Origin of the sequence: Amycolatopsis rifamycinica, from assembly GCF_000695625.1 — a bacterium.
GTDB lineage: Bacteria > Actinomycetota > Actinomycetes > Mycobacteriales > Pseudonocardiaceae > Amycolatopsis > Amycolatopsis rifamycinica.
Genome location: NZ_JMQI01000043.1, coordinates 1 through 56,643, shown reverse-complemented (window position 1 = coordinate 56,643; position 56,643 = coordinate 1). Strand labels below are relative to the sequence as shown.

The following is a 56,643-nucleotide window of genomic DNA, read 5'->3' as shown; positions in this document are numbered from 1 at the left end:
TCGCGCGCCCGGTCCGCGCCCGCGACGTCACCCTCGTCGTCGAGCAGGAAGCTGTCCACCCAGTAGCCGCCGGCCCGGATCCACGCGTCCGGGTGCTGCTCGGCGCGGCGGACCTCGCGGACGGCGACCTCGCGATCGCCGCCGAGGAACGCCAGCATCGGCAGGGCCACCGCGAGCCCGGGGTAGCGGTCCACGGCGCCGGTGCGCACGCAATCGTCGACCAGCTGGATGATTTCGGCCTGCTCCGACCGCACCGGGACCTCGTCCATGAGGTAGACGAGCGCCCGGTAGGCGGCGTTGACCGCGGGCGGCAGCCGATCGCCGAACGCGAGCGTGTCGCGGATCAGGCCGCCCGCCCGGCCACCCTGGCCGAGAATGGTGAAGTACCAGATCATCCCGTCCAGCAGGCCGACCGAGTTGTCCACATCGGACATCTCGATCGCGCCGCGCAGGGCCGCGATCAGGTTCGCGCTCTCGGCTTCGAACGCGTCGATCGCCTTCAGCTGCGCGCCGGTGCGCAGCGTCGGCTCCAGCCGCTGGGCGAACTCGGCGTAGTAGGACCCCAGCGCCCGGCGCGTGGAGTCGTGCTCGCCCGACTCCGCCAGGCGCTCGGTGGCGTACGCGCGCAGCGTCTCGAGCATCCGGTACCGCGGCTCGCCGTTCCCGGTGTCGACCGTGTCCACTATGGACTTCTCGACCAGGCTGCCGAGCACGTACGGCACGTCGGCCGCCGGTAGCCGCCCGTCCGCGCAGACGGCCTCGATCGCCCCCAGCTCGGCGCCGCCGGCGAACACCGCGAACCGCCGGGCCAGCACCAGCTCGGCCTCGGTCAGCAGGTCCCAGCTCCATTCGACGACCGCGCGCAGCGTCCGCTGGCGCGGCAGCGCCGTGCGGCTGCCCGAGGTGAGCAGCCGGAAGCGGTCGCCGAGCCGTCCGGCGATCTGGGCCACGGTCATCGACCGCAGCCGCGCCGCGGCCAGCTCCAGTGCCAGCGGCATCCCGTCGAGCCGGCGGCAGATCTCGCCGACCTGGTCCACTGTGGACTCGTCCAGCACGAAGTCGGGCCGGACGGCGGCCGCCCGGTCGAGGAACAGCCGGGTCGAGTCGAGCTCGGCGGCCTCCGCGGGGGCGGCGCGTTCGGCGGGCACCGGCAGGGGCCCGAGCGGGCACAGCGCCTCCCCGGTGATGGCCAGTGGTTCGCGGCTGGTCGCCAGTACCCGCAGCTTCGGGGCCCGGTGCAGCAGTTCGTCGGCCAGCCGGGCGGCGGCGTCGACGACGTGTTCGCAGTTGTCCAGCACCAGCAGGGCTTCCGCGCCGCCGAGCACCTCGACGGCCTGTCCGACCGGGTCCGGCGGGCGGCGGTGGACCTCGGTCTCGGTGCGGATGTCGCGGACTTCGAGCGCGCCCAGCAGCGCGCCGGCGACGTCGTCGGGGTCGCGGACGCCGGCCAGCGCGGCGAACCAGACGCGGCCCTGCTGATGCGCCGGGTGCCGGGAGGCCGCCTCGGTGGCCAGCCGGGTCTTGCCCGCCCCGCCCGGCCCGGTCAGGGTGACCAGCCGGGCACCGCCGAGCAGCTCGGCCAGCAGCTTGAGCTCGTCGTCGCGGCCGACGAAGCTGGTCAGCCGGGTCGGCAGCCGATCGGTGACCGGCGACGGCGGCGCGAACTCCCCGCGCAGCGCGGCGACGTGGATTTCCTGCAGTTCGGCCGAGGGATCGACGCCGAGCTGATCGGCCAGGGTGCGGCGGATCCCGGCGTAGACGGCCAGCGCTTCCGGCTGCCGCCCGGCGGCGCACAGCGCCCGGATCCGCAGCCCGGCGAGCCGTTCCCGCAGCGGATCGGCGTCGGCCGCCGCACTCAGGTCGGCCAGGATCCCCGCGTGCTCCCCCAGCCGGATCAAGGCTTCGAACCGGTCTTCGGCCGCCTCGGTCCGCAGTTCGGTGAGCCGACGGGCGGGCGCGGCCGCGAAAGGCGCGTCGAGGACGTCGGCGAGCGCGGCGCCCTGCCACAGCGCAAGGGCCTCGGTGAGCAGGTCGGCGGCCTGCGCATCGCGCCCCGCGGCCAGTTCCCGGCGCCCCTCGGCGGCGAGCCGTTCGAAGCGTTCGGCGTCGACGTCGGCGGCGTCCACCGCGAGCCGGTAGCCGCCCGGCCCGGATTCGACGGCCACCGGCAGCACTTTCCGCAGCCGCGAGACCAGCGACTGCAGGGCATTGGCCGCATCGGACGGCGGTTCGGCGCCCCAGAGCCCGTCGACGAGCGCATCGGCCGGGACGGCCCGCCCGGCGTCGAGGGCCAGCCGGGCCAGGAGCATGCGGAGGCGGGCACCGCCGATGTCGATCGGCGTGCCGTCGTCTTCCGCCGCCCGCAGCGGGCCCAGCAGCGCAACGCGCATGCGTCCAGCTTTCCAGACGCCGGGCCACCGCCGGGGCCGCCCGACGGAAGTGCTGATTATCCGGACAAACAAGACACGATCGCCCGGAGCTCCCGTGCCCGGCGATACGTTGCGGACGATGCCCATCCGCATACGGACAGGAGCGTTCATGAGGGGACGGAAACCGGTCGTGGTGGCGGCCGCCGTGGTCGCCGGTCTCTGCCTCGGCACCGGGGTCGCCGCCGCGGGCGGTTCGGCGAAGCCCGGCAGCGACGGCGCCGGTGACAGCTACTACCCGCAGGACGGCAACGGCGGCTACGACGTCGCCGACTACAACCTCAAGGTCACCTACGACCCGGCGTCGCGCCGGCTCACCGGCGACCAGGACATCGCCGCGCGGGCGACGCAGTCGCTCAGCTCGTTCAACCTCGACCTGCACGGCCTGACCGTCGACTCCGTGAAGGTCGACGGGCGGGACGCGAAGTTCGGCCGGACCGGCGACCACGAGCTCGTCATCACGCCGTCGCGGGCACTGTGGCGGGGTCAGCGCTTCCAGGTCAGGATCACCTACCACGGCGTGCCCGCGCCGATCGACGACCCGGCGCTCGGCAACAACGGCTGGCAGTTCGCCCGGGCCGGCGGCGCGTTCGTCGCCGGCGAGCCGAAGTCGGCCACCACCTGGTACCCGGTCAACGACACCCCGCGCGACAAGGCCACGTTCCACCTCGCCATCACCGTGCCCGACGAGTGGGGCGTGATCGCCAACGGCCGCGAACGCGGGACGCACAAGGCGCCGGGCGGCACCACGCACGTCTGGGCCGAAGAGACGCCGATCGTGCCGTACCTGACGACGGTCGCGATCGACAAGTGGACGTTCGACCGCCAGACGCGCCGGGACGGGACGCCGATCGTCAGCGCGTTCGCCCCCGGCGTCCCCGACTCGACGAAGCAGGCCGAGGCGCGGCTGCCGGAGATCCTCGACTTCCTCGAGTCGAAGTTCGGCGCGTACCCGGTCGACGCGGCGGGCGGCATCTTCCTCAACGAGCAGATCGGCTTCTCGCTGGAGACCATGAGCCGTCCGATCTACTCGGCGGGCTGGGCCGGCACGGTGCCGACGATCGTCCACGAGAACGCCCACCAGTGGTACGGCGACTCGGTGGCGGTCGAGCACTGGCGCGACGTCTGCCTCAACGAGTGCTTCGCCTCCTACGCCACCTGGCTGTGGGACGAGGCGAAGGAAGGCGTCGACCTGAACAAGCAGTACGCCGACGACGTCAAGAAGGCTTCCACGGCGTTCTGGAACGGGAAGCTGTACGACATGGGCGCGGGCAACGAGTTCACGTACGTGTACTCGAAGGGCCCGATGATGCTGCACGCGCTCCGCAACTACATCGGTGAGCGGGCCTTCTCCTGGGTCCTGAAGACCTGGCCGTCGCTGCACCGCGACGGGAACGCGAGCGTGCCGGACTTCCAGCGGTTCACCGAATTCGCCGCGCACCGCAGCCTCCAGGGCTTCTTCGACGCGTGGGTGTACGGCACCGGCAAACCGGCCGACGAGTACCTCTTCCCCGGTGGGCTGAAGCCCGCCGCCTGATCCGCGGTCGTTCGTCGAGGCCACCCTGCGGACGTAGGGTGGCCTCGACGCTGTTCCGGGAGGACACATGGCCAGGGTGCTGATGACGGGGTTCGCCCCGTTCGGCGGCGAGTCGGTCAACCCGTCGTGGCAGGCGGTTTCGCTGCTCGCCGCGCGTCGGGACGACGTCGCCGCGGTCGAGCTGCCCTGCGAATTCGCGGCGTCGCTGCCCGCGCTGCGGCGGGCTCTCGTGGAGCACCGGCCGTCGCTGGTGGTCTGCGCCGGCCAGGCGGGCGGCCGGTCCGAGGTGACCCCGGAGCGGGTGGCGATCAACCTGATCGACGCCCGCATCCCGGACAACGCGGGCGCCCGGCCGGTGGACGCCCCGGTGGTCCCGGACGGCCCGGCGGCCTACTTCACGACGTTGCCGGTGAAGGCGTGCGTGGCGGCGATCCGCGCCGCGGGCGTACCGGCGTCGGTGTCCCACACCGCCGGGACGTACGTGTGCAACCAGGTGTTCTACGGGTTGATGCACCTGCTGGTCACGGAGTTCCCGGGCGTCCGCGGCGGTTTCGTGCACGTCCCGTTCAGCCCGGAGCAGGTCGCGGCGGCGGGCAAGCCCGAGGCGTCGCTGAGCGTGGACCGGATCGCCGACGCGCTCGAAGCGGTGGCGGACACGGCGTTGCGGGTCACCGAGGACCTGGCGGTCAGCGCGGGCGCGGAGCATTGACCACGCAGCGGACCGACCCCCGCGTCCTCGTCGCGGTGGGGACGTGGGGCGCCCTCATCGGTGCCGGTGCGGGCGTCTTCTGGATCGCGATGTCCGGCCGGTACGACCACATGTGCGACGGCGGCGAAGAAACCTGCGGGCTCGGCGTGTGGTTCCTCGGCCTGGTCGTCTTCGTCGCGACCGCGGCCGGGTCGTCGCTGCTCACGCTGTTCGCCGTCAACCTGACGCGGCTGAGGCCGAAGCCGCCGGTCGTGGTGACCGCGTTGCTGGCTCCGGCGGCGTTCGTGGTCGTCTACAACGTCACCGGTGCCTTGGGCGTCTTCCGGATCCTGCCGCTGGCGGCGGTTTCGGCGCTCCTGCAGGTCCTGACGGCCCGGCGCGCCCGGATCGGCGTGCGCTAACCACCGCGGCCGGTGAGCTCGACGAACGCCGCCGGGCCCGGGACGTTGTGGTGGACCGTCAGGTCGGCGACGCGGTCGCCGCTCCAGGCCGGGGTGAAGCTGACCAGCAACGTGCACCGGCGGCCCGGCGCCACGTCCTGGCCCACGCACCGGCTCGCGTCGACCACGAAGTCCGTGCCGTCCAGCTCGATCCCGCTCACCCGCAGCGCGCTCGCGCCGACGCTGCGGACCGCGACCGCGCACCTGGTCGTCGTGTGCACCGGGGTCGTGCCGCACGCGACCGACTCGGGGACGAGCACCCGCGGTTGCGCGGCGGCCTCCGGTACGCCCGGGAACGTCGCCGGGCGGCCGCGCACCAGGTCGAGCACCGTCACCCCGGTCACCGTCAGGACCAGCGCGCCCGTCGCCAGCAGCACGATCGCGATCGCCTTGACGCCGCGGGCGCTGCCGTCCTTGGCGGTGAACCCCCCGGCCGCCAGCACCGTGACCACCAGCGTGGAAACCAGCGTCGCGTCCGGGCCGGCGCCGATCGCCGCCGGCACGAGCGTGCCGAGCAGCGACGCCCCGACCGTGACCGCGAAGCCCGTCCAGGAGAAGCGTTTCGCGTCGCGCAAGCGGCTCCGCACGGTGGGGGCGCGAGGTTCCGTGACTGTGCTCATGCAGGGAGGAGCGGCGAGCACACCCGGCACGGACGAGATTCCCCCGTTCGGCGGTACGGCGACCCCGTCGTGATCTGAGGCACACCGCCGGCAAACCCGCCTGTCCCATGGGACTCGGCCCGGGCCTTGCAAGGTGCGGCCGACGCCGCGGAAGCGGCGTCGAACGGCCTGCGTGGCACCGACGTCCCGCTCACCCTCGGCGACGGCGACGGCTTCCTCGGTATCGGCGGCATGGTGCCCGCGGACAACGCCTTCGGCCGCACACTGGGCATGCCCGCGGTCGCCGCGGCCTACAACGACCACCTGGCGAAGATCCAGAAGCTCGTCGCGCAGCTGCACCAGACCACGGCCGACACGAGCCACGCGCTGATGCGCGTCGCGGAGCTGTACGAGAAGGCCGACGAAGACTCGAAGCAGCGCGTCAACCGGGCGGCCGCGGGCCTGGAGGGGAACTGACGTGGACGGCTACTTCGACACCGGGCTCGACGCCCAGCCGATGTCCGGTGGCGACGACCGCCGCGCCGAGCTGCTCGAAGGTGTCTCCGAGGACCTGAAGGAGGGCGCGAACGACGCCCTCGACGCGCTGGAGATCCTGCGGCTGACCGACTGGATCTTCGGCATGGGCCCCGGCGACGACGGCTTCAAGCAGATGCAGCACGAAGTCGCCGCCCGCTACCGCGAGTTCTCCGACGCCGACATCGACCACGATTCGGCCGGGGGCCTGCAGAGCCTGATCATGAAGCACGACGCCGTCTGGAAGGGGCTGCAGCGCGACTCGGGCCCGAAGCTCGACGACGCCCGCCAGTTCCTCGACGTCTGGCGCGGCTCCGCGGCGAACGCCGTCAAGGCCTACCTGAACGAGCTCGCGGACACCTTCACCGAGGTCGAAACCAAGATCACCATCCTGGAGAGCGACCTCGTCGCCGCGCGCGAGGCCATCGCCTCGGCCCGGCAGGACCTGAACAACCTCGGCTCCACGTTCCGGAAGACGGCGGAGGACTACCAGAAGAACCAGGAACGCAAGCGCGAAGCGGCGTTCTCGAAGGTGCTGGCGGCGACGTTCGCGGGCGCGGTCACCGGGCTGCTCACCGTCGCCACCGCCGGCGCGGGCGCCGCGGCGGGCGCGACGATCTTCACCATGGCCAACGGCGCGATCATCGCCGGGAACGCCGCCGGTGGCGCGATCACCGCGGTGGTGGCGAACCAGGCGGAGATCACCGGCGACAACGGGTTCGACCTGTACCAGAGCTTCATCGACAGCGCGGGCAAGATCCGCGACGGCGCCGCCGACGCGGCGCGGACACTGGCGAACCGCATCGGCGACGAAGCCGTCGACCTGCCGAAGATCCCCGACGCGCCGGACGTCAGCCCGGGCTCGAGCTTCGACCCGGGCAACTTCGAGACCGACCGCACGTCGCGGCAGACCGAGAAGAGCGTCCGCGAGGCGAACGTCGACATCGCCCCCGACGGCCAGGTGTCCAGCGGCGCGCGAGTCGGCGAAGCGGACCGGGCAGCTGCTGGCGCCGCTGGGCACCGGCGGCTACCTGATGGACCGCCTGCGCTGGCGGGTGCGGTTCGAACCGGCCCCGGTTCCGGCGGCCGCTCCGGCACCGCCGGCCGCTCCGGCGTCGCCGGCGGCCACGGCCGGGGTCGCGGAGCCGGACGGCAAGGTGCTCAAGGACCGGTCTTCGGACGCTCCGGCCGCCTCGGCACCGCCGTCCGGGCCGGTGCCGGACGACGAGTGGTACGCCGGCGGCATGCGGTTCGACAAGGCCTGGTGAATCAGGCCGGTTTGATCTCGCGGGTGAAGCCGGCGATCAGGTCCTCGGTGCGGCGGGGCTCTTCGGTGAGGTAGACCGCGGCCACCCGGCGCTCGGCCACACCGAAGAGCACGATCGACGACTTCTTGTCGGCACTCGCGACGTACTCGCCGTGCAGCCCGCCGCCGTCCCAGGTGCCGCGTCCGGAGGGCGTCAGCCTCGTGTTCACCTCGATCTCCTGGGTGGTCAAGCCCTGGAAGTAGCGGACACTGCCGCCCGTGAGGCTGCAGTCGACCGCGAGCTGGGCACCCAGCAGCCTGCCGAAGTGGTCGCTTTCCTTGCAGGTGCCCCGGTCCGGGACGGACCCGGCCAGTGAGCGCAGGCACGGGGTGAACCCCGCCCGGTCGCGCTGTGCCGTCTGCGTGCAGTCCGCTGCGGCCTTCGCGGCCTGATCGCGGATGACGAACACGACGACGGTGGCCACGACCGCGGCGACCAAGAGCACGGCGAGCGCGAGGAACCAGGGCTTGGGTTTCCGGCGCGGTTCCGGTGGTGGCGGCGTGTACTGCGGCAGCGGGGCTTGCTGCTGCCACGGCTGCGGCCGCGGCGGCGTCACCGGCGGGCGGACGGGCGCGAACGCGGGCACGGTGAGGTCGGTGGTGGTCCCGAGCGGGACGTGGTGGAGCCCGAACGCGACAGCGGTCTCGGGCTGGTCCTGCGTCGTCGGCGTGACGCCGAGCTGGCGTCCGAGCAGGGTGGCCAGCAGCGGCATCCGGCTCGGCCCGCCGACGAGGTAGACACCGGACAGCTGCGCGGGGGTGAGCCCGGCGCGGCGGATCGTGGCGGCGAGCAGCTCGGCGCTGCGCAGCAGGCTGGGCCGCACGAGCGCTTCGAGCTCGTCCCGGCTGACGAGGACGTCGCCGAACGGCTCGGCCATCGGCACGTGGGTCTGCGCGTGCCGGGAGAGGCTTTCCTTGGCGTCGCGGACATCCTGCAGCAACGCCCGGCGCGTCCGGCGGTCGGCGGTGGTCTGCGGCCGCAGGAGGCGTTGCCACTGCGCCGGATCGGCGTGCGACACCTCGCGTCCGATGTGGACGAGCAGGGCCTGGTCGATGTCAAGGCTGCCGAGATCGGGCAGGCCGTCCTCGGCGAGCACGGTGAAGCCCTGCCGGGTGACCCCGACGACGGCGCAGTCGAAGGTGCCGGCCCCGAGGTCGTAGACCCCGATGGGCCCACCGCCCCGGCGCCCGAGACTGGCGTAGTGCGCGGCGGCGGCCACCGGCTCGGGAACCAGCCGCACATCGGCGAACCGTGCCTTCGCGGCGGCGGTCCTGAGCACTTCCTGCCGGTCGGCGCCCCACCCGGCGGGGTGCGAAATCCGGGTCTGCGCGGGCGGACGGCCGAGCTGCCGTTCGGCCTCTTCGCCCATCCGCCGCAGAACGGCGGCGAAGGCGTCGGCGACGTCGACCTCGGTCTCACCCAGCTTCAGCCGGCCTTCGTCGATCCGCCGTTTGGGATTCGGTTCGAACCGGCTGGGATCCAGCCGCGCCCGCCGTTCGGCATCCTGCCCCACGACGAGCAGCCCGTCATCGTTGACGTAGACGGCGGAGGACATGGTGACCGAGCCGTCAACCTCGATGGCCCGCGGCCCACGCCCGAAGGCGGAGAGGACGCCGACCGTGCTCGAAGTCCCGAAGTCGATCGACAGCACGTCCAAAGCGGTCCCTCCCAAGCCCGCGGGCATCGTCTCACGGACGGGAGGTGCCGCTCCGCTCAGGCGCGGGCGTCGGTGTGACCTGGCTGAGCGGCCGAAACGGTGACGTCATGGTCCTCGAAGTCGGCCACCACTCGCATCCGGCCACCGAGGGCCGTGATGTAGCGGCGAAGGGTGTCCAGCGCCATCTGTCCCGGGTCACCCTGTTCGAGCTGGCTGATCCGCGGCTGGCTGACCCCCATCCGCCGGGCCAGCTCGGTCTGGCTGACACCGGCGTCCTCCCGGAGCTGGGCCAGGCGGAACCCGAGGACATAAGCCTCGGTCGCCTCCCGCGCCGCGGTGCGCGCGGCATCGACGTCGCGACCGGCCGCACGGTCGATGGCGAGCTTCTCGGCTTTGACTTCCTTCCACGACCGGCTCATCGCTCAGCCCTCCTCTCCGGCTCGCAGGTGGTCCCGGAACCGCTGCTCCGCGACGGGGATGTTGAGTTCGTACCAGCCCTTCCAGTGCCCGGCCACCAGAAGCAACGCACAGCGCACCGGATCGAAGGCTCCCTATAGCCGGAGTGCGCCAGCCGCAAACGCCGAAGGGCGGCTCCCGCTCGGGGAACCGCCCTCCTGGCGTACTACGCGACGATCACTCGCCTTCGGCTTCGCCGCCCTGCTCCTCGTGGCCGGCGCCGATGCTGACCGGCGGGGCGTCCGGGATGGACGACGGACGGCGCTCACCGCGGAAGGTGAACTTCGCCTGGTCGTCCTTGTCCTCCGGGTTGCCGCTCCAGCCCTCGACGTCGACCAGGATGATCTGGCCGGGCTCGACCTCGCCGAAGAGGATCTTCTCCGACAGCTGGTCCTCGATCTCGCGCTGGATCGTGCGGCGCAGCGGCCGCGCACCCAGCACCGGGTCGAAACCGCGCTTGGCCAGCAGCGACTTCGCCTTGGCCGTCAGCTCCAGCTCCATGTCCTTCGCGCGGAGCTGCGTCTCCACGCGGCCGATCATCAGGTCGACCATCATGATGATCTGTTCCTGCGTCAGCTGGTGGAACACGATGATGTCATCGATCCGGTTCAGGAACTCCGGGCGGAAATGCTTCTTCATTTCCTCGTTGACCTTCTGCTTCATCTTCTCGTACCGGGTGCCGGTGTCGTTGGACCCGGCGAACCCGAGCGAGACGGACTTCGAGATGTCCGACGTGCCCAGGTTGGACGTGAAGATGAGGACCGTGTTCTTGAAGTCGACCGTGCGGCCCTGACCGTCGGTCAGGCGGCCGTCCTCCAGCACCTGCAGGAGCGTGTTGTAGATCTCCTGGTGCGCCTTCTCGATCTCGTCGAACAGGACCACCGAGAACGGCTTGCGACGCACCTTCTCCGTCAGCTGGCCGCCCTCTTCGTAGCCCACGTAGCCCGGAGGGGCACCGAAGAGCCGCGAAGCGGTGTAGCGGTCGTGGAACTCACCCATGTCGATCTGGATGAGCGCGTCATCCTCGCCGAACAGGAACGAGGCCAGCGCCTTGGACAGCTCGGTCTTACCGACACCGGACGGGCCGGCGAAGATGAACGAGCCCGACGGGCGCTTCGGGTCCTTCAGACCGGCACGCGTACGGCGGATCGCCTGCGAGACGGCCTTGACCGCGTCCTCCTGGCCGATGATGCGCTTGTGGAGCTCTTCCTCCATGCGCAGCAGCCGGGTGGTCTCCTCCTCGGTCAGCTTGAACACCGGGATGCCGGTCCAGTTGGCCAGCACCTCCGCGATCTGCTCGTCGTCGACCTCGGCGACGACGTCGAGGTCGCCGTCCTTCCACTGCTTCTCCCGCTCGCCCTTCTGGCCGAGGAGGGTCTTCTCCTCGTCCCGCAGGCGGGCGGCCCGCTCGAAGTCCTGCGCGTCGATCGCGGACTCCTTGTCGCGGCGGACGTTCGCGATCTTCTCGTCGAACTCGCGCAGGTCCGGCGGCGCGGTCATCCGGCGGATGCGCATCCGGGCGCCGGCCTCGTCGATCAGGTCGATCGCCTTGTCCGGGAGGAACCGGTCGTTGATGTACCGGTCCGCCAGGGTCGCGGCGGCGACCAGCGCCGAGTCGGTGATCGAGACGCGGTGGTGCGCCTCGTACCGGTCGCGCAGGCCCTTGAGGATCTCGATCGTGTGCTCCAGCGACGGCTCGCCGACCTGGATCGGCTGGAACCGGCGCTCGAGGGCGGCGTCCTTCTCGATGTACTTGCGGTACTCCTCGAGGGTGGTCGCGCCGATCGTCTGCAGCTCACCGCGGGCGAGCATCGGCTTCAGGATCGAAGCCGCGTCGATCGCGCCCTCGGCGGCACCCGCCCCGACCAGCGTGTGCAGCTCGTCGATGAACAGGATGATGTCGCCGCGGGTCTTGATCTCCTTGAGCACCTTCTTCAGGCGCTCTTCGAAGTCACCGCGGTAGCGGGAGCCGGCGACCAAGGAGCCCAGGTCGAGCGTGTAGAGCTGCTTGTCCTTGAGCGTCTCGGGCACCTCGCCCTTGACGATGCTCTGCGCGAGGCCCTCGACGACGGCGGTCTTGCCGACGCCCGGCTCGCCGATGAGCACCGGGTTGTTCTTGGTCCGGCGGGACAGCACCTGCATGACCCGCTCGATCTCCTTGCCGCGCCCGATGACCGGGTCGAGCTTGCCCTCGCGGGCGAGCACGGTCATGTTGCGGCCGAACTGGTCCAGGACCAGCGACGACGACGGGGTGCCCTCACCGCGGCCGGAACCGGTTTCGGTGGACTCCTTGCCGCCCTGGTAGCCCGAGAGCAGCTGCAGCACCTGCTGGCGGACCCGGTTGAGGTCCGCTCCCAGCTTGACCAGGACCTGCGCGGCGACGCCCTCGCCCTCGCGGATCAGGCCGAGCAGGATGTGCTCGGTGCCGATGTAGTTGTGGCCGAGCTGCAGCGCTTCGCGCAGCGACAGCTCCAGCACCTTCTTGGCGCGCGGCGTGAACGGGATGTGCCCGCTCGGCGCCTGCTGGCCCTGGCCGATGATCTCTTCGACCTGCTGGCGCACGCCCTCCAGGGCGATGCCCAGCGACTCCAGCGCCTTGGCGGCGACACCCTCACCCTCGTGGATCAGACCCAGGAGGATGTGCTCGGTGCCGATGTAGTTGTGGTTGAGCATCCTGGCCTCTTCTTGAGCCAGGACGACCACCCGCCTCGCGCGGTCGGTGAACCTCTCGAACATATGCACTCCCTCGACTGCTGCGCCGGCGGCCCGTTTCCATCGCGTGCTTTCACCACGATGGATTCAGCACCGTGAGACCACTCTAGTAGCCAACTCGTCGCGCTGGCGTAGCACTACGGCTCTCGGCGGTCTCTTCCGCACCCGGACGTGGCATCTCCCGGGTACTTCCATCATCAGGTTGCCCTGCACCTTTACGTCAAGCACAACGTGCGGACCGCCGTTCGGATTCCGCCATCCGCGCGGTGTCCGCTCACCGCGAACAGTCCGCAAGCTGAGAGTGCCCCACCCGATTGGCGCAGCCTCCCGAGCCCTGTAAGGTTAGGCACGCCTAATCCGTACCGGCGCTTCGAGGAGGGCCGCGTTTGAGCCAGCAGCGGTCCTTCCGCGACGCACGCGAGGTCGGCGACGGCCTCGCGTCGTCGTTGCGGCGGGTCTCCGGCCGTCAGGACCGCAGCGAGCTGCGCCGTGACGTCCCGGCGGGCTGGATCCGCTGTTCGGAGCTACTGGAGACGCCCGGGTACTTCGACGAGTGGCGCGGCCTCCTCGGCGACTGGCTGCTGCGCGAGCACGACGCGACCCCGGCCCGCACGACGGCCAGCTGGGTGATGACGTGGTACCTGCACGTCCCGGCGTACGTCGGCGCGCTGCTGTGGCACCACGAGCGCCGGGTGCCGTCGCTGAAGCCGTCGGAGCTGGCGTTCCGCCTGGCCGACGACCGCCCGCACCCGGACGGCATGGCCGTATTGGGTGACGCGTTCCACTGCCTCCCGACCGACCCGGGGTCGGCCCGCCCGGAGGCCACGGTGGTCCGCGACGAGCGCGCGCTGGCGGCGGTCCTGCGGGCGCGTTACCTGGCTCACGCGGCCCAGTTCGTGCGGGCGTACGAGCCGTTGAGCAGGCTGGGCCGCCGGACCCTGTGGGCGGCGGCGACGGACGCGCTGGAGAACTCGCTGTGGTGGGCGGGCCGGCAGGGCGGGACACCGGAGGCCGAGGGCGCGGGCGTGGCGGACGCGGCCCTCGTGCTGGACGAGCGGTACCCGCCCCTGACGTCGGCGTCGACGTTGCGCCTGGCGGAGGGGCCGGAGGGGCACCGGGAGTGGACGCGGCGGCGGGAGAGCTGCTGCTTCTCGTACCTGCTGCCGTCGGCCGACGAGTGCGACGGCTGCCCCCGCACCTGCCCGCGCTGACTCAAGCGCCCTATGTGGCCTTGGTCGCGTTGAACGCGCCGAAGGCCACCCTGGGGCGCAACGGTCAGGGCATCCAGGCCGGGTCCCGCCCGGTGGCGCCCAGCGCCCGATCCAGCGGCGACGCGCCGGCAGCCACCGCCACCGCCGGCCCGTACACCCCCATCGCCCGCGCCTGGTCGCCCATCGCCACCGCGGACTCGTACACCGCCGTCGCCGCTTCGGGCGCGTAGGCGCACGACTGGCCGCTCGCCCGGGCCAGGTCCCAGCCGTGCAGGACGAACTCGCCCAGGACCATCGCCCCCACCACGGCGGCCGGCATCGGGGCCGCGCCCAGCGCGGTCACGCCCGTCCACGCCGACGGCGTCCCGAACACCTCCACCAGCGTCTCCGTCTGCTTCTCCAGGTCCGCACGCCAGCCTTCGGCCACCAGCCCCGCCTCCGCCTCACCGTCGGCCGGCGCCGGCGGGTCCTCGCGCCGTCCCGCGGCGATCAGCCACGGGCCCCAGTACAAGAGGTGGTTCAGCAGCCCGCGGACGTCGTACTCCGCGCACGGCGTCGGAGCGGTCAGGTCACGGACCGCGACGGCGATCCGGAGGAACTCGGCCGCGGCGGGGCGCAGCAACGAAGCAGTCATGCCGGTGATCCAAACCCCGGGCCGGCGGGACGTCTTGAACGAACGCGACAGCTACCGTGAGCCGGTGACGCACCGGATCCCGCGCGGCATCGTGGCCGAGGCCACCGCGCGCACGGTGTTCACGCTGACCCGGCACCCGCCCGCACCGGAACTCGCCGATTTCGTCGAATACCACTGGATCCTGCGGTGGGACCGGCGCGGCAAACCCCCGTACGAGCAGCGCGTGCTGCCGAACCTCTCGGTCCACGTCACGTTCTTCCCCGGCGCCTCCGGCGTCCACGGCCCGGCCCACGACGTCTTTTCCCACCGCCTGACCGGGCGCGTCCAGGGCTTGGGCGTGCGATTCCGGCCGGGCACGTTCCGCGCGTTCCTCGGCGGCCCGGTACGTGACATCGCCGACCGGGCCGTCCCACTCGCGGACGTATTCGGAGCGGCGGCGGTGGCGGCCGCGGAATCGGTGCGGACAGCCGACGGCGATGCGCAAATGGTCGGTGCGATCGACAACTTGCTGATGGCAAATCCCGTGGGGCTGTCCCCGGCCGCCCAGGTCGCCGCGGAGGCGGTGGAATCAATCGCGCGGGATCCGGAAATTACCCGCGTCGCGCGACTGTGCGCGGATACTGGACTAACCACCCGCTCCATCCAGCGGTTGTTCGCCGAACACGTCGGTGTCGCGCCCAAGTGGGCGATCCGGATATACCGCCTCAATGACGCAGCGCAGCGGATCGTCACAGAAGGAGATCTTGATTACGCCGGTCTGGCGGTTCGACTGGGCTATAGCGACCAGTCGCACTTCATCCGCGATTTCCGGACCGTGACGGGCCAGTCGCCTGCCGAGTACGCCCGAACAGCCAGGGCCGCCGAACGGTAACCGGACAACGATCGGACATGAAGAAAGCCGCCGGGCGGAATTCGCCCGGCGGCCCACTGAAACCCCGCGTCGACGAGATTGGCCACGCCACCACCGGCGCCGGCGGATAACCGCTGGTCAGCGACCCGCGACCGGCCCGCTCGACGGCGGCGTGAACAATCTTCAGTTCTTCTTGTGGTAGGCCTCGACGACCTCGGAGGGGATGCGGCCGCGGTCGGAAACCGCGTAACCGTTCTTGCGCGCCCACGACCGGATGGCCTGGTTCTGCTCGCGGTCGACGGCGGCCGGACGAGCCGAACCCTTACCCGCGACCGGGCGAACCGAGGCACGCTTGCGACCGCCCGCACGACGCGCGTGCTCGACATACTGCGCGAGCGCGTCCCGCAGCTCCTCGGCGTTTTCCGAGGAGAGATCGATCTGGTAGCTGACGCCGTCCAAACCGAACTCGACGGTCTCTTCCGCCTCACTGCCGTCGAGGTCGTCGACCAGCGAGACGAGCACCTTCTGTGCCATCCGATTCCTCCTGCGGGGCTTACTCAATGATCTGGTACGGGGCAAGCCCCGGACAGAAGTCTTTGTCTAAGACATTAGTACCCGCTTCCGGAGTGCAACGCAAATCTCATATGGATAACCAGCGGCTATCCTCACACTGCCGGGTTATTCGGGGCGTACGAGCGGGAAGAGGATCGTCTCCCGGATACCGAGGCCGGTCAGCGCCATGAGGAGCCGGTCGATCCCCATTCCGACACCACCGCTCGGCGGCATTCCGTACTCGAGGGCACGGAGGAAATCCTCGTCGAGCCGCATGGCTTCGCTATCGCCCTGCGCCGCCAGCAGCGACTGTTCGGTGAGGCGTTCCCGTTCGACGACCGGATCGACCAGCTCCGAGTATCCGGTGGCGAGTTCGAATCCGCGCACGTAGAGGTCCCACTTCTCGGCCACGCCGGGCCGCGAGCGGTGCTGCCTCGTCAATGGCGACGTCTCCAGCGGAAAATCACGGACAAACGTCGGTGCGTGCAGGTGATCTCCGACGAGGTGTTCCCACAGTTCCTCGACGAGCTTGCCGTGCCCGAGCTTCGGATCCACTTCCAGGCCCCTGGCCTGCGCGAATCCGAGCAGTTTGGCGGCGGGCGTCTCCGGCGTCACCTCTTCGCCGAGGGAATCGGACAACGACTCGTACATTCCGAGCGTGGTCCATTCGCCGGACAGGTCGTACTCCGAACCGTCCGGCAGCGTGACGACCAGCGTGTCCAGCACCGACTGCGCGGCCTCCTGGATCAGCTGGCGCGTCATCACCGCGTTCGTGTCGTAGGTGGCGTACGCCTCGTAGTACTCGAGCATCGCGAACTCCGGCGAGTGCGAGGAGTCGCTGCCCTCGTTCCGGAAGTTGCGGTTGATCTCGAAGACCTTCTCGATGCCGCCGACGACGCAGCGCTTGAGGTAGAGCTCCGGCGCGATCCGCAGGAAAAGCTCCATGTCGAACGCGTTGGAATGCGTGACGAAGGGGCGGGCCGCGGCGCCGCCGTGCAGCGTCTGCAGCATCGGGGTTTCGACCTCGGTGAACCCGCGCCGGTGGAACGACTCCCGCAGCGACCGGACCACGCCGGCGCGCGTGCGCACGACGTCCCGCGCGCGCGGGCGCATGATGAGGTCGACGTAGCGCTGGCGGATCCGGGTCTCCTCGGCCAGCTCCTTGTGCGCGGTCGGCAGCGGGCGCAGCGCCTTCGACGTGATGCGCCAGGCGTCGGCCATCACCGAAAGCTCACCGCGCTTGGACGTGATGACCTCGCCCTGCACGAACACGTGGTCGCCGAGGTCGACGTCGGACTTCCACGCCGCCAGCGCGTCCTCGCCGACCTTCGCCAGGCTGATCATGGCCTGCAGCTCGGTGCCGTCGCCCTCGCGGAGACTCGCGAAGCACAGCTTGCCCGTATTGCGCAGGAACATCACCCGGCCGGTGATGCCGACCTGCTCGCCCGTGGCGGTGTCGGCGGGCAGCCCGGAATGCGCGGCGCGCACCTCGGCGAGCGAGTGCGTCCGGGGTACCTCCACCGGGTAGGGATCGATACCCTCCGCGAGGATCCGGTCGCGCTTCTCCCGGCGCACCCGCATCTGCTCGGGCAGTTCGTCTTCGGCGGGCTCGCTGGTGGAAGCGGGGTTTTCGGTCATGGCCATAGGGTACGAACCCGGCCGAGCGCTACGCCAACCGGATTACCTTTACCTTTCCCTCCATTAGCGTGGGCGAGGTGAGTGATCCCAGCCGCGCTCAACGCGCCTCTTCCTTCGGCAGCCGCGCCGCCGAGTACGCCCGGCACCGGCCCGATTACCCGCGGGAGGCGATCGAGTGGGGGCTTTCCGGAGCGAGCGGAACACCGCGCCGGGTGCTCGATCTGGGCGCCGGAACGGGCAAGCTCACCCTCGGTCTCGGCGCCCTCGGGCTCGACGTCACCGCGGTCGAACCCGACCCGGAAATGCGCGCGGAACTCGAGCGGGCAATGCCGTCGGTGACGTCGCTGGCGGGGCGGGCGGAACGGATCCCGCTGCCCGACGCCGCCGTCGACGCCGTTTTCGTCGGCCAGGCGTTCCACTGGTTCGACGTACCCGTGGCGATGACGGAGATCGGCCGGGTGCTGCGCCCGGGCGGCGTGTGCGTGCCGATGTGGAACTACGAAGACGAATCGGTGCCGTGGATCGCCGAGTTCACCGCGCTGGGCCGCGACGGCGCTCGCCGCCCGACGAGCACCGAAGACGTGCGCGAGGTGACGCACCCGGCGTTCGAGCCGTTCGAAAGCGGCCGGTTCCGCCATGGGCAACGGCGTACCGCGGACAGCCTGCTGGAAACGATCGCCACCTATTCGAAGGTGATCGTGTCGGCACCCGGGGAGTCGGCCGCCCTGCTGGGCCGGCTCCGCCGGTTCCTGGCGGAGAACCCGGCCACGGCGAACGGCGAGTTCGACCTGCCGCTGGTCACCACGGCGTTGCGCGCGCGACGGCGGCCTTGACCTCGATCGAGGTGGAGGTTCGATACTGCGGTGATGCGCAGGAAATCGCTGGGACGGGCCCTGATCTCACTCACCTCGCTCGTGACGGCAATCGGCCCGTACAAGGCCGACTGGAACGAGACGCACGTGCACAACCCGCAGTGGCCACCGCACGCCAAATTCCACAACGGCCAGACGATGAGCCTGGGGCTCGCGCTCGGCGCGACGAGCCTGTGGCAGCTCTGGCGGCGGCCGACCCGGGCGGGGCTCGACGCGGGGGCCGTCCTGGCGTCGCTGTACTGGGTGACGCAGATTTCGGCACTGGCCTACCCGGGGTCCCGCGCGGTGGACCCGCCGGGGACCGACCGGTTCCCGCAGGCGAAGATCGCCTTCCCGGCGCTGGCCGTGACCGCCCTGGGGTACGTGCTGGAGCGCCGGCGTCTGGCCCGCGGCTGAGGACTTCCGGATCACCCCGGGCGGCGTTGCCCGCACCGGACGCCGCACCGGGTGCGCCGGCTCAGGGCCGGATGTTGCGCTCGTAGGCCAGCCGCAGGCCGAGCAGCGTCAGCTCCGGGACGTGGTCGGTGATCGTCTCCGACTCGCCCAGCACCAGCGGCGCCAGGCCGCCCGTCGCCAGCACCGCCACCGGTTCCGTGCCGCCCGGGGACAGCTCGCGCACGATCCGGCGCACCAGGCCGTCCACCTGGCCCGCGAAGCCGTACAGGATCCCGGACTGCAGGCACTCCACCGTGTTCTTGCCGATCACCGACCGCGGCGGGACCAGTTCGACCTTCCGCAGCGCCGCCGCGCGCAACGCCAGCGCGTCCACCGAAATCTCGATCCCGGGGGCGAACGCGCCGCCCAGGAACTCGCCGCGGGCAGAGATCGCGTCCACGTTGGTCGACGTGCCGAAATCGACCACCACGCACGCCGTGCTGTGGAGGTGGTGCGCGGCCAGCGTGTTGACCAGCCGGTCCGCGCCCACCTCCTTCGGGTTGTCCACCAGCAGCGCCACGCCCGTGCGCACGCCCGGCTCGACCACGATCTTCGGGACCCGCGCGTAGTACCGGCTGAGCATCACGCGCAGTTCGCGCAGCACCGCCGGCACCGTCGACAACGCACTGATCCCGGTGACCGCGTCCGCGTGCGGGCCCAGCAGGCCGCGCACCGTCAACGCCAGCTCGTCGGCCGTCATGCGCGCGTCCGTGCGCATGCGCCAGTCGCCGACCAGGTCGGACCCGGACCACAGGCCCAGGACGATGTTCGTGTTGCCGACGTCGACGGTGAGCAGCAAGCGGGTCAGCTTTCCGCGTGCAGCAACGCGTCGAGGCGGCGGGCGTCCGCCGTCTCGGCGACCGGGAAGATCGCCGTCTCCTCGTCCGGCGGCAGCGTCACCGTGCCGGACAGCAGCCCGGACCCCTCCGGCGCGTGACCGGGGTCGGCGTGCCGGTGGACGATCCGGTTGTCCGCGTCGACAAACACCACGCGCGGCTGGTACGTCGCCGCTTCGGCGTCGTCCATCTGGCCGTACGAGATGAGGATGACCAGATCCCCCGGGTGCACCAGGTGGGCCGCGGCACCGTTGATGCCGAGCACCCCGCTGCCGCGTTCGCCCTTGATGACGTAGGTCTCCAGCCGCGCTCCGTTGGTGACGTCCACAATGGACACCTGTTCCCCCGGCAGCAGGTCCGCGGCCTCCATCAGGTCCTCGTCGACCGTCACCGAACCGACGTAGTGCAGGTCGGCCTGGGTCACGGTGACCCGGTGGATCTTCGACTTGAGCATCGTGCGGTACATCGTGGACTCCTATTCCCCTGCGTCCCGCTCCGGGTGCGCCGGATGATCTACCGACTTGCCGAGCAGCACCGGAACGTTGTCGATCAGCCGGGTACTCCCCACCCGGGCCGCGATCAACAGTCGTGCTTCACCGTCGACGGGCGCGGGCCCGAGGTCGGTTCCCCGCAACTCCAGGTAATCCACCTCGACCGCGGGCCGCGCGGCGAGGGTCTTCCACGCGGTCTCGAGGACCGCGTCCGCACCGTCCCGGCCGACGAACGCCCCCGCGGTGAGGGCGGCCGACAGGACGATGGCGTCTTCGCGCTGCTCAGGCGTGAGGTAGACGTTGCGTGAGGACAACGCGAGCCCGTCACGCTCCCGCACGGTCGGCACGCCGATGACATGCGTGTCGATGTTCAGGTCGCGCACCATCCGCTTGATCAGCACCAGCTGCTGGTAGTCCTTTTCGCCGAAGAAGGCGTAGTCCGGACGGAGCAGGTTGAACAGTTTCGCCACGACGGTGAGCACGCCGGCGAAGTGACCGGGCCGCGCCGCGCCTTCCAGCTCGTCGCCGAGCGGGCCCGGGTGCACGGTCACCACGGCACCTTCGGCGTAGAGGGCGTCCGCGCTGGGCGTGAAGGCGATTTCGACGCCGTCCTCGCGCAGGATGTCGAGGTCGGCCTCCAGCGGCCGCGGGTACGCCTCGAAGTCTTCGCCCGCGCCGAACTGCAGCGGGTTCACGAAGATGGAGGTCGCCACGACGGCGTTCGGCAGCCGCTTCGCGCGGCGGATCAGCTCGCGGTGCCCGGCGTGCAGCGCGCCCATGGTCGGCACGAGCGCCAGCTTGCGGCCGACGCCGTGCAGCGCCCGGCTCACCTGGCTCGCGTGGCCGGGCGACGCGAACGTGTTCAGGGTGCCGCGGCTGAATTTCGGTGTGGTCACTGGTCTGGGTGCCCTTCGGCGGGATCGTCGAGGAGTTCGGTGAGGTCTTTGGCGGCCGCGGTGTCCAGCAGCCCGGCAGCCGACGAACGCGCCACCGTGCGCTTGGCCAGCGCGCGGTAGGCCGGCGCCACGTCCGGCGCCTTGTCCGCCAGCACCGCGAGGTGCTTGCGGACGGTGCCGAGATCGCCACGCGCGACCGGGCCGGTGAGGGCGCGGTCGCCGTGTCGCAGCACATTATCCAATGCCGCCGAGAGCAGTGGCGCCACCAGGCGTTCGGATTGCCCGATTCCGGCCTGGCGCAACAGGTCCGCGCAGTCGGCGACCAGCGCCATCAGGTGGTTTGCCCCGTGGGCCAACGCAGCGTGGTAGAGCGCTCGCGCGGAGTCGGGAATCCGCACCGGCTCGGCCCCCATCTCGACGGCGAGCGCTTCGCCGACGTGCCACGCCGCTTCGTCGTCCTCGGCCGCCGTGACGCCGATGCTGCACGCCGCCAGCCGCTCGAGGTCCTCCTCGCGGCCGGTGAACGTCATCACCGGGTGCAGGGCGAGCGGCAAGGCCCCGGCTTCGGCCGCGGGGGCCAGGACGTCGATGCCGTGCGCGCCGGAGGTGTGCACGACGATCTGGCCGGGCCGCAGCGACTCGGTGGCGACGAGCCCGCGGACCATCCCGGCGAGCGCGTCGTCGGGCAGGGCGAGCAGCACGAGGTCCGCCCGGCGGACGGTTTCGTCGGGCGGCAGGAGTGGCACGTCGCGCAGGAGGCGCTCGGCGCGGGCCAGCGACGAAGCGGACAGTCCGGACGCGGCGACCACCGTGTGCCCCGCCCGGGCCAGCGCGGCGCCGAGCACGCTGCCCACCCGGCCGGCGGAAACGACGCCGACCGCGAGGCGGGCGGGCCTCATCATGGCGTGCGCCTGTGGACGCTCATGGCTGGCAGACTCCCTCTGCTCTCGTTCCAGTCCCGCTCCGGGTACCGGACGACGGCGCGAGACTAACTCGGGCGAGCACACGCCGTTGAGCCCGGGTGACCAGCTTCACCCGGACCGGTTCACCCGCGGGCGGCCTCGTCGGCCAGGCGCGTGGCCTCGGCGCGGGCGGCCTTCAGCGTGCGCAGCAGCTCCTGCTGGCGCTCCCGGTCGGTGTCGCTGGTGAGCGGGTGCCGGTCGAGGAACGCGAGCTCCGTCACGCTCGCCTGGTACACGGCGACGGCCCGCGCGGCCTCCTTGCCGGACTGCCGTTTCGCCTGGCGGCGCCAGGCCCGCCGGCCGGGCAGGCTGGCCAGCAGATCGACCTCCGACGGCGCGATCCACCGGGCCGCGGCCATGTGCGGCAGGGCGGCGGCGATGATCCGCTGTTCCCGTTTCCGCTGCAGGACGACCAGGTAGACGACGCCGAAGAAGAGCGGAAGCATGATCAGGAAGTAGACGGTGAGGAACTTCGAGCCGCCGAGCAGCGCGGCGCTGTTCCAGAGCGCGTGCAGGCAGACGGCGGCGAGGTACCCGGCGACCGGCGCGATGATCTTGAGCGCCTTGGCGGCCGTCCGCGCGGCGATGCCGATCCCGATGCCGGTGAGCACGGCGAACAGCGGGTGCGTGAAGGGAGCGAGCACGCCACGCAGGAAGAAGGCGGTGATGACGCCCTGGCTGTGCCCGTCCCCGAAGCCGTAGTCGGCGAAGGCGCGCCCGAAGTAGTAGATGTTCTCGGTGAAGGCGAACCCGGCGGCGCTGAACCCGGCGTAGACGACCCCGTCGACGACGCCGTCGAACTCGCTGGACCGCCGCCAGAGGATGAGCACGACGAACAGGGCCTTCGCGGCCTCCTCGACAACGGGCGCGGAGACGAGCGCGGCGAGCGTGTTGCCACTGCCGGTCCCGAGCAGTTCTTCCCCGACGGCCTCGGCGGTGGTGTTGATCAGCAGCGCGGTGATGGTCGCGATGCAGGCACCCCAGGCGAAGGCGAGCAGCAGGAACTTGGCGGGTTCGGGCTCCCACCGGTCGACCCAGAGGAACCCGGCGACAACGCCGGCCACGGGCACGAGCGCGGCGAGCACACCGATGGTGACGGCGAGGGGCCCGACCCGCGCGGTGGCGAGCCCGAACAGGAACAGGCCGCACAGGGCCACCACGATCAGCCCGAGCACCGGCAGCAGCACGGTGACCCGGCGGGGCCGCCGTCCGCGCTCAAGTCCCGTCGCGGGCGAGAGGGTTCCGCTCACAGCGGGTCACCCTACGCAGGCAGGAGAGGAAGGGAAACGCCACCTGGCACAGACGGCGGGGGTCCGGCCTGCCACGCACGCACACCGCCGCCGCCGCGAAGGGCCCCAATGTGGTCTTCGTGCGTTGAGCGCACCCAATGGGGCCTTCGGTGCGCTCAACGCTCGCGAAGTCGCCTTTCGGGGCGCCTAACGCACCCGAAGCCGCCTGCCGCGCGCCCAACGCACGCAAAGTCGCCTTCGGTGCGTTAGACGCACCCAAGGCCGCCTTGGGGCCCTTGTCCGGACCGCGCGAGGGTGCTCCCGCCGTGGGCGGCGCATCCGTCGAGCGGGCAGCGCGCGAACCGCGAGCCCAACGCACCCAAGGCCGCCTTGGGGCCCTTGTCCGAACCGCGCGAGAGCGCCCCTGCCGTGGGCGGCGCAACCGTCGAGCAGGCAGCGCGCGAACCGAGCGGCCGGGCTCAGTCCTCCGCGCGCCGCCGGCGGCGAGGCGTTGCTCCGGTGCCGCCGTTGGCGGCCAGGAGTTCGCTCACCGAACGGCCTGCCGCGTGGGAACCGCTGCCCGGGGCCGGCTCGGGGGCCGCGCGGCGGCCGTTGCGGGCTCCGTTGTGGCCGTTGCCGTTCTGCTCGACGTCGGCCGGGTCCACCGGGGCCATTCCGCGGCGGGACATCGAAGCCCGCTCCGCCACCATGCCTTCCCAGGCCGGGGGCTCGCCGTCCGGGCGACGGCGGCGGCCGCTGCCCGGTGGCTCCGGTGCGGCCGGGACCACCGGCATCTGCTGCGAGTCCTCCGGCTTGCGGCGGCGGCCGCCGGACCGGCCCTGGAAGTTGCGGACCGAGTCCGGCAACGTCGGGTTCACCGCCGGTGCCTCGGCCTTGGCGGCCTCCGCCGGCGCGCGGTGCGAACCACCGTGGCGGGACGGCGGCTCCTCCAGGATCGGCGACATGTCCGCCCGCGAGAACTGCTCCAGCCGCGACGGGCGGCGGCCGTCGGCGGCCGGGACCGGCGTCGTCGGCGGCACCACCGGGGGCAGGTCCGTGCGCGACGGCTGCCGCGGCTTGCTCGGCACCGGGGTCGTCGGGGGGACGACCGGCGGGATGTCGGTGCGGGACGCCGCGGCGTCCCGCGGCATCGGCGGCTTCGGCTCGGGCGGCTTCGGCCGGTTCGGGCGCTGCCGCTCGGCGAAGTCGTCGCGGTTCTGGAAGGCCGCGCTCAGGTCCTTGACCGGCCGGATGTCCGACCGCGACATCTCCGACGGCTTCGGCGGCGGCACGCTGGCCGCCGGCCGCCCCGGCACCGGCCGCGGCGGCTCGGGCGCCTTCCGGGGCGGCACGCCGTTCGGCTGGCCGCCGACGCGCGGGATGTCCGGACGCGACATCTCGACGCGCGGGATATCGGGCCGCGACATCTCCACCCGCGGAATATCCGGACGCGACATTTCGACCCGCGGGATGTCCGGACGCGACATCTCCACCCGGGGGATGTCCGGCCGGGACATCTCCACGCGCGGAATGTCCGAACGCGACGCCTCACCACGCGGGACGTTCGGCCGCGGCGCCTCGGGCCGCGGCCGATCCGGACGCGGCGCTTCGACGCGCGGAAGGTCCGGCCGCGACATCTCCACCCGGGGGATATCCGGCCGCGACATCTCCACCCGCGGAATATCGGGCCGCGACATCTCCACCCGCGGAATGTCCGAACGCGACACCTCGGCGGGCCGGAGGTCCGACCGCGACATCTCGGCGCGGCGCGCGGGCGGCGGCTCGGGACGCCGGATCTCCGTCTTGGGCTCCGGCGGGCGGCGGATCTCGGTCTTCGGCTCCGGCGGACGCCGGATCTCGGTCTTGGGGTCGGCGGCCCGCGGGACGTCCCGGCGGGTCGGCTCGGCGGCGGCCTCCGGACGACGCTCGGGCTGCTTCGCGACTTCGTCCGGCTTCGGCAGCCGCATCGGCTGCGACTCGGCCTGGCGGCGCGCCGCCTCGGCCCGCAGCTCGGCGGCCTTCAGCTCGCGCTGCGCCGCGTTCAGCGCCGGGTCCACCGGCGGCACCGGCGGACGGCGCTCGCTCAGCGGCTTCGGCCGGGCCATCTGCTGGGTGCTCTGCACGGAGACGTTCGCCGGGGTCTTCGGGACCGGCTTGCCGCCGAAGCCCTTGCCGCCCTTGCCGAGTCCGCCCTTGCCGTTCGCGGGCTTGCCGTTCGACGCCTTGCGGCGGCGTTCGTCGAGGACGCGGTCGATCAGCTCGGTCGGCCGCTCGCCGCCCTCGGCCACCGGCTTCTTGCCGGCCAGCAGCTGGGCGGGCTTCTTCTTCGGCGGACCGTCGGTCACCATGCGGTTCTCGTCGGACACCTTGCGCATCCGGGTCGCCTGCGCGGTCAGCGCGACGCGCTCGAGCAGCACCTCGCCGCCGAACAGCGACTGGAGGCTGTCGCGCAGCGCGGACACTTCGGCGCGCAGGGCCTCCAGCTCCTCGCGGCCCTTGGAGTCGGCGGCGGTGCGGTTCTCCGCCTCCATCTCCAGCTCGTATTCGCGCCGGGCCGCGATCTCGCGTTCCAGCTCCAGTTCGTACACAGCCTGCGCCTCGGCGACCGCGTCCTCGCTCTGTGCCGCGTGCTTGCGGTACTTCACGGCGAGAAAAGCGCCGATCAGGGCGGCCCAGAGGGCCGCGACGATCCCGAGCCGGAGATAGCGGAGATCGTCGCTGAGCACCAGTGCGAGAGTGGCTCCGATGGCGAGGACAAAGCCGACAACGAGCCACGGCCTGCCCAAGAGGCGGCCGCGCGAGTCGTCACCCACGCCGGTCATGACTGACACCGTACCTGCTCGTAATCCGAACGAGACCTACTCGGTCCAGCGAGCGGTGGGATTCCAGCGCTAACCGGTCGTCCCGCGGGTGCGCTCACGATCGTGGTCGCGGGGGGTCCGGCAGCAGTGTTCGAGCCACAAACCCGCTGCTACCAGGGCCGCGGCGGACACCGTGCCGACCGCCGCGGCGCGCGTGTCGAGCACCGCGGCGACGAGTTCGTCACGTCGGGGAAAAAGATAGGCGAGCGCCGCGAGCCAGGCACCGGCCATGAACGCTCCGGCGAGTGACGAAGCCTTGGCCAAGGCCACCGATCGGGCTACCCCGATCGCGCCAACGATCCGGCCGTTCTTGATGCGCGACCGGATCGAGAAGGCCAGCACGACCTCGATCACGGCGAGCACGGCGAAGGTGACGCCGGCGAGCAGGGGCAGCTGCGGCAGCGAACCGTAGGCGGCCTGGAAGAGCAGGTAGCCGAGGCCGAGGCCGAGCAACCCGGCGATCACCAGGTCACGGGGCCGGGTGAAGTGCATGCCTCAACCGTACCGTGCAGTAACTCTCCGGGCCGGGAGCTTCGCCACCCGCATCCCCCGAAGTACGGTTGACTCTCCACCGACTGGAGAGTTCATCATGCGTCTTGTGGGCACCACCGCGACCTTCACCATCGGCGAGCTGTCCCGGCGGACCGGCCTGCCGGTCAAGACCATCCGCTTCTACTCGGACGAAGGCCTCGTGCCGCCGACCGAGCGGACGGACGCCGGCTACCGCCTCTACGACGCGGCGGCGATGGCCCGCCTGGAGCTGGTCCGCACGCTGCGGGAGCTGGGGCTCGGCCTGGCCGACGTCTCCGCCGCCCTGACCCAGTCGGCCAGCGTCGGCGAGCTGGCGATCCGGCACGTCGAGGCGCTCGACGAGCAGATCCGGCGGCTGCGGCTGCGCCGGGCGGTGCTGCGCGCGGTGGCCAAACGTGATTCCGAACTGGAGGAAGTGAACCTGATGAACCGTCTCGCGTCGATGTCCGACGAGGAGCGCAAGCGGCTGGTCGACGAGTTCTGGGACGAAATGGTCGCCGGGCTCGACGTCGACCAGGAGTTCTACCGCCGGATGCGCGCCGGCAAGCCGGAGCTGCCCGACGACCCGTCGCCGGAGCAGCTCGAGGCCTGGATCGAGTTCGCCGAGCTGGTCCAGGACCCGGAGTTCCGGGCCCTGATCCGCCGCATGAGCGAAACCCAGGCCAAGCAGATCGAGGACGGCGAGTTCCAGCAACCGACGGAGGCCTGGCAGCAGAACTGGCCGGTCTGGGTATCGCGCGCGGAAGCGGCGGTGGCGGCGGGCGAATCGCCCACGTCCGAGACGGGGCAAACGCTTGCGGCCGACCTGGCGGCGGCCTGCGCCCGCGAGGACCAGGACCCGGCGTCGCCGGAGTTCCGGGCGGAGCTGGCCGACCGGTTCGCCATGAGCGGCGACCCGCGGGCCGAGCGCTACTGGCAGCTGCTGGCGACGATCAACGGCTGGCCGCCGGTCCCGACGGCCCAGCCCGCGGTGCGCTTCATGATCGACGCCCTCCGCGGCTGACCGCACCGCCACAACCGCTCGGCGACAGGGCTGGAACAGCCCGTAACGAAGGAAGCCGATCCACCGATGTGAATCGGTTTCAGTGCAACCGCGATCCGGAGTGGCGCCTCCAGGTCACTTTCACGTGAAAGTGCCCCTGGGGAAGTGCAGTTCGAGGTCCGTCCGGCGGACCGTCGCCACCTCGTCCGCCGGACGGGCCTTCAGCAGCCCGGCGATCGGGCCGTGGCCCGGCAGCACCGCGTCCGGCTCGATCTCCACCCACGGCACCAGCACGCTGGCGCGATCCGGTGTGCCCGGGTGCGGCAGCAGCAGTTCCGGGTCCTCCGATGTCACGCCGTCCACCGTGACGACGTCGACGTCCAGGGTCCGCGGGCCCCAGCGCAGCTCGCGGACCCGGCCCGCGGCCTGCTCGGCCGCCTGCCCGGTGCGCAGCCACGCCCAGTGGTCGCGCGCCGGGTCGTCGACCACGCAGACCGCGTTGAGGAAGTCCGGCTGGTCCTCGACACCCCACGCCTTGGTCTCGTACACGCTCGACACCGCGACCAGCGCCGGCCGGACCCCGTCCAGCGCCAGCTGCAGGAACCCCAGCCGGTCGCCCAGGTTGGAGCCGAGCGACAGGACCGCCCGGCTCACCGGTCGCGCCGGACCGTGACGGCCACGTCGTCGAACGTCAGCGGGATCGGCGCCGACGGCTTGTGCACGGTCACCTCGACCGCGCCCAGGCGCTCGTCGCGCATGACCTCGTCGGCGATCTTGCCCGCGACGCTCTCGATCAGGTCGTACGGCTCGCCCGCGACGATCCCCGCCGCCAGCTCGGCCAGCTCGCCGTAGTGCAGCGTCTTGGTCAGGTCGTCGGACGCGGCGGCCGGCCCGAGGTCCAGCCACACCGTGATGTCGACGACGAACTCCTGGCCGTCCCGCTTCTCGTGCTCGAACACGCCGTGGCGCCCGAACACGCGCAGGCCGGTCAGCGTGATCCGGTCAGCCATCCGTCCTCCAAGCGGCGGCCACCGCGACCGCGTCCAGTGAAGCCCCGACCTCGTGCACCCGCACGCCCCACGCCCCGGCCGCCGCGGCGAGCGCGGAGATCGCGGCGGTGGCGTCCTCCCGGCCGTCCGGCGGCCGCGGGGTCCCGTCCTTTTCGGAGAGCAGACGGCCGAGGAACCGTTTGCGCGAGGCGCCCACGAGCACCGGGAAACCGAGCGAAAGCAACGAGTCCAGCCCGCGCAGCAACGCCCAGTCGTGCTCGGCGTTCTTCGCGAACCCGAGCCCGGGGTCCAGCACGATGGCGCTGCCGTCCACACCGGCCGCGAGCGCCGCGTCCACCCGGGACAGCAGCTCGCCCCGCACGTCGGCCACGACGTCCCCGTACTCGGCGAGCGCCTGCATGTCCTTGCTGTGCCCGCGCCAGTGCATCAGCACCCACGGCACACCGGCCTCGGCGGCGACGCGCGCCATGTCCGGATCGGCCAGTCCGCCGGAGACGTCGTTGACGATGTGCGCCCCGGCTTCGAGCGCCGCGGCGGCAACGGCCGCCCGCGTGGTGTCCACCGACAGCGCCACCCCTTCGGCGGCCAGCGTCTTGATCACCGGCAGGACGCGCCGCAACTCCGTCTCGGCGTCCACCCGCGACGCTCCCGGCCGCGTCGACTCGCCCCCGACGTCGATCAGGTCGGCCCCGCGTGCCCACATCTCGCGGCCGTGCTCCAGCGCCTGGTCGAGCCCGAGGTAGCGGCCACCGTCCGAAAAGGAATCGGGCGTCACGTTCAGCACGCCCATCACCACGCACCGGCCGGGCGCGGGAAGCCCTGCGTTCACCGGCGGGCCTTGATGAGGTCGAGCGCCTCCGCCCGCGACGACGGCGACGTCTTCAGCTGCCCGCGGACGGCCGAGGTGGTGGTGCGGGCCCCGGGCTTGCGGATGCCCCGCATGGCCATGCAGAGGTGCTCGGCCTCGATGACGACGATCACGCCCCGGGGTTCGAGCTTGCGGACCAGTGCGTCGGCGACCTGGGAGGTCAGGCGCTCCTGAACCTGGGGGCGCTTGGCGTAGAGGTCGACGAGCCGGGCGAGCTTGGACAGCCCGGTGACTTTCCCGTGGGCGTTCGGGATGTACCCGACGTGCGCGACGCCGTGGAACGGCACCAGGTGGTGTTCACACTGGCTGAACATCGGGATGTCCGTGACCAGCACCAGCTCTTCGTGGGACTCGTCGAACGTCTTGTCCAGCACCGAGTCCGGCTCGGTGTACAGGCCCGCGAACATCTCGCGGTACGCGCGGGCGACCCGGGCGGGGGTCTCCTTGAGACCGTCCCGCTCCGGGTCTTCGCCGCACGCCAGCAGGAGCTCGCGGATCGCCTTCTCCGCCCGGTCGTGGTCGAAGACCGGGCGGTCGGCGTCACTGGGGCTTTTCAGGTCCATCCACGTCACGTCGTTCTCCCTCGCTCTGCTGGTTGCCGGCTTGGTCGGCGAACCAGCCGTGCTCACGAGGGCGTTCGTCGCTTCCGGGCCGCCACGACTGGCCCGGCTGACCGCCCGGCGAGGTCGCGGGCGTCCAGCCCGGAGGGGCACCGTAGTTCGGCGGGCCGCTCTGGCCCGCCGGCCCGCCCGGCTGGCCGCCGTAGGTCTGCGGCCAGTGCGCCGTGCCGTTGGCGCCGCCGTTCGGGCCGCCGTAGGGACGGCCGCCGTTCGGGTAGGCCCCCGGCTGCGGCGGGGCGTACGGGTTCGCGTTGGGGTCGACCGGCGACGGCGACGGGTACGGCGGACCGCCCGGCAGGTCGCCCGCGCCCGGGGCGGTGCCGACCGGGGTCGGCTCCGGCTTCAGGACCGGCTTCTCCTTCTCCGGCGGCGGCCACGGCTCGCCGCGCTCCATCGCCAGCTCGCCCGGGGTCTTGATCGGCGGCTTGTCCGACGGCGTCCGCTCACCGAACTCGTTGAACACGGTGATGTGCGGGCGCTTCTCGACCGTCGCGAAGATCCGCTCGAGGTCCTTGCGGGTCAGCGTCTCCTTCTCCAGGAGCTCGATGACCAGCTCGTCGAGCACGTCGCGGTAGGTGTTGAGCACGTGCCACGCCTCGGTGTGCGCCGTCTCGATGAGCTTGCGCACCTCCTCGTCGATCTCGTGCGCCACCTCGAGCGAGTAGTCCGCCTGCCGCCCGGCCGACCGGCCGAGGAACGGGTCGCCCTGCTCCTGGCCGTACTTGACCGCGCCGAGGCGGGCGCTCATGCCGTACTCGGTGACCATCGCGCGGGCGATCTTCGTCGCCTGCTCGATGTCGGACGAGGCGCCGGTGGTGGGCTCGTGGAAGACGAGCTCCTCCGCCGTGCGGCCACCCATCGCGAAGACCAGCCGCCCGATCATCTCAGAGCGGGTCATCAGGTCCTTGTCGTCCTCGGGGACGAGCAGCGCGTGCCCGCCCGTGCGGCCGCGCGGGAGGATGGTCAGCTTGTAGACCGGCTCGATGTCCGGCATCGCCCACGCGGCGAGCGCGTGCCCGCCCTCGTGGTAGGCCGTGATCTTCTTCTCCTTCTCGGAGATGATCCGGCTCTTGCGCGCCGGGCCGCCGACGACGCGGTCGACCGACTCCTCCAGCGCCGCGTCGGTGATCACGTGCCCGTTCTGGCGGGCGGTGAGCAGCGCGGCCTCGTTGAGCACGTTCGCCAGGTCGGCGCCCGACATGCCGACGGTCCGCTTGGCCAGGCTGGTCAGGTCGGTGCCCTGGGCGATCGGCTTGCCCTTGGCGTGCACCTCGAGGATCGCCTTGCGGCCGCGCAGGTCGGGCGCGGACACCGGGATCTGCCGGTCGAACCGGCCGGGGCGCAGCAGCGCCGGGTCGAGGATGTCGGGCCGGTTCGTCGCCGCGATCAGGATGATGCCGCCGCGGGCGTCGAAGCCGTCCATCTCGACGAGCAGCTGGTTCAGGGTCTGCTCGCGCTCGTCGTGCCCGCCGCCGAGGCCGGCACCGCGCTGGCGGCCGACCGCGTCGATCTCGTCGACGAAGATGATGCACGGCGCGTTCTGCTTGGCCTGTTCGAACAGGTCACGCACCCGCGACGCACCGACACCGACGAACATCTCGACGAAGTCCGAGCCGGAGATCGTGTAGAACGGCACGCCCGCCTCGCCGGCGACCGCCCGCGCCAGCAGCGTCTTACCGGTGCCCGGAGGCCCGTAGAGCAGCACGCCCTTCGGGATCTTCGCGCCGAGCGCCTGGTAGCGCGCCGGGTTCTGCAGGAAGTCCTTGATCTCGTACAGCTCTTCGACGGCCTCGTCGGCGCCCGCGACGTCCCCGAAGGTCGTCTTGGGCATGTCCTTGTTCAGCTGCTTGGCCTTGGACTTGCCGAAGTTGAGGACGCGGTTGCCGCCGCCCTGCGCGTTGTTCATCATCCACATCAGCAGGCCCAGGACGAGGGCGAGCGGGATGGCGAAGATGAGGATCTGCGTCAGCACGCCCTGCTGGGTCACCTTGGTGGTGAACTTGATGGGCTGGCCGCCCGCCTTCGCCGCGATCAACGAGTCGTAGATCGGGCGGGTGGCGTCCGCCGGGTACTGCGAAATGATCTGGGTGACCTGCTGCCCGTCGACGTCGACCGGCTTCGAGAGGAGCAGCTTGAGCTGCTGTTCCTTGTCCTCGAGGCTGGCTTCCTTGACGTTGTTCGAGGTGATCTGGGAGTTCGCCACCGAGATGGGTGCCTGGGTGTACCCACGATCACTGTCGAAGATCGTGTTGTACGCGAACAACGCCAGCAACCCCGCGACGATCCACAGCAGTGGGTTCCTGAGCACGCTCTTCCGGTTCATACGACTCGGCCCTGGTGGCCTCGACCCTCCCTGGTTGGGCGGCTCCTGTGATACCCGCCATCACGATCTTGACAACCCGTGGTGCCTGGACACCTGCCCATCAGGGTACCGTCCGCTGCCGCGTTCATCCCCGATGAGCCTCTCGCAGGTCAACGGGCGATACCGCGCTCAGGTTCCCGGCGGGTGTCCGCGCCGGTCACGCTATCGCGTGCCGTCCGACACACTGCTCACCATCTCGCCCAGCCGGGTGCGCAGCGTGGCCGGATCCGCCGGGGCCACGGTGACCCACTCGCGGCCGTCCGTACCCGCGCGGGAGAGGCTCAGGTAGCGGCCGGTCGCGGTGTCGAACCAGGCCAGCACGCGGGACCGCTGCTTGGCCCCGACCTGCGAACGGCTGTTCGCGGCCAGCTGTCCGCCGCGCAGCCGGGGCTGCCCGGCGATGCGGCCGTAGGCCTCGCGCGGGTCGGCCGTGAGCCGTTCGCTCAGCGGTGTCCGGCGCCCCTTGCCGCGGCGTTTGTCTTCTTCCTCACCCCGCGCCGACGGCAGCGGCACGGGCACCCGGATCGGCGGGGTGCGCAGGGCGTCGTCGAGCGGGAGTGTGACCGACGCCTCGCTGCCGCGCGGCCCGGTGGGCAGCACGCCGACGACGGCCGAGACCAGGCCGTCCGGCGGGACGTCCCGCAGCCAGATCCCGTCCGCGTCCTGGACCGCGAGCACGCCCTTCGTCTCGTCGGCCGCCGCGAGGACGCCGACCGTCGGGGCTTCGAACTGCGGGATGTGCAGGGCGTCGATCGTCAGCGGGGCGAAGGCCATCAGGTGCAGCGCGTCCTCGATCGGCGGCGCGAGCCTGCCGCGCGGGTCGCGGATGCCGCGGGCCTTCAGTTCGACGTCGGTGCGGTGACGCAGGGAGACGCGCTCGTCTTCGGTCGCGCCGTGCGACCGGACGATCAGCGGGTACGGCAGCTCCCCGACCCGCGCCGACTCCCACAGGAAGTCGAACGCCAGTGGCGAGAAGAACTCTTGCATCATCACTCTCCCGGATCGGACTCTCGCCCAGCGTAGCTCCCGGCACCGACAAAACCGGAGGGTTCCGGTGGCGAGCTGGGCACGTCCGGAGATCCGGGGTTCAGACCGCGCTGGTCGTCGCGGCGCCGGCGAGCATCTCGCCGAGGCGGTGGCGCAACGTGGCGGCGTCGGCGGGCGCGATGGTGATCCAGTCCCGGCCGTCGCGGCCGGGGGTGGCCTGGGTGAGGTAGCGCCCGGTTTCGGTGTCGAACCAGCTCAGGACCGGCGTGCGGGTGCGCCCGCCCATCCGGTTGCGGGCGTTGGCGCCGATCTGGCCGCCGCGCAGCCGGGGCTGGGCCTGCAGCCGGGCCAGCGCCTTGCGGTCCTCTTCGGCCGACGAGCGCTCGTCGCGCTGCGGGAAGCCGCCGCCGGTCAGCTGCTCCAGCGGCACCGTGATCGACTTTTCGCTGCCGCGCGGGGCACCCGGCAGCAGCGACACGATCGCGCCGGCGAGCCCGTCGGGCGGGCACGGCTGCAGGTGCAGGCCGCGCGTGTCCTGCACGGCCAGCAGACCCTGGCCGCCCAGCACGCCGGCGATCGCGAGCAGCGGTTCGGCGTCCGGGGCGATCAGCTGGACGGCGTCCAGGCTCAGTTCGGGGCTCGCCAGCACGCCGAAGTAGTCCTCGACGTGCGGCTCGGGCCGGCCGCGGCCGTCGGCGAGCCCACGCGCGGTGAGCCCCTCCAGCGTGCGGCGGCGCAGCATCGCCCGCTCGTCGACGGTCGCCCCGTGCGAGCGGATGCGCAGCGGGTACGGCAGCTCGCCCAGCCCGGCGGACTCCCACAGGAAGTCCACCTCGGCCGGGGTGAGCAGCTCAGCGTTCGGCATCGAGCCACCCCCCAAGAGAAAACCGGGCCGGGCACACTTCGGCGTGCCCGGCCCGAACGGATCAGCGGTCTTCGTCGTCCCCGGACCACGCGCCGATGACCGGCGGCGGGGTCGCCTGGTTCGCGCCGAAGGCCTCGTCCGGGTCCGCCTCGATGAGGAAGGACGCGTGCGTGTGCTCCTCGTCCTGCTCGCCCTGGGCACCCTGCGGGGCCATGCCGCCCATGCCCGGGCTCATCGGCGGCGGGGTCTGCCCGCCGATGGTGCCCGCGGACGAGACGAGGCCCTGCTGCGGCTGCTGGGCCGAAGCCGCGCTCTGGCCCTGGCCTTCGGCCGACGCCAGTGACGTGTCGTTCTGGGACTTCGCCCCGGACTTGCTGCCCGCGCCCAGCGCCCGCGACGCCAGCGCGCCGAGGCCGCCGGCCACGCCGCCGAGGCCGAGCCCCATGCCGACCTTGCCGAGCGGGTTGCCGCCGCCGGAGTGCCCGCCGCCCGGGGCCACGCTGCCGCTGCCGGTGCCGGCGCCCGCGCCGGTGACCGAGCCGCCGGCGCCGTCGCTGCCGAGCGTGGCCGCGTCCTGGCCGAAGACCGCGCCCGAGACGCCGCCGTGGCCGCCGTTCGGGCCGACGCCCGCGTGCTGCGCGCCGAACGCGCCGCCGTGGCCGCCGAAGCCCGAGCCGCCGGAGGCGAAGACCGCGCCGCCCGCACCGGACAGACCGTCCACCGGACCGGTGCTGCCGACGCTGTTCACCGCGTTGAACGAGACGGAGTTGTGCGACGCCGTCGGCTGCATGCCGAGCGACTCCGGGCCGAAGCTCGGGGTCGAGTTGTCGACCTCCTTCATCGCCTGGGTGTAGGCGTTGAAGAACGCGACCTGCTGTGCCTTGACGTCGTTCGCCGCGTCCGCCTGGGCCTTCTGATCGGCGATCATCGCCGCCGGACCGCCGGCCAGCGCGGCCGCCATGGCCTGCTTGGGGTCGAAGTCCCTCGGGGCGGGCATCTTCTTGACCTCGGCGGCCGCCGCGGCCTGCTTGGCGAGCCGGTCGGACATCGTGTGCGCGGCGTCGGAGGCCTGCGAACCGGAGTTCGCGATGGCCACCAGCGCGCCCTGCGCACCCGCGGCGCCCCGGCCGACCCACGCGTTGCCCAGCTCGGAGATCGCGTTGTAGAGGTGGTCGGAGGCCTGCTTCAGCTCGGCGCCGTGGTGCGCCCAGACCTGCCCGGTCGCCTCGGCCGTGCCGGGGTCGTTGTTGTTGACCGCGCCGGCGTAAAGCTGCTGGCTTTCCTGCGCGTTCCAGTTCGGCGGGTTGGCGATCGCCCGGTCGCTGCCCATGTCGAAGCCGCCGGCGCTGCCGCGGGCGTTGTCGACGATGTTCTGCGACGCCGAGTTGTCGCCGAGCGGGACCAGCGAGCCCGGGTCGTTCGCCGACGGCTGGTCGGTGTGGTTCGGAGCCATGACTACGAGTTCCCCTCTGGGCTCAGGCGTTACGGAACGGGTCGGCCGCGGCCTGGTCCATCTCGTGGTAGCGGGCCATCGCCGTGACGATGCCCTCTTCGGCGGCGGAGTACTGGTCGAGCAGGTTCTGCAGCGCGGCGGCGTAGGAGTCGCCCCCGCCGTCCGCGCGCTGCACGAACTTCGCGGCCATCGCGTTGCCGACCGGGTTGTCCCCGAGCTTCGGCGGCTGGGCGAGCGTGCCCGCGCCGGCGAGCAGGCTCTCGACCGCGTCCTTGCCGGTGCGGATCTTGTTCAGCACGGCCTGCGCGGCGTCGGGGTCGATCCCGACCTGACCCGCCGCGGCCGCGGCCTTGAAGGCGTTCGCGTCGGCGCTGCTGTTCGCCATCTGCACTCTCTCCCGTTCCCCCGACCCGGTTCACCGCGGGCACGATTGGTCTTCGCATAGGTTAACGCACGTGATCAGAGCCTATGACGCAATCGGCGAAGCCGGGGTTCCGCGAATCCGGTAGTTGCGGTGAACGGTCGGTGAACTCGGCCGCCGCGCTACGCCGTGTAGACCTTTGGGTCCAGGGTGCCGATGTAGGGCAGGTCCCGGTACCGCTCGGCGTAGTCGAGGCCGTAGCCGACGACGAACTCGTTGGGGATGTCGAAGCCGATGTACTTCACCGGCACGTCGACCTTCACCGCTTCCGGCTTGCGCAGCAGCGAAACGACCTCGAGCGACGCGGGGTTGCGGCTGGCGAGGTTCTTCAGCAGCCACGACAGCGTCAGGCCGGAGTCGACGATGTCCTCGACGATCAGGACGTCCCGGCCCGCGATGTCGCGGTCGAGGTCCTTGAGGATCCGGACGACGCCGGACGACGACGTCGCCGAGCCGTAGGAGGACACGGCCATGAATTCCAGCTGCGTCGGCAGCGGCAGCGCGCGGGCGAAGTCGGTCATGAACATGACCGCGCCCTTCAGGACGCCCACCAGCAGGAGGTCTCCCTGCCCGTTGGCCGGATAGTCGGCGGCGATCTGCTCCGACAGCTCCGCGATCTTGTCCTTGATCTGCTGCTCGGTGACGAGCACGGAGGCGATTTCGCCCTCGTACACGGGTCATTCCCCTCGGGTGGTGGGTTGGGAGACGACGCAGAGCCTGCCACGGCACCGGCGTGCTTCCAAGTTGCCCGGTAACCAGACGCCGCCCTGTCCGCGCCACCGGGCGACGAGCGCGTCGACCGCGCGGAGGTGGGCGTCCGTGAGTTCGCGCACGTCCGACGCCAGCAGCCACCTGCGGAGAACCCGCCGCCGGACCGCCGCGGGCTCGGGGGCGAGGACCCCCACATCCAGCCCATCGGGGCCGCCCGCACGGGTGAAGATCGTGTCCGCCACTGTGTCCAACGCCTCGTTGTCCTCCCGCAGCTGCGCGGCCGTTCGGGCGAGTGCGGCGGCCACTCCGCCGTTGAGGACGTCCTCCAGCAGCGGCAGGACTTCGGTGCGCAACCGGACGCGGGTGAAGCGGGATTCGGCGTTGTGCGGGTCGTCCCACGGCTCGACGCCGAGCTCGGCGCACGCGGCCCGGGTGGTGGCCCGGCCGACGGCGAGCAGCGGGCGTCCCCACGGCGGGTCGTGCGGCCGCATCCCGGCGACGCTGCGCGGGCCGGACCCGCGGCCGAGCCCGAGCAGGACGGTTTCGGCCTGGTCGTCGAGGGTGTGGCCGAGCAGCACCAGGCCGTGGCCGGCGAGCGCCCGGTAGCGGGCCTTGCGGGCGGCGGCTTCCGGCCCGCCCGGACCGGTCACGTCGACCCGGCGCACCTCGGCTTCGTCGGCGCCCAGTGCCTTCGCCGCGGCGGCCGCGTCGGCCGCGACCTTCGCCGAGCCCTCCTGCAGGCCGTGGTCGACGACCAGCGCGCGGACGACGTGGCCGCGGTGGTGCCCGACGTACGCGGCGGCTTCGGCCAGCGCGAGGGAGTCGGCGCCGCCGGACACCGCGACGCACAGCTCGGGCGGCGCCTCGACGGCGTCCAGGAAGGCGCGGACGGCCCGGCGGACGGCCGCGACCGCCGGCCCCGTCATCCGTGCAGGCGCCGGACCCACGCCGCCGGATCGGCGATCTCGGCGCGCGACGGCAGGGTGTTCGGCGACCGCCAGACGGCGTTGAAGCCGTCCATGCCGACGGCGTCCACGACGTGCTTCGTGAACTTCGCGCCCTCTTCGTACTGACGGATCTTCGCGTCGACGCCGAGCAGCGCGCGCAGCAGCCGGTCGAAGACGCCGCCGCCCTTGCGCCGGGCCGTGAACCGCGCGCGGATCTGGTCGACGCTCGGCACGACCTGCGGCCCGACGGCGTCCATGACGTAGTCGGCGTGCCCCTCCAGCAGCGTCGAGAGCGCCAGCAGCCGGTCGAACACCGCGCGTTCCTTCGGCGACTGGATCAGCTCGGCCAGGTTGAGCTTCGGGCCCTGCTTGATCGCGTCGGGCAGCCGGCCGAACAGGTCGGCCAGGCCGTCGGTGCCGCCGCCGGCGAGGCCGGAGACGAGCCGCTCGACCTCGTCGGCGAAGTAGTCGCGCAGCCACTTGACCGCGGTGAACTGGAGCCGGTGGGTGCACTCGTGCAGGCAGACCCAGAGCCGGAAGTCGTGGCCGGGCACGTCCATCGCCTGCTCGGCGGCGACGACGTTCGGCGCCACGAGCAGCAGCCTGCCTTCCTTGTCCGGGCCGCCGAAGGGGTCGTACTGGCCGAGCACGCGGCTGGCGAGGAAGGCGAGCACCAGGCCGGTCTGCACGCCGGCGCCCCCGGCCAGGATCGGCCCGAGCGGGCCGCCCTGCTGCGGCAGCGCCCGCCCGGTCAGCGCGTCCAGCCCGGCCGCGGCCGACCGGACCCAGCCCGGGCGGTCGACGACCTCGCCGGGCAGCAGCGGCAGGTCGAGCCCCAGGTTCGTCAGCCGCCGCACGTGCCCCTCGGCCTCGACGGTCAGCTCGCGCAGGTCGGTGACGGCTTCCTCGGCCCGTTCCCGCGGCACCTGCGGGCCGCCGCGCACCAGCAACGCGCCGGTCTGCGCGGCGATCGCCCAGTCGACCATGGGCCGGGTCTGCGTTTCCTGACTCACCCTTCCGACGCTACCTGGCCCGGGCCCGGTTTCCGGCCACGATCTTCGTACGGTTCGGCGTCCGCTAGGCGCAGCCGCACTTGCGGAGGCTCGTCGCGAGGGCGTCGATGGCGTCGCGGCCGGGTTCGGTGTCGGAGCCGTTGGACATGAACGCGAACACCAGCACCCGGCCGTCCTGGTCAAGGACCAGCCCGGCCAGGGTGTTCACCCCGGTGAGCGTGCCCGTCTTGGCCCGCACCCAGCCGCGGCCGGCCTGCGACGCCGGCGTGTCGAACCGCTTGTCGGCGAGGGTGCCCGAGCCGCCGGCGACCGGGAGGCCGGCCAGCACCGGACGCAGCTTCGCCGTGTTGGGGTTCTTGCCCTCCTGCGCCGCCGCGGCCGCCAGGAGCTGGGTCAGCAGCCGGGCCGGGATGCGGTTCAGCGACGAGATGCCGCTGCCGTCGGACAGCGCGACACCCGAGACGTCGAAGCCGTGGTCCTTCAGGACCTTGATGGTCGCCTTGGCGCCGCCGGCGTAGCTGGCTTCCTCACCGGCCGCCAGCGCGACCTGCCGGGCGACCGCCTCGGCGAGGACATCGTCGGACAGCTCCATCAGGTCGGACACCAGCTCGGTCAGCGGAGCCGACTTCACCTCGGCGACCACCTTCGCGTCCTTGGGCGCGGTCGCCTGGCCGGCCGCCGAAGCACCCAGCTTCGAGGCGATCGACTGGGCGAGCGCGCTGCCCGCGTTCGCCGTGCGCTGCGAGTTGTTGTCCTTGGGGTTGATGCGGCCGCCGTCGGCCATCACGGGCGCCATCTGCGTCGCGTACGTCGACGGCGCGTCGCCCGCTTCCCAGCCGGGCGCGGTCGTCGCCCCCTTGAACAGCGTCAGGTCGACCTGCACCTTCCTGACGCCCGGCGCCGCCTTCTTCACCTGGGCGACGAGGTCGTCGACGTGCGCGGCCCCCGGGTACAGCGGGGAGTCGGTGCCCAGCGGCAGGTTGGTGAGCGTCGTGTCGCCGCCGCCGACCAGGATCACCGTGCTCGGGTCGGCGCCCTGCACGATCTTGGTCGACAGGCGCAGGTTGTGGTCCAGCGAGAGCAGCGCGGCCGCGGAGGTGAGCACCTTCGTCGTCGACGCCGGCGTCACCGGCGACGACGAGTTGCGGTCCCACAGCACGGTCCCGGTCACCGGGTCGATCACGCTGCCGGTGAGCTGCCCGAGCGCGCCGCTGCCCGCCGCCGACGCGAGCGCGGCCTTGACGCCGTTCGCGGTCGGCGCCGTCCCGGACGTGACCGGCCCCTGCAGCTGCCGCGTGGCGGCGGACGGCGACGGCGGGTCGCCCTTGGGTGCGTTCGGCGCCCACGGCAGGCCCAGCCGGTTCGCCACCTTCGGCGTCGCCGCGGCGACCCCGGCGCCGGCCAGCACCAGGAGGACGACCACGACGAGCGCGATCACCTTGCCCTTGCGCCGTTTCTTCGGCGGCTCGCCGGGCGCCTCGGCCGCGGACGGCGACGGCGGCTCGGTGGGCGGCTGGTCGTTGCGGGGCGGCTCGCTGCGGGGCTGGGGCTGCTGCTGGAAGGCGCCGGGGAACTGGGTGGGCCGCTCGATCCCGACGGTCGCCTCGGCGTCGAACCGCTGCCCGTCCGGCTCGATCCGCTGCGGCCGGGCCAGCGAGCCGGCCGACGCCGAGGGCACCACCCCGCGCGGCGGCTCCGGCGGCAGCGCGGGACGGCGGTCGCCCGGTTCGGCGGGCCGCTCGCCCGTGCGGTCCTCCCGCAGCTCGATGCGCTGGCTCCAGGGCTGTAGCGGGGCCTCCGGCTCGTCGCGGCGCGGGGCGGCCGTGCGGTTCAGCTGCTCTTCACGGCGCTGCTGCTCCTCGCGCCAGTGCTGCAGTTCCTCACGCCACTGCTGCTGCGGCTCTTCCGGTTTCGGCTCCGCGCGCGGCGGGACGTGCCGCTCGATCGGCACCACCGGCACCGGCCCGGACGGCTTCGCCTCGATGTACTGGGTGCTCTCGGCCGGCGCGGCGGGCTTCGGCTCGGGCGGCTCGACGTACTGGGTGCTCTCCGCGGCCGACGAAGGCGTGGCGGGCTTCGGCTCGGGCGGCTCGACGAACTGCGTGCTCTCCGCGGCCGACGGCGGCGCGGCGAGCTCGGCCTGCTCGACCCGGATGTACTGGGTGCTCTCGTCGGCGGGCTTGGCCGCGGGAGGCTGCTTCGCGGCCGGCGGCTGCGGCTGCGGTTTCGGCTCGCGGCTGCCGAGGCGGTCGGCGAGGTCCTGCTTGGCCGGGGACGGCGGGGGCGGCGGCTCCTCCGCCGGGACGTTGAGACCCGGGACCGGCTCGGGCGGGACGTTCGGCGCGAACCACGATCCCTTGGGGGCCGAGCTGCTTGTGACCTTGGGCACCCCCGGGCTGCCCGCGGCGGCCTCCGGCGGGTCCGGCAGCGCCATCGGAGTGGTCTCCCGCGCGCCGGACGACGAGCGGTCTTCGTCCGACGAAGGCCACATCGGCTGGTCGTTTTCCGGCACCCACCACTCCTTCTCACCTGCCCCGGGAGGGGCCAAGCTCACATGCCGCGTGGCCGACATCGATGCGGCCCCACGGCAGGGCGTAGTCCACACTAGGAGACGTCAAGACAGTCATGAAGGTTGCCGCCCGCGAGCCGCGGGCACGCCCCGGATCTAAAGAAGCAGCGAGGACGGCGTGGAGTTCGACGTCACGATCGAAATCCCCAAAGGGGAGCGCAACAAGTACGAGGTCGACCACAAGACCGGCCGCATCAAGCTGGACCGGACCCTGTTCACGGCCACGCAGTACCCGGCCGACTACGGGTTCATCGACGACACCCTCGGCCAGGACGGCGACCCGCTCGACGTGCTCGTCCTCGTCCAGGAGCCGACCTTCCCGGGCTGCCTGATCCGCTGCCGCGCGATCGGCATGTTCCGGATGACCGACGAGAAGGGCCCGGACGACAAGGTCCTCGCGGTCCCGACCAACGACCCGCGCCTGGAGCACCTGCGGGACATCCACCACCTGAACGAGTTCCACAAGCTGGAGATCCAGCACTTCTTCGAGGTCTACAAGGACCTCGAGCCCGGCAAGAGCGTCGAAGGCTCTTCGTGGGTCGGCCGCGCCGAGGCCGAGAACGAGATCGCCCGCTCCTACGAGCGCGAGACCGACCGCCTGGCGAAGGAAGAAGCCAACGGCTCGGCCCACTGAGACCGCACGTGAAAGGCCCCCTCGGAATTTCCCGAGGGGGCCGTTTTCACGCGGTCAGTGGGCCAGTGCGAGAGCCGGAGCGGCGTCGGCGTCGGCCTCCGCGCGCTGCTGCATCGCCGACTTGTCCGACAGCGGCTTCTCCTTCAGGAACCACACCAGGGCGAAGCCGACGGTCAGGACGATGCCGCCGACCAGGAACACCGTGCTCATCGACTCGGCGAAGCCCTGCAGGATCGGCCGGGCCAGCGTCGGGTCGAGCGTCGACAGGAACGACGTGTCGTTGACGTCGAGGCCGCTCTGCAGCTGCTTCGCGAACTCCGGGTGCTGCGCCAGCGCCGCCGTGTAGGCCGGCGTCGTCATCGCCGAGCGGATGGCGTTCGCGATCCGGTCGCCGACCGTGCCGAACAGGATCGACAGGAACACCGCGGTGCCCGCCGTGCCGCCGATCTGCCGGAAGAACGTCGCCGCCGAAGTGGCGACGCCGATGTCCTGCGGGCGGACGTCGTTGGTCGCGGCCAGCACCAGCGTCTGCATCGAGGCGCCGAGGCCGAGGCCGATCACGAAGGCGATCACCATGACCAAGGCCAGCGAGCTGTCGACGGTGATCGTGGACAGCGCGAACAGCGCCGCCGCCATCAGGCCGACCCCGGCCACCGCGAACATCTTGTACCGGCCGGTGGCCGCGATGATCCGGCCGCTGGTCAGGCTGGCGACCATGATGCCGAGGGTCAGCGGGAGCATCTGCAGGCCGGCCTGGGTCGGCGTCGCGCCCTTGACGATCTGCAGGTACAGCGGCAGCGACATCATCGCGCCGAACATCCCGGCACCCTGCACGACCGTGACGATCGTCGACATCCGGAACACCGGCCGCTTGAACAGGCGCAGGGGCAGCAGGGCGGCGTCACCCATCCGGCGTTCGATCCACACGAAGGCGGTCACGCCCAGCCCGCCGACGACGTACATGGCGATCGAGGCGGCGGAGCCCCAGCCCCACTCGCGGCCCTGCTCGGCGACGATCAGCAGCGGCACCAGGCCCACGGCGAGCGCCACGGCACCCCAGTAGTCGACCTTCTGCTCGACGCGGGTGTGCGGCAGGTTCAGCACCTTGGTCACGACGACCAGCGCGGCGAGCGCGATCGGGACGTTGACCAGGAAGACCCAGCGCCAGCCGGTGATGCCGGCGAAGGTGTCGATGCCGGCGAAGAACCCGCCGACGACCGGCCCGGCCACGCTCGAGATGCCGAACACGGCCATGAAGTAGCCCTGGTACTTGCTGCGTTCCCGGGGCGCGGTGATGTCGGTGATGATCGCCAGCGCCAGCGACATCAGGCCACCGGCACCGAGCCCCTGGAAGGCCCGGAAGGCGGCGAGCTCGTACATCGACGTCGCCATGCCGCTGGCCAGCGAGCCGACCAGGAACAGCGAGATCGCCGTCAGGTACATGGGCTTGCGGCCGTAGAGGTCGGACAGCTTGCCGTACAGCGGCGTGGAGAGCGTGGCGGTGATGAGGTAGGCGGTGGTGGCCCAGGCCTGCAGGGACAGGCCGTGGAGCTCGTCGGCGATGGTCCGCATCGAGCTGGAAACGATGGTCTGGTCGAGCGCGGCGAGGAACATGCCGAGCATCAGGCCGGACAGCACGGTGAGGATCTGGCGGTGAGTCAGTTTGCCGTTCGTAGCGGCTGCTCCTTCCGCCGTGGTGGTGTCGCTCATGGTGGTCTCCCTCGGAAAGCCTTCGGCGTAGTTGCTTGTACCTCTCAACTACTTGCTTGAGCCAAGTATTCCCCGGGAAGCTTGTACCGTGCAACCAAATATTCTGTGACGCCCGTCTCGGACACGCCGAAGGGCGGCACTTTCACGTGAAAGTGCCGCCCTTCGGGCAGGTCAGGCGGAGTAGCCGGGGATCGGGAAGGGCGCCAGGAACTCGCGGATCTCCGCGGCGATCGTGTCCAGCGCGGCCTCGTCGGACGCGGCCGCCGCGGTGATCGTGCGGTCGATCCACGCCGCCACCTCGACCTGGTGCTCCGGCCGGAGGCCGCGGGTGGTGATCGCCGCCGTGCCGAGCCGGATGCCGGACGGGTCGAACGGCTTGCGCGGGTCGAACGGCACGGTGTTGTAGTTCAGCTCGATGCCCGCCCGGTCGAGGGCCTGCGCGGCCGGCTTGCCCGCGACGCCCTTGTTCGTCAGGTCGATCAGCAGCAGGTGGTTGTCGGTGCCGCCGGACACGAGGTCGTAGCCGCAGGCGAGCAGCGCGTCCGCCAGTGCGCGGGCGTTCGCGACGATGGTGTGCGCGTAGTCGCCGAACGACGGCTGCTGCGCCTCCCCGAGCGCGACGGCGATCGCCGCGGTCGTGTGGTTGTGCGGGCCGCCCTGCAGGCCCGGGAACACCGCCTTGTCGACCGCCTTCGCGTGGTCGGCGTCGGACAGGATCATCGCGCCGCGCGGGCCGCGCAGCGTCTTGTGCGTGGTCGTCGTGATGACCTGCGCGTGCCCGACCGGCGACGGGTGCGCACCGCCCGCGACCAGGCCGGCGATGTGCGCGATGTCGGCGACGAGCACCGCGTCCACCTCGGCCGCGATCTCGGCGAACGCCGGGAAGTCGATCGTGCGCGGGATCGCCGTCCCACCGGCGAAGATCAGCTTCGGCCGGTGCCGGCGGGCCAGGTCGCGCACCTGGTCGAGGTCGACGCGGCCGGTCTCCTTGGCGACGCCGTAGCGCACCGGGTCGAACCACTTGCCGGTGGCGGACACGCTCCAGCCGTGCGTGAGGTGGCCGCCGTCCGGCAGCGCCATGCCGAGCACGGTGTCGCCCGGCTGGGCGAAGGCGAGGTACACGGCGAGGTTCGCCGGAGAACCGGAGTACGGCTGGACGTTCGCGTGGTCGGCGCCGAACACGGCCTTCGCCCGCTCGATGGCGAGCTGCTCGACCTGGTCGATGAACTGCTGGCCTTCGTAGTACCGCTTGCCCGCGTAACCCTCGGAGTACTTGTTGGTGAGCACCGTCCCGGTGGCTTCGAGCACCGCCTGCGAGACGTAGTTCTCCGACGCGATCAGGCGGATCTTGTCGTGCTGCCGCTTGGCTTCGTCTTCCACGAGCCCGGCGATGGCGGGGTCGGCGGCGGCGAGTGCGGTCAGTTTCGGCTGGTGTGTCATGGCGTACTCCGGCTCTGGAGTGGCCTTCACCCAGGCGCGCGGTGCCGGCCTCGTCGTCGCTTCCCGGTGGTGCTCCACCTCGATGGCGCCAGTCGCTGCTGCGCGTAAGAGCCTAGTCCACGACGCTCGAGGCCCGGCGGTGTTCGGCGCACCACTTGCGGGTGCAGCCGGACGTGCGGTCGCAGAACGGCCGGGCGCAGGTGGCGCAGCGCTTGACGCGCCGCCAGCCGCCGACGGTCACCAGTTCCGCCAGACCGGCCGCGCCCGCGGCCAGCTCGCTTTCGCTTGCTCGCGGCGTCACGTAGACGATCCGCCAAGTCGCGCCCGTGTCGACGAGCCGCGGCCGCGCCCCCGCCTCCGCCAGCACGGCGTTGAGGCGGCGGGCGGCCGCGTGTTCGTCGGGCAGCTGCGCGACAATCCCGCACAGCTCCCGGTTTCCCTGGCGCAGCAACCGTTCCGCGACCCCGAGCTCGGGGTCGAGCGCGCGGAACGGCGGCACGACCGCGTGCTTGCGCACGTCAGTCGACGACCACGACGCCCATGGACCGGGCCGTGCCCGCGATCGTGCGCATCGCCGCGTCGACGTCGGAGGTGTTGAGGTCCGGCAGCTTGCGCTCGGCGATTTCGCGCAGCTGCTGCGTCGTCAGCTTGCCCGCTACCTCGTGCCCGGGACGCGAAGACCCCTTGTCCCCCAACGCCTTCTTGATGAGGAACGACGTCGGGGGCGTCTTGAGCCGCAGCGCGAAGGAGCGGTCCTCGAACACCGAGACGACCACCGGCACGATGTCGCCGCGCTGGGCCGCCGTCGCCGCGTCGTAGGCCTTTTTGATCTCGACGAGGTTGACCCCGGTCTGCCCGAGCATCTTGCCGAGGTCGACGACGGGCGCGTTGCCCGCCGCGAGCTCGAGGGTGACCTGGTGGGTGAGTTTCTTCGGAGCCATGCCCCGAAGCTAGGGTCTCCAGTTACTGGAGGGTCAAAGCTGTTTTGTTCCCGCGCGGTGCCGGCGGGCCAGCTCCTGGTAGATCGCCGCGTTGTGCTCGACCCACATCCGCGCCGAGTCGGTCAGCGGGACGAACTTCTTCGCCGGGCTGCCCATCGCGATGACCTCCTCCGGCACCTCGGTCGACGGCGTGACCGTCGCCCCGGCCGCGACCAGCGCCCGCGCGCCGATCTTCGCCTTGTCGAGCACCGTCGAGCCGTTGCCGATCAGCGCCTGTTCCCCGATCGTGCAGTCGTGCACCAGGCACTGGTGGCCCACGGTGACGTTCTTGCCGACCTCGCAGACGCCGTCGTTGACGTGGATCACCGAGTTGTCCTGGATGTTGGCACCCTCGCGGATGACGATCCGGCCGAAGTCGGCCCGGATCACCGCGCCGTACCAGATCGACGCGTCTTTCTCGACGACGACGTCGCCGATGAGGGTGGCGGTGGGGGCGATCCAGGCGTCCGGGTGGACCTGCGGGCTGAGCCCTTCGAACGAGAACAGAGGCATGCCCAGACCCTAAACCGCCCCCGCCCGGTCAGCCGCTGATCGCCGCGTTGATCAGGATGTCGACGGCCTGGTCGTTGCGGGTCGTCTGCGGCCCGATCTGGGTGTCACGCGGGTAGAAGCCCGGGCTGCTGCCCTTCGGGTACATCTCGAAGGTGAAGCTCCAGATCTTGTGCTGCGCCCACATCCAGTCGTTGACGCTGCCGTCGGTGATGTAGAGGTCGCTGGACTGCTGTGGCGTGTAGCCGTTGGTCGCGGCCATCTGCTTCCCGAGGTTCTCGAACTTCGTCGCGTCCGCGGCGGTCAGGCCCGGCGCGGTCCGGTCGTAGGTGTAGCCGAACGGCCACAGCACCAGCTCGGAGTAGGTGTGGAAGTCGATGTGCGTCTTGATCTGCTGGGTGCCGCCGACCACCCGCGAGTTCACCCAGTTCGAGACGGCCCGGGTCTCGGGCGCGGAGAACGCCGCCGTGCCGCGGTAGGTCTCACTGGACGTCGAGCCCGACGAGCCACCGCAGCAGCCCCACTTGTAGCCCCAGTTGCGGTTGGTGTCGGTGCCCGGGCCCTGGCGGTTCTTGCGCCAGCTGTGGAACGTGCCGCCGGAGATGTCGTACTCGGAGCCGTCCGGGTTGACGCTGGGGATCACCCAGATCTCGGTGCTGTCGACGAGCCGCTTGATCGCGCTGTTCGTGGCGTATCCGCTGGTCAGGCGGTCGACGATGTGCAGGCACATCTCGGTGGTGAGGTGCTCGCGCGCGTGCTGGTTGCAGGTGAAGAGGACCTCGGGCTCGTTCTCGTCGGTGGCGGCGTTGTCGCTGATCTTGATCAGCGAAAGCGCGCGGCCTTCGTACGAGGTGCCGGCGCTGCCGAGCTTGGTGAGCGACGGGTAGTTCGCGACCGCCTTCTGCAGCTCGGTCTGCGTCTCCGCGTACGTGTGGTAGCCGGTGTAGCCCGCCGGGAAGTCGAGGACGGCTTCCGCGCCCTGCGGCCGGTTGACCTTGCCGAGCGCCTTGACGCCGAAGCCCTGCGCGCGCAGCTGGGCCGCTTCGCCGGGGTTGGCGATGACGGTGGTCGTCGCGCCTTCGGCATCGAGGATGTCCGCGCCGGTCCGCGCGATCTCGGTGCGCTGCTGGGCGGTGGCGGCGCCGGTGACCTCGTACACCTGCGGGCCGTCGGGCTGGGCGGCACCGGCCTGGCCGCCGGTGGTGAGCACCAAGAGGGCGGCCGCGGCCGCTGCCATGCACGTTCGTGTGCGCATCACGTCTCCTGCTCTCGGGGGTTCCTCGACCTTGGCCGGAGCCGGACGGAGGGCGCAATCCGGAGCAGTACGGATCTATTGGCGGTTTCTACCCGTAGTTCGCGAAGCAGAGCGCCTCGATGTCGGCACGCAGCGTGGCGAACGGCCGAGGGCGCACGCGCTGCTGGACGACCGTGCCCAGCAGGTACGACAGGAGCGCGCGGGCCCGCGCCCGCGGGTCGTCGACGTCGAGCGGGGCGAGGAGCTCGGCGAGCAGCTCGGTGAGCGACGTGAGCATGACGTCGATGGCCTGCGGGTGCTGCGCGCGTCCGGCGGCGATCCAGTACTCGAACCAGAGGAAGGCGGCGTTCGGGTTCGCGGCGAAGACGCTCAGGTACTCCTCGAGGACGGCGAAGAGCCGCTCGCGGGGTTCGTCGTGCTTCGCGGCGACCTCGCGCAGGCCCGCGGCGAAGGCGGTGATGTGCGCGGCCATGGCGCGGTCGATGAGGACGTCGATGTCGGCGAAGTAGTAGTGGATCGCGCTCTTGGTGAGCGGGCCGGCGTCGGCGATGGCCCGGACGGTGCACCCGGCGAGCCCGTCACGGGCGAGGACGACGCGGGCGGCTTCGACGATCTGCTCCTGCTTGGCCAGCTGGTTCGGCGAGAGCCGCTCGCTGCGGCCGGGGACTGCGCTCACGGTGATTCTCGTTACCTTCTTCCTGGACGCCGAACCCCAAAATCCTAGGGCAGACGTCCTGTGGGCGGCTTTCGGGTGAAAAACCGGATTGGCCACCCCGCTCCGCGCAGCGGACAATGCCCGGCATGGTGATCTCAGGGGACAAGGGGCTCAGCCCGGCGGCGCGCAGCCAGCTCGAGAAGGAAATCGCGAGCCTGCGCGCGCAGCGGGAAGCCCTCGCGCCGCAACCCGGCGAACAGGAACGCACCGGGGACGCGGCAGACCAGGCGGACGTGATCGACCGCGCGGAGGCCGCGGCCCGGCTCGACCGCCAGATCGCCGACCTGGCGGCCAAGATGGAGCACGGCGGCTACGGCAACAGCCAGCTCCCGGACGGCACGGTGGTCTCCCTGCGCTTCGCCGACGGAGACGAGGAGACGTTCCAGGTGGTGACGGTCCCGGGCGAGGACGCGGACGCGATCACCTCGGACAGCCCCCTGGGCCTGGCCCTGGTCGGCGCCAAGGCGGGCGACGAGATCACCTACCGAACCCCCCGCGGCGACGCCAAGGCCACGGTGGTGAAGGTGACCCCGCCGAAGTAGGCAGGTTGGCCGTCCGAAGGGCCTCGGCCCTTCGGACGGGTGATTTCGGCGTTGGGGGGAGTTCCGGTGAACGACGACGTGTCCCAGAACCTCGTGGTGTTCCGCATCAAGGGCTTCGACGAGCCGGTGCTGGCCAGCGCACCCACGCAGGCCGAGGACGCGGTCGAACAGGCGTGGGCGAGCGTCCGGCAGCAGCACGGGGTGCGCACATCGGCGGTCCGGGCGGTGTACAGCGAGTGGCAGCCGTCTCCGGCGGATCAGAAGTTCATGGCCAGACACTTCCGCAAGGCCGAGTGCACCTACAGCTTCGCCCGGCCGGCCCCTGGCGAGTGGGAGCGCGCCTTCGCCGAAGCGCGTGCGGTGATGGCCGAGACCCGGCCGCCCTCCGAGGAGCTGCTCCCGGTGTTGTGGAGCACGTCCTCACCCCGCGCCGGCCTGCTCGACACGCTGCCGCACCAACCGCTGGTACCCGGCCGGTTGTCGGTGGCGTTCGCGGTGGTCGGCCCGACACCGCACGGCACCATCGGGATGCACCACGTCACCCGCCACCAGCACGAGGAGATGGGCGCCCCGGACCTCGCCGGCGTCGCGTACCAGAGCTTGGCCCGCGGGCTGCGGTTCGACGTCAGCCGTTCGGGTTCGGAGGTGCTGGTCTCGGTGGTCAGGGAGAACCTGCTGGCCGCGTCCGCGATCGCCCTGCCCGACCTGTACGCCCAGCTGTCGCAGCAGTTCGGCCCGGGCGACCTGCTGGTCGGCCTGCCGTGCCCGGACGAGATGTACGTCGTCCGGGAGGACTCCGGACTGGCGGAGCAGGTCCGGGAGCAGGTGCTGAGTTCACCGTACGAGACGACGGAGCTGGTGCCGTCGGTCCTGCGCCTCGCCCCGGGCGGCGTGGAGCTGCTCGCCGAGCGGGATCACTAGACCGGGATTCCCGGGCTCAGCCGGTGCCGTCCTGCACCGGGTAGTGAAGGACGATCGCCCCACCGGTGGCGTAGTTGGCGACGTCGGCGGACACCCGCTGACCTTCCGGCGACTCCCTCGCCGCGGCCATCGCCGCGGCGTCCGCGAACTCGGCCTCGAAGATCGCGAAGTACGGCGTCTCTCCCTGCGTCGCTGCCACGTCGAAGCTGTAGCGCCACGCGAGCAGGCCGGGCATCCGCGTGACCAGCGGGAGGTGGTTGGTCACGTAGTAGTCGCGGAAGTGGCCGGGATCGGCGGGCCGGGGATACAGGACCACCAGTTTGTGCATGAGAACCTCCGACCGCTCGTCTTTGGCACCCACTTTGCCACCCACCAGACGAGTCAGGCCCCATCCGAGATGTCTCGGATGGGGCCTGACCTGCGGAGCCGCCTAGGGGAATCGAACCCCTGACCTATTCATTACGAGTGAATCGCTCTGGCCGACTGAGCTAAGGCGGCGTGTCTCCGGCTTCCGCCTGGCGACGATAGCAAGTGTAGCGGAGGCTGGGCGCGTCACTTTTCGGGGGGACCGTCGTTGAGGCCCTATGAAGCCGGTCTCACACCCCGGCCGACCCACTTGGAGGCTCTGGCACATGCGGCGAAGACTGCCCCGCTCGGCGGCCCTGCCGGCGGCTGCGGCGTTGCTCCTGCTCAGCACGGCGCCCGCGGCTGCCGACCCGACCTACCCGACGACGCCGATTCCGCAGCCGGCGAATCCCGGGCAGGCTCCGATCTCCGCGCCGATCGGGCCGCAGCCGCTGGGACAGGCCGTCGGGGATGCCGGGACCGCGCTCGGGATCATCCGGTTGCTGCCCAACGCCGTGCCGACCGGCACGATCCTGCCGGGGTTCGGGCAGACGCTGCCGAAGCAGTCGGCGCTCGAGGCCGGGATGGGCCTGTCGAGCGCGTCGGCGAACTCGGACGCCTACCTGAGCTACGAGAAGGCGATCGCGCAGGCGTCGCCGTTCGGGCTGTCGGTCGGCGGGAACGCGCCGCAGACGCCCGGCAGTGTCGTGCAGACCGCGTTGCCGGACAACCCGCAGCCGATCAGCGGGGGGCTCAACGCGCCGCCCAACCCGCTGCTCAACGTGGGGCTGCTCAACGGCAGCGCGCACGCGCGGTGGAGCCCGACGCTCGGTCCGTGCGTCGACACCATCGCCGACGCCAGCACGTCGGTGGCCAGCCTGTCGCTGCTGAACGTCGTTCCTTCGATGCCGAACCTCGGACTGGACGCGCTGAAGCCGAAGCTCGACCCGAACTCGCTGGCGAGCGGGTTCGACCTGACCAAGGGACTGCAAAGCCTCGGCGGCCTGCTGCAGGGCGGCGGCCAGACCGCCGCGGACGGCACCGGTTCGCTGCTGAGCCTGCCGAACACGCTGTCGTCGCGGTCGCAGGTGAAGCTGGTCGACATCCCGGGGTCGAAGAACAAGGCCGTGCAGTCGACGTCGACGCTGCAGGCCGCGGACATCGAAATCCTCAAAGGCACGCCGCTGGCGCTGAGCGTCAAGGTCGTCAGCCAGCCGACGCTCAAGGTGACCTCCACCGGCGACGCGAAGACGTCGAAGGTCGAGTACACCGCGCCCGTGCTGACCATCGCGGCCGGCGGGAAGACGCTCTACACGCTGGATGCCGCGCACCCGACCAAGGACATCCCGATCGGGCTGCCGCTCAAGCCGCTGAGCGACCAGTTCGGCGCCGTCAAGGACATCCCGGTCGTCGGCGGACTGCTCGCCACGGCCGCCGGCCAAGTCCAGCAGGTCGGGAACACCGCGGGCACCGTGCTCGACCTCGGTGTGCTGCGGCTGAGCATCGCCGGGCTCGACCAGAAGTCGGCCGACCTGACCACGCCGTTCAAGGGTTACCAGCTGGGCGCGTCGGCGCGGATGTTCGACCTGCAGCTGCTGCCGACGACGAAGCTCAAGAGCCTGCTGCCGGACGACCAGGCGAAGAACCTGCCGTCGTCGCTGGCCCAGCTGTCGCTCGGCGAGCAGATCGCCCGCGCGTACGCGCCGACCGGCGGCGTGGTCTGCGGGACGGCGTCGACGCCGCCGCCCGCGGGTGGCGAGGCGCCGAAGGGCCCGGTGAAGAACCTGGCCTACACCAGCGGCGCGTACGACACGGTGCCACTGTTCTGGACGGGCACCGCGATGCTGCTGCTCGGCGTGGTCATGGTGGCCGCGATTCCGGGCGGGCGACGCCGTCCGCTCGCCGTCGCCGTCGAGCAGAAGCCGTTCAAGCCCTCGCCGCGTCCGCGCGAATGATCCGAGGGGTATGAAGGAACCCGCCAGGCCACGCCTGGCGGGTTCCTTCGCGTTCAGCCCTGGCGAAGCGACATGACCATCGCCTCGACGGCGATGCGCGGCTTCACGTTCAGCTCGATGGCCTCGCGGCATTCCAGCACCGCTTCGAGCCGGCGCAGCGTCGACTCCGGTGTCCACGACGAGGCCGCCTCGCGGATCTGGTCGGCGTGGTCCGGGTGGTTCAGCGTCGCGCCGGAGCCCGTCGCCGTCACCAGGACGTCGCGGTAGAAGCCGACCAGGTCGACCAGCGCGAGGTCGAGCGTGTCGCGCTGGGTGCGGGTCGCGCGGGACTTCTGCTTCTTCTCCAGCTGCTTGACCGCGGCCTCGGCGGCTCGCTTGGCGCCGGCGACGCCCTTGCCGACGCCGTCGCCACCCATCGCCGTGCGCAGCTCGTTGCGCTCGTCTTCGTCGCGCGCCTTACTAGCCTCTCCCGCGTCCGCCTCGGCCGCGCTGATGAGCTGGTCGGCGCAGGTGAAGACGTCGCCCATCCGGCGGAGGCCGAGCGGGATCCGCAGCACGGTGGCCCGGCGCTGCCGCGCGGCTTCGTCGGTGGCGAGCCGGCGCGCGCGGCCGACGTGGCCGCCGCACACGGAAGCGGCCCAGTGCGCGCGTTCGGCGTCGACGTTGTCCCGGCGCATCAACACGTCGGCGATCGCCTCGGGCGGTGGCGTCCGCAGCGTGACCAGGCGGCAGCGCGAACGGATCGTCACCGAGACGTCTTCGGGGTGGTCCGACGGCGCGCACAGCAGGAACACCGTGCGGTCCGGCGGCTCCTCGACGGCCTTCAGCAGCGCGTTCGACGCGCCTTCGGTGAGCCTGTCCGCGTCCTCGATGACGACGACCTGCCAGTTGCCGGTCGTCGGGCGGCGCGCGGCGGCCTGCACCAGCGCGCGCATCTCGGCGACCGAGATCGACAGCCCTTCCGGCACCACGAGCCGGACGTCGGCGTGCGTGCCCGCCATCGTCGTGTGGCAGCCGGGGCAGGCGTCGCAGCCGGTGCCGGTGCTGCACTGCAGGGCCGCGGCGAACGTCCGGGCGGCCACCGAGCGGCCGGAACCGGGCGGGCCGGTGAGCAGCCACGCGTGCGTCATCGCGCCGGGTGGCGCCGGCTCGCCGGCGACGATCTTGGCGGCAGCCGCAGCGGCCGAGCTCAGCGTTTCGACCGCGGGTTCCTGGCCGACCAGCTGGTTCCAGACACCGATGCGTTCGGTGGTCGTCACTTCGCCTCCACGCGAGGCTCTTCCGGGGTCTCGATGGGCAGCGTGTCCAGTGGCAACGTCACCGGCTTCTCCGTCGTCGGCGCCAGCGCGGCCAGCCGTCCGACGAACACGGCGCGCAGCGCGGTGCGGATGCGCTCGGCGACCTCGGCGTCCGTGCCGTCGGCGTCGATCACGACGTACCGGTCCGGGTCGGCCGCGGCCATCTCGGTGAGCAGGTGCTGGACCCGCCACTGGTCGTTCAGTGCGGCCGACTTGTCGCGCGGTGCGCCGTTCGGGGCGGCGTCGAGCAGGATGGTCAGGTCCGGGCGCAGGCGGCCGGTCGCCCAGTCGGCGAGGCCTTCGAGCTCGTCGCTGTCGAGCCCGGCGACGGCGGACAGGTGCGCCAGTGGCGAGTCGACAAACCGCTCCATCACGACCACCGAACCGGCGTCCAGCGCGGGCTGGACGTGCCGCTCCACGATGTCGGCCCGCACCGCGGCCGCGGCCAGCGCCTGGGCGCGCGCCCCGGTGAGCGAGGCGCCGGAAACGAGCGCGGTGAGCCGGTGGTCGTCGAGCGCGGGGTCCGCGGCGACGACGACCGGCCGCGTGCCGCCGCGCATCCATTCGGCGAGGTTGACGGCCTGGATGGCGGTGTTGATCGCGGTGGTGCCCTCGACGGCGATGAGGTAGCCGTTGACGCGCCGCGGCGTCCGGCGCAGCGCGTTGCGCAGGTCGGCGAGGATCGGCTCGGTGCGCTTGTCGTCCATCTGCCGGTAGGCGAAGAGCCCGGCGACCAGCGCGATCGCGGCGCCACCGAGCATCACCGGGCGCGTGCCGTCGATGGTGAGCGGGTTGCCCCACACGGTGATCGTGTGCCGGTGCACCGCGCCGACGAGCAGCGGCACGGTGACGGTCGTGCCGAACAGCACCAGCTTCATCATCAGCTGGTAGATCGCGTTGATCCGGCCGCGGATGGCGTCCTCGACGCGCGAGCCGATGATCGTCACACCGGTGAGGAACGCGGTGCCGGCGCAGACGCCGACCAGCACCACGGCGATCAGCGAGATGGTCAGGTGCGGCGACAGCGCCACGAAGGCGAGCGAGATTGCGGCCGCGACGATCGAGAGGCCGAACAGGCGGTCGTGCGGGAGCCGGCGGGCGAGCTTGGGCGCGAACACCATGCCGGTGGCGAGGCCGAGGAAGACGGCGAGGACGAGCAGGCTGAACGCGGAGTCACCGGCCAGCAGGCTCGAGGAGTACGGCTTGGCCGAGCCGATCACGGCGCCGCCGGCGACGAACGCGCCGAACGCGCCCACCAGCAGCCCGCGCACGAGGGGCGTGCTGCGGATGAACCGGAAGCCGTCGGCGATCATCGCGCCGATGCCGAGCTTCTCTTCGTCGGCCTGCTTGACCTTCTGCTCCGGCGTCGCGTGGACGTTGCGCAGCGAAAGCTCGGGGATCCGGGTGGCGATGAGGATCGCGCTGGCCAGGTAGAGCAGGCCGGTGATGATGACGACCAGCTTTGCGATGTTGAGGCTCGGGTCGCCGGGAAACAGGTGGAAGGTCGTGTTGACGCCGGTGATGACGGCGTTCGCGCCCGCCGCGGTGATGACGGCGAGGCCGTAGGTCATCACCATGCCGAGCTGGTTGGCCGTCTCGACCTGGTCGGGACGGCGAAGCAGGTTCGGGACCGCCGCCTCTTTCGAGGGGATCCACATGCTCGACGCGCAGCCGACGAGGAAGTTGCCGGCGAGCAGCCACCAGGGCGCGCTGACGATCGCGATGGACAGCAGGAACCCGCACCGCAGCAGGTCCGCGACGACCATGACCTTGCGGCGGTCGAACCGGTCCGCGAGCAGCCCGCCGACCGGGGCGAACAGCAGCCCCGGGGCCAGGCCGGTCAGGACCACGCCGACGAAGGCGAAGTTCTGCGCGAAGTAGTTGTCAGTGAGCTTCGTGGCCAGGCCGGTGAGGGCCAGGATGTTCAGCCAGTCGGCCACGCTGCACAGATACGTGACGCCCCAAAGCCGCCGGAAAGGTTTGATCGCCAGTACCCGCCGGACCCGGTTGATCGTGGACGCCTCGGCGCCCGACGACGCACCCGGGCCGGCCCCGGGTACCGATCGCACGCCCTCGCTGATACGCCCACCCCACTAGTCACCGCGGTGCCGGACGCCCCCAGGAGGACCCGACCGTGAAGCCAGGGTAGCCCGATCGGCGTCTGGCGCGCGGGACGGCCCCGTGGTGCAGGGCGGGTGGTTGTCGGCGAAGGGACGCTAGTCGAACAGCGCCGTCACGCTGCTGACCAGGCTCGACACCATCTCGATGGCGACGAAACCGAACACGATCAGCAGGACGACGGCGAGCATGACGCCCGCAGCGCTCGACGACGGCCGGTTGAACGCCGGCATCGAAACCGCCGGCATCCTCGGCAGCCGCCGCCGCTTGACGGGCACGAGATCGACGTCGTCGGCATCGCCTTCGCCTTCGGCGAGCGGAGCCTGCCGCACAGGCCGCATCAGCTGCGGTGGCCGGGTCGGCCAGGTGCGCCGCCGGTTCCGCTGCCGGGGCAGCAGGCCCAGCGGCTGGTCCGGGGGCAAGGTCCCGGCCGGCGGGATCGCCTGGGGAGCCTTCGCCTGCTCCTCGCGGAGCGTCTCCTCGACCATCCGGCGCACGGCTTCCTCGTCCGGCTTCACCGGCCCGGCCACCGGAATGGCGATGGGCTCGTGGCCATTCGGAACCGCGGTGTGCGGCTCCGGCGACGCGGTGACCAGCCCGGAGACCGGATCCGCGAACATCTCGCCGCCCGCTTCGGACAGAGTGCCGTCGCGCTGAGTGAGCTCGGGGGCATTGAAGAAGGGAGCTTCACCGTTCGCGCTCATGGTGACCACCTCACTACTGAATGTCCTCGCCTTTCCAGGGTAGCGACGCTGGCGGATAACGCATCCGCCCAATGGCTCTGTCTCGGATGGATGATCGGTCACGCAGCGCAAGCCCGCACCCGAACCACCTGAGTGTCCAGCCCTCGGGGGCATCGGGTCGACCGCCGATGGTAACGGATCGTAGTGAATCGGCTCACACTGGCCGGGTGAGGGCGGGTGGCCAGGGGCTGGCCTGGGGTGACCAGTTTGGCGGGTTCAGCTTGGGGTGTGGTGGGGCGGGACTCGGGGTTGAGGGGCGGTCAGGGCGGGTGGGTCATGAAGGCAGTACGGCTC

At 71.6% G+C, this 56,643-nt stretch carries 53 protein-coding genes and 1 tRNA gene (1 of these 54 only partly in view); 14 read left to right on the top strand and 40 right to left on the bottom strand.

Annotated elements, in window-relative coordinates; genetic code table 11:
• On the bottom strand, window positions 1-2,390 hold the 5' portion of the coding sequence (locus DV20_RS19935; RefSeq protein WP_043782423.1) for a BTAD domain-containing putative transcriptional regulator. It extends 772 nt beyond the left edge of the window; only the first 2,390 of its 3,162 coding nucleotides appear in the window; the start codon lies at window positions 2,388-2,390; the stop codon falls past the left edge of the window.
• A gap of 148 nt (window positions 2,391-2,538) precedes the next feature.
• Here DV20_RS19935 and DV20_RS19930 point away from each other — a divergent pair, with 148 nt between their 5' ends.
• The 3 genes from DV20_RS19930 to DV20_RS19920 all read left to right on the top strand — a co-directional run bounded on the left by DV20_RS19930 (window position 2,539) and on the right by DV20_RS19920 (window position 5,073).
• Window positions 2,539-3,963: a M1 family metallopeptidase gene (locus DV20_RS19930; RefSeq protein ID WP_043782421.1), complete on the top strand. Its 1,425-nt coding sequence runs from the start codon at window positions 2,539-2,541 to the stop codon at window positions 3,961-3,963.
• A gap of 67 nt (window positions 3,964-4,030) precedes the next feature.
• Window positions 4,031-4,672: a pyroglutamyl-peptidase I gene (gene pcp, locus DV20_RS19925; protein WP_043782418.1), complete on the top strand. Its 642-nt coding sequence runs from the start codon at window positions 4,031-4,033 to the stop codon at window positions 4,670-4,672.
• Window positions 4,669-5,073 carry a hypothetical protein gene (locus DV20_RS19920; RefSeq protein ID WP_043782417.1) on the top strand — a complete coding sequence of 135 codons (405 nt, stop codon included), beginning with the start codon at window positions 4,669-4,671 and terminating at the stop codon, window positions 5,071-5,073. The genes pcp and DV20_RS19920 overlap by 4 nt, the downstream gene beginning before the upstream one ends.
• On the opposite strand, the gene DV20_RS19915 is transcribed toward DV20_RS19920, so the two are convergent.
• On the bottom strand, window positions 5,070-5,732 hold the full coding sequence (locus DV20_RS19915) for an Ig-like domain-containing protein (protein ID WP_043782414.1): 663 nt from the start codon (window positions 5,730-5,732) through the stop codon (window positions 5,070-5,072). The two genes, DV20_RS19920 and DV20_RS19915, sit on opposite strands and share 4 nt — an antisense overlap.
• A 126-nt stretch (window positions 5,733-5,858) precedes the next feature.
• Between DV20_RS19915 and DV20_RS19910 the strand changes: the two genes are divergently transcribed.
• On the top strand, window positions 5,859-6,188 hold the full coding sequence (locus DV20_RS19910; protein WP_051736055.1) for a hypothetical protein: 330 nt from the start codon (window positions 5,859-5,861) through the stop codon (window positions 6,186-6,188).
• A gap of 1 nt (window position 6,189) precedes the next feature.
• Window positions 6,190-7,587, top strand: a complete 1,398-nt coding sequence (locus DV20_RS19905; RefSeq protein ID WP_051736054.1) for a hypothetical protein — start codon at window positions 6,190-6,192, stop codon at window positions 7,585-7,587.
• Here the strand turns inward: DV20_RS19905 and DV20_RS19900 are convergent.
• The 3 genes from DV20_RS19900 to DV20_RS19890 form a co-directional block, all read right to left on the bottom strand.
• Window positions 7,515-9,209 carry an Hsp70 family protein gene (locus DV20_RS19900; protein ID WP_043782412.1) on the bottom strand — a complete coding sequence of 565 codons (1,695 nt, stop codon included), beginning with the start codon at window positions 9,207-9,209 and terminating at the stop codon, window positions 7,515-7,517. The genes DV20_RS19905 and DV20_RS19900 overlap by 73 nt on opposite strands.
• A gap of 56 nt (window positions 9,210-9,265) precedes the next feature.
• On the bottom strand, window positions 9,266-9,628 hold the full coding sequence (locus tag DV20_RS19895) for a helix-turn-helix domain-containing protein (RefSeq protein ID WP_043782410.1): 363 nt from the start codon (window positions 9,626-9,628) through the stop codon (window positions 9,266-9,268).
• Window positions 9,629-9,842: 214 nt separating this feature from the next.
• Window positions 9,843-12,401, bottom strand: coding sequence for an ATP-dependent Clp protease ATP-binding subunit (locus tag DV20_RS19890; RefSeq protein ID WP_043782407.1), 2,559 nt, complete (start codon window positions 12,399-12,401; stop codon window positions 9,843-9,845).
• A gap of 362 nt (window positions 12,402-12,763) precedes the next feature.
• Here DV20_RS19890 and DV20_RS19885 point away from each other — a divergent pair, with 362 nt between their 5' ends.
• A complete protein-coding gene (locus DV20_RS19885) occupies window positions 12,764-13,588 on the top strand; it encodes a (2Fe-2S)-binding protein (protein WP_043782404.1) in 825 nt (274 codons plus the stop codon).
• A gap of 64 nt (window positions 13,589-13,652) precedes the next feature.
• On the opposite strand, the gene DV20_RS19880 is transcribed toward DV20_RS19885, so the two are convergent.
• Entirely contained in the window at window positions 13,653-14,222 is a 570-nt protein-coding gene (locus DV20_RS19880; RefSeq protein WP_043782401.1) for a TIGR03086 family metal-binding protein, read from the bottom strand.
• Between the two features lie 34 nt (window positions 14,223-14,256).
• Between DV20_RS19880 and DV20_RS19875 the strand changes: the two genes are divergently transcribed.
• Window positions 14,257-15,093 carry an AraC family transcriptional regulator gene (locus DV20_RS19875; RefSeq protein WP_043782749.1) on the top strand — a complete coding sequence of 279 codons (837 nt, stop codon included), beginning with the start codon at window positions 14,257-14,259 and terminating at the stop codon, window positions 15,091-15,093.
• A 162-nt stretch (window positions 15,094-15,255) separates the two neighbouring features.
• Here the strand turns inward: DV20_RS19875 and DV20_RS19870 are convergent, their stop codons facing one another.
• Window positions 15,256-15,606: a histone-like nucleoid-structuring protein Lsr2 gene (locus DV20_RS19870; RefSeq protein ID WP_020641935.1), complete on the bottom strand. Its 351-nt coding sequence runs from the start codon at window positions 15,604-15,606 to the stop codon at window positions 15,256-15,258.
• Between the two features lie 144 nt (window positions 15,607-15,750).
• Window positions 15,751-17,262: a lysine--tRNA ligase gene (lysS, locus tag DV20_RS19865; RefSeq protein WP_043782747.1), complete on the bottom strand. Its 1,512-nt coding sequence runs from the start codon at window positions 17,260-17,262 to the stop codon at window positions 15,751-15,753.
• Between the two features lie 77 nt (window positions 17,263-17,339).
• On the opposite strand from lysS, the gene DV20_RS19860 reads away from it, so the two are divergent.
• Window positions 17,340-18,095, top strand: a complete 756-nt coding sequence (locus tag DV20_RS19860) for a class I SAM-dependent methyltransferase (RefSeq protein WP_084093581.1) — start codon at window positions 17,340-17,342, stop codon at window positions 18,093-18,095.
• A gap of 33 nt (window positions 18,096-18,128) precedes the next feature.
• Entirely contained in the window at window positions 18,129-18,530 is a 402-nt protein-coding gene (locus DV20_RS19855) for a DUF6640 family protein (RefSeq protein ID WP_043782396.1), read from the top strand.
• Between the two features lie 61 nt (window positions 18,531-18,591).
• Here the strand turns inward: DV20_RS19855 and DV20_RS19850 are convergent, their stop codons facing one another.
• From DV20_RS19850 to DV20_RS19820, 7 genes are all read right to left on the bottom strand, one after another.
• A complete protein-coding gene (locus DV20_RS19850; protein WP_043782395.1) occupies window positions 18,592-19,368 on the bottom strand; it encodes a type III pantothenate kinase in 777 nt (258 codons plus the stop codon).
• A gap of 5 nt (window positions 19,369-19,373) precedes the next feature.
• Window positions 19,374-19,871 (bottom strand): aspartate 1-decarboxylase, encoded by a 498-nt coding sequence (gene panD / locus DV20_RS19845; protein ID WP_043782393.1) that lies wholly within the window; start codon window positions 19,869-19,871, stop codon window positions 19,374-19,376.
• Window positions 19,872-19,880: 9 nt separating this feature from the next.
• Window positions 19,881-20,792 (bottom strand): pantoate--beta-alanine ligase, encoded by a 912-nt coding sequence (gene panC / locus DV20_RS19840; protein WP_043782391.1) that lies wholly within the window; start codon window positions 20,790-20,792, stop codon window positions 19,881-19,883.
• Complete coding sequence (locus DV20_RS19835) at window positions 20,789-21,748, bottom strand: Rossmann-like and DUF2520 domain-containing protein (RefSeq protein ID WP_407638346.1); 960 nt, start codon at window positions 21,746-21,748, stop codon at window positions 20,789-20,791. The genes panC and DV20_RS19835 overlap by 4 nt, the downstream gene beginning before the upstream one ends.
• 89 nt (window positions 21,749-21,837) lie before the next feature.
• A complete protein-coding gene (locus tag DV20_RS19830) occupies window positions 21,838-22,941 on the bottom strand; it encodes a PrsW family intramembrane metalloprotease (protein ID WP_043782385.1) in 1,104 nt (367 codons plus the stop codon).
• Window positions 22,942-23,462: 521 nt separating this feature from the next.
• Window positions 23,463-25,805 (bottom strand): DUF6779 domain-containing protein, encoded by a 2,343-nt coding sequence (locus tag DV20_RS19825; RefSeq protein WP_043782384.1) that lies wholly within the window; start codon window positions 25,803-25,805, stop codon window positions 23,463-23,465.
• Between the two features lie 69 nt (window positions 25,806-25,874).
• A complete protein-coding gene (locus DV20_RS19820) occupies window positions 25,875-26,336 on the bottom strand; it encodes a DUF3180 domain-containing protein (RefSeq protein WP_043782383.1) in 462 nt (153 codons plus the stop codon).
• Window positions 26,337-26,442: 106 nt separating this feature from the next.
• Between DV20_RS19820 and DV20_RS19815 the strand changes: the two genes are divergently transcribed.
• The gene (locus DV20_RS19815) at window positions 26,443-27,378 is read left to right on the top strand and encodes a MerR family transcriptional regulator (RefSeq protein ID WP_043782380.1); all 936 of its coding nucleotides are present in this window, start codon (window positions 26,443-26,445) and stop codon (window positions 27,376-27,378) included.
• 120 nt (window positions 27,379-27,498) lie between these two features.
• Here DV20_RS19815 and folK read toward each other — a convergent pair whose 3' ends face one another.
• From folK to dacB, 13 genes are all read right to left on the bottom strand, one after another.
• Window positions 27,499-28,011, bottom strand: a complete 513-nt coding sequence (gene folK / locus DV20_RS19810) for a 2-amino-4-hydroxy-6-hydroxymethyldihydropteridine diphosphokinase (protein ID WP_043782378.1) — start codon at window positions 28,009-28,011, stop codon at window positions 27,499-27,501.
• On the bottom strand, window positions 28,008-28,367 hold the full coding sequence (gene folB / locus DV20_RS19805; protein ID WP_043782376.1) for a dihydroneopterin aldolase: 360 nt from the start codon (window positions 28,365-28,367) through the stop codon (window positions 28,008-28,010). The genes folK and folB overlap by 4 nt, the downstream gene beginning before the upstream one ends.
• Window positions 28,360-29,157, bottom strand: coding sequence for a dihydropteroate synthase (gene folP / locus DV20_RS19800; RefSeq protein ID WP_051736053.1), 798 nt, complete (start codon window positions 29,155-29,157; stop codon window positions 28,360-28,362). The genes folB and folP overlap by 8 nt, the downstream gene beginning before the upstream one ends.
• A 35-nt stretch (window positions 29,158-29,192) precedes the next feature.
• Window positions 29,193-29,798 (bottom strand): GTP cyclohydrolase I FolE, encoded by a 606-nt coding sequence (folE, locus tag DV20_RS19795; protein WP_043782372.1) that lies wholly within the window; start codon window positions 29,796-29,798, stop codon window positions 29,193-29,195.
• The gene (ftsH, locus tag DV20_RS19790; RefSeq protein WP_043782371.1) at window positions 29,776-32,178 is read right to left on the bottom strand and encodes an ATP-dependent zinc metalloprotease FtsH; all 2,403 of its coding nucleotides are present in this window, start codon (window positions 32,176-32,178) and stop codon (window positions 29,776-29,778) included. Before ftsH ends, folE begins: the two co-directional genes overlap by 23 nt.
• A 201-nt stretch (window positions 32,179-32,379) precedes the next feature.
• Window positions 32,380-33,207 (bottom strand): ESX secretion-associated protein EspG, encoded by an 828-nt coding sequence (locus tag DV20_RS19785; RefSeq protein ID WP_043782370.1) that lies wholly within the window; start codon window positions 33,205-33,207, stop codon window positions 32,380-32,382.
• Between the two features lie 97 nt (window positions 33,208-33,304).
• On the bottom strand, window positions 33,305-34,069 hold the full coding sequence (locus DV20_RS19780) for an ESX secretion-associated protein EspG (RefSeq protein WP_043782369.1): 765 nt from the start codon (window positions 34,067-34,069) through the stop codon (window positions 33,305-33,307).
• A 61-nt stretch (window positions 34,070-34,130) separates the two neighbouring features.
• Complete coding sequence (locus tag DV20_RS19775; protein ID WP_043782368.1) at window positions 34,131-35,522, bottom strand: hypothetical protein; 1,392 nt, start codon at window positions 35,520-35,522, stop codon at window positions 34,131-34,133.
• A gap of 22 nt (window positions 35,523-35,544) precedes the next feature.
• Entirely contained in the window at window positions 35,545-35,907 is a 363-nt protein-coding gene (locus DV20_RS19770) for a hypothetical protein (protein WP_043782367.1), read from the bottom strand.
• Between the two features lie 158 nt (window positions 35,908-36,065).
• Window positions 36,066-36,617, bottom strand: coding sequence for a hypoxanthine phosphoribosyltransferase (gene hpt, locus DV20_RS19765; protein ID WP_043782363.1), 552 nt, complete (start codon window positions 36,615-36,617; stop codon window positions 36,066-36,068).
• Window positions 36,618-36,620: 3 nt separating this feature from the next.
• Window positions 36,621-37,580, bottom strand: coding sequence for a tRNA lysidine(34) synthetase TilS (gene tilS, locus DV20_RS19760; RefSeq protein ID WP_043782360.1), 960 nt, complete (start codon window positions 37,578-37,580; stop codon window positions 36,621-36,623).
• Window positions 37,577-38,587 carry a zinc-dependent metalloprotease gene (locus DV20_RS19755; RefSeq protein WP_043782357.1) on the bottom strand — a complete coding sequence of 337 codons (1,011 nt, stop codon included), beginning with the start codon at window positions 38,585-38,587 and terminating at the stop codon, window positions 37,577-37,579. The genes tilS and DV20_RS19755 overlap by 4 nt, the downstream gene beginning before the upstream one ends.
• A 91-nt stretch (window positions 38,588-38,678) precedes the next feature.
• Window positions 38,679-41,126, bottom strand: coding sequence for a D-alanyl-D-alanine carboxypeptidase/D-alanyl-D-alanine endopeptidase (gene dacB, locus DV20_RS19750; RefSeq protein WP_043782353.1), 2,448 nt, complete (start codon window positions 41,124-41,126; stop codon window positions 38,679-38,681).
• Between the two features lie 175 nt (window positions 41,127-41,301).
• Here dacB and DV20_RS19745 point away from each other — a divergent pair, with 175 nt between their 5' ends.
• Window positions 41,302-41,817, top strand: a complete 516-nt coding sequence (locus tag DV20_RS19745) for an inorganic diphosphatase (protein WP_043782351.1) — start codon at window positions 41,302-41,304, stop codon at window positions 41,815-41,817.
• 54 nt (window positions 41,818-41,871) lie between these two features.
• Here the strand turns inward: DV20_RS19745 and DV20_RS19740 are convergent, their stop codons facing one another.
• The 7 genes from DV20_RS19740 to DV20_RS19710 all read right to left on the bottom strand — a co-directional run bounded on the left by DV20_RS19740 (window position 41,872) and on the right by DV20_RS19710 (window position 48,388).
• Window positions 41,872-43,527: an MDR family MFS transporter gene (locus DV20_RS19740; RefSeq protein ID WP_043782349.1), complete on the bottom strand. Its 1,656-nt coding sequence runs from the start codon at window positions 43,525-43,527 to the stop codon at window positions 41,872-41,874.
• A gap of 171 nt (window positions 43,528-43,698) precedes the next feature.
• Window positions 43,699-44,967, bottom strand: a complete 1,269-nt coding sequence (locus tag DV20_RS19735; RefSeq protein ID WP_043782346.1) for a serine hydroxymethyltransferase — start codon at window positions 44,965-44,967, stop codon at window positions 43,699-43,701.
• A gap of 112 nt (window positions 44,968-45,079) precedes the next feature.
• The gene (locus DV20_RS43135) at window positions 45,080-45,484 is read right to left on the bottom strand and encodes an ABATE domain-containing protein (RefSeq protein ID WP_051736052.1); all 405 of its coding nucleotides are present in this window, start codon (window positions 45,482-45,484) and stop codon (window positions 45,080-45,082) included.
• Between the two features lies 1 nt (window position 45,485).
• A complete protein-coding gene (rplK, locus tag DV20_RS19725; protein ID WP_043782344.1) occupies window positions 45,486-45,908 on the bottom strand; it encodes a 50S ribosomal protein L11 in 423 nt (140 codons plus the stop codon).
• A gap of 33 nt (window positions 45,909-45,941) precedes the next feature.
• A complete protein-coding gene (locus DV20_RS19720; RefSeq protein ID WP_043782342.1) occupies window positions 45,942-46,460 on the bottom strand; it encodes a gamma carbonic anhydrase family protein in 519 nt (172 codons plus the stop codon).
• Between the two features lie 28 nt (window positions 46,461-46,488).
• Complete coding sequence (locus DV20_RS19715) at window positions 46,489-47,694, bottom strand: M14 family metallopeptidase (RefSeq protein WP_043782340.1); 1,206 nt, start codon at window positions 47,692-47,694, stop codon at window positions 46,489-46,491.
• A gap of 106 nt (window positions 47,695-47,800) precedes the next feature.
• Window positions 47,801-48,388 (bottom strand): TetR/AcrR family transcriptional regulator, encoded by a 588-nt coding sequence (locus DV20_RS19710; protein ID WP_013230483.1) that lies wholly within the window; start codon window positions 48,386-48,388, stop codon window positions 47,801-47,803.
• A 125-nt stretch (window positions 48,389-48,513) separates the two neighbouring features.
• On the opposite strand from DV20_RS19710, the gene DV20_RS19705 reads away from it, so the two are divergent.
• Together DV20_RS19705 and DV20_RS19700 are read left to right on the top strand one after the other, a co-directional pair.
• Window positions 48,514-48,969 (top strand): GreA/GreB family elongation factor, encoded by a 456-nt coding sequence (locus tag DV20_RS19705; protein ID WP_043782743.1) that lies wholly within the window; start codon window positions 48,514-48,516, stop codon window positions 48,967-48,969.
• A gap of 66 nt (window positions 48,970-49,035) precedes the next feature.
• Entirely contained in the window at window positions 49,036-49,890 is an 855-nt protein-coding gene (locus DV20_RS19700; protein ID WP_043782336.1) for a hypothetical protein, read from the top strand.
• Window positions 49,891-49,906: 16 nt separating this feature from the next.
• Here DV20_RS19700 and DV20_RS19695 read toward each other — a convergent pair whose 3' ends face one another.
• The gene (locus DV20_RS19695; RefSeq protein ID WP_043782335.1) at window positions 49,907-50,218 is read right to left on the bottom strand and encodes an EthD family reductase; all 312 of its coding nucleotides are present in this window, start codon (window positions 50,216-50,218) and stop codon (window positions 49,907-49,909) included.
• Between the two features lie 96 nt (window positions 50,219-50,314).
• A tRNA-Thr gene (locus DV20_RS19690) sits at window positions 50,315-50,388 on the bottom strand.
• A 134-nt stretch (window positions 50,389-50,522) separates the two neighbouring features.
• Between DV20_RS19690 and DV20_RS19685 the strand changes: the two genes are divergently transcribed.
• Window positions 50,523-52,190, top strand: a complete 1,668-nt coding sequence (locus DV20_RS19685; protein ID WP_200876463.1) for a hypothetical protein — start codon at window positions 50,523-50,525, stop codon at window positions 52,188-52,190.
• Between the two features lie 53 nt (window positions 52,191-52,243).
• Here DV20_RS19685 and DV20_RS19680 read toward each other — a convergent pair whose 3' ends face one another.
• The 3 genes from DV20_RS19680 to DV20_RS19670 all read right to left on the bottom strand — a co-directional run bounded on the left by DV20_RS19680 (window position 52,244) and on the right by DV20_RS19670 (window position 56,412).
• Window positions 52,244-53,449: a DNA polymerase III subunit delta' gene (locus tag DV20_RS19680; RefSeq protein ID WP_043782332.1), complete on the bottom strand. Its 1,206-nt coding sequence runs from the start codon at window positions 53,447-53,449 to the stop codon at window positions 52,244-52,246.
• Entirely contained in the window at window positions 53,446-55,557 is a 2,112-nt protein-coding gene (locus DV20_RS19675) for a bifunctional MFS transporter/dTMP kinase (RefSeq protein WP_043782330.1), read from the bottom strand. Before DV20_RS19675 ends, DV20_RS19680 begins: the two co-directional genes overlap by 4 nt.
• A 147-nt stretch (window positions 55,558-55,704) precedes the next feature.
• On the bottom strand, window positions 55,705-56,412 hold the full coding sequence (locus DV20_RS19670; protein WP_235190900.1) for a hypothetical protein: 708 nt from the start codon (window positions 56,410-56,412) through the stop codon (window positions 55,705-55,707).
• Window positions 56,413-56,643 lie beyond the last annotated feature (231 nt).

Excerpts from the sequence above, each read along its gene's own strand:
- DV20_RS19930 (WP_043782421.1), top strand. The coding sequence starts at position 2,539 with ATGAGGGGACGGAAACCGGTCGTGGTGGCGGCCGCCGTGGTCGCCGGT.
- pcp (WP_043782418.1), top strand. The coding sequence starts at position 4,031 with ATGGCCAGGGTGCTGATGACGGGGTTCGCCCCGTTCGGCGGCGAGTCG.
- DV20_RS19915 (WP_043782414.1), bottom strand. The coding sequence starts at position 5,732 with ATGAGCACAGTCACGGAACCTCGCGCCCCCACCGTGCGGAGCCGCTTG.
- DV20_RS19895 (WP_043782410.1), bottom strand. The coding sequence starts at position 9,628 with ATGAGCCGGTCGTGGAAGGAAGTCAAAGCCGAGAAGCTCGCCATCGAC.
- DV20_RS19890 (WP_043782407.1), bottom strand. The coding sequence starts at position 12,401 with ATGTTCGAGAGGTTCACCGACCGCGCGAGGCGGGTGGTCGTCCTGGCT.
- DV20_RS19880 (WP_043782401.1), bottom strand. The coding sequence starts at position 14,222 with ATGACTGCTTCGTTGCTGCGCCCCGCCGCGGCCGAGTTCCTCCGGATC.
- DV20_RS19870 (WP_020641935.1), bottom strand. The coding sequence starts at position 15,606 with ATGGCACAGAAGGTGCTCGTCTCGCTGGTCGACGACCTCGACGGCAGT.
- lysS (WP_043782747.1), bottom strand. The coding sequence starts at position 17,262 with ATGACCGAAAACCCCGCTTCCACCAGCGAGCCCGCCGAAGACGAACTG.
- DV20_RS19855 (WP_043782396.1), top strand. The coding sequence starts at position 18,129 with ATGCGCAGGAAATCGCTGGGACGGGCCCTGATCTCACTCACCTCGCTC.
- panD (WP_043782393.1), bottom strand. The coding sequence starts at position 19,871 with ATGTACCGCACGATGCTCAAGTCGAAGATCCACCGGGTCACCGTGACC.
- DV20_RS19825 (WP_043782384.1), bottom strand. The coding sequence starts at position 25,805 with ATGACCGGCGTGGGTGACGACTCGCGCGGCCGCCTCTTGGGCAGGCCG.
- DV20_RS19820 (WP_043782383.1), bottom strand. The coding sequence starts at position 26,336 with ATGCACTTCACCCGGCCCCGTGACCTGGTGATCGCCGGGTTGCTCGGC.
- folB (WP_043782376.1), bottom strand. The coding sequence starts at position 28,367 with ATGGCTGACCGGATCACGCTGACCGGCCTGCGCGTGTTCGGGCGCCAC.
- folP (WP_051736053.1), bottom strand. The coding sequence starts at position 29,157 with ATGGGCGTGCTGAACGTGACGCCCGATTCCTTTTCGGACGGTGGCCGC.
- folE (WP_043782372.1), bottom strand. The coding sequence starts at position 29,798 with ATGGACCTGAAAAGCCCCAGTGACGCCGACCGCCCGGTCTTCGACCAC.
- ftsH (WP_043782371.1), bottom strand. The coding sequence starts at position 32,178 with ATGAACCGGAAGAGCGTGCTCAGGAACCCACTGCTGTGGATCGTCGCG.
- DV20_RS19785 (WP_043782370.1), bottom strand. The coding sequence starts at position 33,207 with ATGATGCAAGAGTTCTTCTCGCCACTGGCGTTCGACTTCCTGTGGGAG.
- DV20_RS19780 (WP_043782369.1), bottom strand. The coding sequence starts at position 34,069 with ATGCCGAACGCTGAGCTGCTCACCCCGGCCGAGGTGGACTTCCTGTGG.
- DV20_RS19775 (WP_043782368.1), bottom strand. The coding sequence starts at position 35,522 with ATGGCTCCGAACCACACCGACCAGCCGTCGGCGAACGACCCGGGCTCG.
- DV20_RS19770 (WP_043782367.1), bottom strand. The coding sequence starts at position 35,907 with ATGGCGAACAGCAGCGCCGACGCGAACGCCTTCAAGGCCGCGGCCGCG.
- tilS (WP_043782360.1), bottom strand. The coding sequence starts at position 37,580 with ATGACGGGGCCGGCGGTCGCGGCCGTCCGCCGGGCCGTCCGCGCCTTC.
- DV20_RS19755 (WP_043782357.1), bottom strand. The coding sequence starts at position 38,587 with ATGGTCGACTGGGCGATCGCCGCGCAGACCGGCGCGTTGCTGGTGCGC.
- DV20_RS19740 (WP_043782349.1), bottom strand. The coding sequence starts at position 43,527 with ATGAGCGACACCACCACGGCGGAAGGAGCAGCCGCTACGAACGGCAAA.
- DV20_RS19735 (WP_043782346.1), bottom strand. The coding sequence starts at position 44,967 with ATGACACACCAGCCGAAACTGACCGCACTCGCCGCCGCCGACCCCGCC.
- rplK (WP_043782344.1), bottom strand. The coding sequence starts at position 45,908 with ATGGCTCCGAAGAAACTCACCCACCAGGTCACCCTCGAGCTCGCGGCG.
- DV20_RS19720 (WP_043782342.1), bottom strand. The coding sequence starts at position 46,460 with ATGCCTCTGTTCTCGTTCGAAGGGCTCAGCCCGCAGGTCCACCCGGAC.
- DV20_RS19715 (WP_043782340.1), bottom strand. The coding sequence starts at position 47,694 with ATGGCAGCGGCCGCGGCCGCCCTCTTGGTGCTCACCACCGGCGGCCAG.
- DV20_RS19705 (WP_043782743.1), top strand. The coding sequence starts at position 48,514 with ATGGTGATCTCAGGGGACAAGGGGCTCAGCCCGGCGGCGCGCAGCCAG.
- DV20_RS19695 (WP_043782335.1), bottom strand. The coding sequence starts at position 50,218 with ATGCACAAACTGGTGGTCCTGTATCCCCGGCCCGCCGATCCCGGCCAC.
- DV20_RS19685 (WP_200876463.1), top strand. The coding sequence starts at position 50,523 with ATGCGGCGAAGACTGCCCCGCTCGGCGGCCCTGCCGGCGGCTGCGGCG.